We start from the raw sequence: 57,671 nt of genomic DNA, 5'->3' as shown, positions 1-57,671 counted from the left end.
AAGGTCGAGATCGGCTCGATGAACGACACCACCAACTCCCTCACCGCCAACCGGGAGCTGGGCATCATCCTGACCGACACCAGCGTGGCCGGCGTCGTGGAGACCGCGTTCAGCAGCGACTACTCCGGCGGCACCGCCGCCTGAGCCACCCGGTGACGGCGGGCTTTCCAGGGACCCGCCGTCCCCACCGCTCCCGAGGGCCGGCGCGCGGGGCGCCGGCCCTCGGGCTTTCACGGTTGCGATGCGTCGGGCCTCCCGGGTCCGCCGGTCCGCCGCGCCGGCGCGGTCGGTGGCACGGGCGGCGCCGGGGCGGGTGGTGCGGCGGCCTCGGCGCGGGTCCCGCCGGGTCCCCTCAGCCGTACGCCGCCTTCAGCCGGACGCCCGCATCAGCCGAACGCTTCCCTCAGCCGAACGCCCGCATCGCGTCGTCGACGATCGCGGTGAGGCGGGCGTGGTGGGCGCCGCGCCAGTAGACCTGGTCGCAGGCGGTGCAGCGGGCGTAGACGTCGTAGGTGCGCTCGGTGCCGTCGCGGAGTGCGGTGTGCACGGACTCCTTGGTGGCGGCGCGCAGTTCGCCGTTGCACGCGGTGCAGCGGGTCCAGGGAGCCAGCGGCGGGGTGAACCGGGACAGGACGTCGGTGAGCTGCTCCTCGGGGCGGTGGCTGTAGACGTAGGCGCCGGCCCACAGTTCGCGCCGGTGCAGCAGGCCGCGGTCGCGGGAGAGCATGACGCGTTCCTCGGCGGCGGAACGGGCGGCCAGCGCGGCGTCGCCGATGTCCAGGTTCTCGTACGCCGCGTCGACGCCGAGCAGCCGCAACCGCCGGGCCAGCGTGCCCAGATGGACGTCGAGCAGGAAGCGCGCCGGCCCGGGCAGCCGCTGCGGCCGGGTCACCCCGCGCACCGCGATCCGCTCACCGGCCGCCGGCACGTGCGACGGCCGCGCCTCCACCGCGTCGACGGTCAGTTCGCCGACCTCCGTCAGCGGCACGCCCAGCGACTCCACCACATGCCCCAGTGACGACGCGCCGTCGGTGCGCACCGCCGACTCCCCGCCCCGGTGCGCCCGGCCCACGAACACGTGCAGGTCGGGGCTGAAGCTGATCACGATCTCCGGTCTGTCCACGGCGCCAGCATGCCCGGGTCCGCAGGCCGGCGGCCACCGCGTTTCCGCCGTTCCCCCGCGGTACCGCCGACACGCCGGACGCCCCGCGGGGGCCGGGCCCGTCGGCGGCAGCGGGGCCCGCGCTGCGCGTCGTAGCGGCGCCGGGCCGATCGCCGCGCTCACCGGTGCGGGCTGTCCACGTGAGCCCGGCACCGGACACAATGGCCCGGTCGCCGGCCGTCCCGGCGGCACCGAAGCAGCGCGATTCCTCAGCAGGCAGGGGCAGGGCATGGCGTACGTCGTCACCGCGAAGTGGACCGTGAAACCCGGCGAGCAGGAGGCGGTCGCCACCGCCCTGGAAGCCCTGACCACGGCGTCGCGCGCCGAACCGGGCAACCTGATGTACGTCGCCCACCGCGACCCGCAGGACCCCCAGGTCTTCTTCCTCTACGAGCAGTACACCGACGAGGCCGCCTTCCAGGCCCACACCGCCTCCGAACACTTCCAGCGCTACGTGGCCGCCGACGCCCTGCCCCGACTGACGGACCGCGAACGGCACTTCTACACGACGTGGGAGTTCTGACCGGGCGTTGCGCGGGGGGCGTTGCCTGCGTGACGGCTTCCGAAGGCGGCGGGTCGTTCCGGTGCACCGGCCGGGGCGGGAGCGGGGTCGGCGGTCGGTCGGTGGCCGGCCGCGCGGCCGGGCCGAGGCGCGTGCCCGGCCCGCCTCGCAACGGGTTCCGTTGAACGAACTACGGGCCGTGGGCTTGCCGGACATGGTCGACTGTTTCCCTGCCCGGACCTCAGCGTGAGGGGTACATCGGGCTCTCCCCTGACGTCATCCGCCCCGTACCCCCGCTCGACGCCGTCCTGCCGGGACGGGGACTCCGTGGCCTCGGCCAGGACTTCGACAACTACCGCAGTCTGCTCCGAAGCACGGCAACAAGCCCTTCGGCGCCGCACGCGGACTGGCCTACGGCTCTCGCTCGGGCAGGAACCGATGTGTGGCCGAGCTGACTTCTGCCTGCTTCCGCCTGTTCAAACGCCGACCAACCCGCTACGAGGGCTGACCCGACTTCTTCAGGACCGGTTCGAACTGGCCCGTACCCCTATAGCGGTGCGGACCGAGATCCAGTCAGCACCGCGGATGATCCTGCGTGTCCGACGAGGAATGGCGGGAGCTCCTCAAGCATTATCCAGAGATTTCCGACCCGACCAGAGGTGACGACCTCTATGGAATTCCAGCAAATCTTCTGGACTCTTTGAGGGGTGCCATAATCCCTGGGTCCGGTCGGATCGTTGAAGAAAGGTGAATCCCACGTGGACCACAGCAAAGAGAGTCTTTTGGTCGAATGCGGACGCATTCTTCGACGCCCTGAGGTCGAGGAGGTTCCGCCCTACCTTGGTGAGTTCACGGTTGAGGTGACGGGGGAGGTCGAGGAGTACGTCGCGCGGCTCCGGTCGCTGCTTTCCTCCGCTGTCGAACTGGGTGCCACGAATGATTTCGAGGACGATGAGGTCCCCGTCGATGATGTGCCCGGGTGGTTTCTCTCTGTCTCGAAGGGGGGCAGCGGTGATATTCCTGAGTTCGCCCGCCTTGGCAGCGATGAATTCCAGCGTCTCCCCGGGTCCGGCGTATGGTCGGCGCAGAACTGGCTGTTCCGATTCGATCCCGAGGATGATTCCAGGGGCTGGGAGTGGTGGGACCTGACGCGGTCGGGACCGTCCCGGGTGGCAGTGTGGGTGGACTGTCAGGCCGAAGACTTCTTCGGCTGCCAGGAGTTGAGGTGGGCCCTTTATGTGGCTGGCGGATCCAAGGTCGACGGCCCCAACCTCCGCCGCTCCGATGCGTGGCGAACATCCGTGAGTCATGATTCAGGGCAGGCATGAGCCGGCGGCGACTTCATGCACCAGGGCCCCATGTCACCGGTTCCTTGAGTACGGCATCGGCCGACGCGATGTGCGCTGCGGACCGTTGTCGCCCGGCGTGATACCTCCGGAGACCGTGGACTGATCCGAGGTGACGGCTTGGCGCCGGCTGCGGGATCCGACCGAGGCCGGCGTCCGGTCACGCCATTACGCGGCACGTACCCCGACCTACTCCACCCCCGCCGCCCTGCGCACCGGTGCCGTGCGGGGCTCGTGGTGGCCGGGGGGCGCGGGCGGTGCGGTGTTCATCCGGATCGCGGTGAGCGCCCCGAGCAGTGCCAGGCCCGCCACCAGCCAGCGGGCCTCGGTGAACGCGGTGTGCAGCGCCGGGTAGCCGTGGGCCGGGCCGACCAGCGCGATCAGCGTGCTGACGCCGAGCACCGTGCCGATCTGCCGGGCCATGTTGACCACCGCGCTGCCGGTCGCACTGCGGGCCGCCGGCAGGTCGACCGTGGCCGACGACAGGATGGTCGGCAGCGCCAGGCCCACCGCGACACCGGTGACCAGCCAGCCGGGCAACGCCTCGGCAACGTAGTGCGAACGTTCCCCCAGGCTGAGGATCAGCAGCACCGTGCCGGCCGCGAACAGCGTCGAGCCCAGCGCGGTCGTCCACCCCGCACCGATCCGCCGGGCCAGCCGCTGCCCGACGGCGGCGAACAGCGGCACCATCAACGGGCCCGGCGCGACGGCCAGCCCGGTGCGCAGCGCGGAGTAGTGCCAGACGTCCTGGAGCCACAGGATGTTCGCCAGCAGCCCGGCCGCGAACGCGGAGTTGAACGCCAGGGCGGTCAGGTTCGACCACCGGAAGGTCCGCACCCGCAGCAGCGCGGGCTCCACCACCGGCGCCGGATGCCGCAGCGAGCGGTACCGGAAGAGGGCCGTGCCGGCGACGGCCACCGCCAGCGCCGCGATCACCTTGCCGCTCGACCAGCCCCACGAGGAGCCCTGCACCAGGGCCAGCGCCAGCGAGCCGATCGCGATCACGGCGATCACACCGCCCAGCAGGTCCGGCCACGTCGCCGCCCGATCGTGCCGGGTGTCGGGCAGGCAGCGCACCGCCAGCAGCAGGGGGGCGACGCCGATCGGCACGTTGACCAGAAACACCCAGCGCCAGGACGCCTCCACCAGCAGCCCGCCGGCCACCGGACCGGCCGCCGCCGCGAGCCCGCCGGTGGCCGCCCAGATCCGCACCGCCCGCACCCGGCGCGGTGCCGGCGTGGCGGTCAGCAGCAGGCCCAGGCTGGTCGGCGTCATCGCCGCCGCGCCCACCGCCTGCACCCCGCGGAACGCCACCAGCGCCCACAGCCCGGGGGCCACCGCGCACGCCGCGCTGCCCACGGTGAACAGCGCCAGCCCCGCCAGGAAGCCGGCCTTCTGTCCGAACCGGTCCGACAGCCGCCCCAGCGGGACCAGCAGCGCCGCGTACAAGATCGCGTAGACGTTCAGCACCCAGCTCAGGTGCGCCAGCGAACTCCCGCTGAACGTACGGCCGATGGCGCCGAAGGCCACGTTGACGATGAACAGGTCCAGGTTCGCCATGAACGCCGAGACGCACAGCACCGGCAGGAGCCAGGAGGCCCGGTCCCGCTGACTTGATATTTCCATAGTCAGAACGGTAGCCAGCTGACTTCGGTTTCGGCAAGCCAGAGTAGGATGGGGTCATGTCCACCGAGAACGCGCCCAGCGCCCGCCTGGAGGGTCCGCTCGCCGCCCGGGACAGCTGGACGCTGAACCGCTGTTCCATCGACCGCGCCCTGCGGGCCGTCGGCAACCGTCCCGCCCAGCTCCTGCTGCGCGAGGCGTTCTACGGCACCCGCCGCTTCGACGACTTCGCCCGCCGGGTCGGCGTCACCGAGTCCGTCGCCGCCGCCCGGCTGCGCGAGCTGGTCGCGGTCGGCGCGCTGGAACGCCGCCCCTACCGCGAGCCCGGCCACCGCACCCGCCACGAATACGTGCTCACCGAACGCGGCCGCGACCTGCTGCCGGTCTCGCTGGCCCTCATGCAGTTCGGCGACCGCCACCTGGCCGGTCCCGCCGGCCCGCCCATGGACCTGACGCACCACGACTGCGGCGCCCCGGTCCACGTCGAGGTCCGCTGCGAGGCCGGCCACGACGTCCCGCTCGACGAGCTGACGGTCGCGTTCAGCGAGAACCGCCTCGCGACGGGCGGGGAGGTTGGGGTCGGCGAGACCGGGGGCGGGGAGGCCGGCGCCCGCGAGACCGGGGGCGGCGTGGGTGAGGTGGCGGACGGTGTGCCGGGCGGCGCGACGGGCGGCGGTGAGGCTGCGGTGGCGGGTGGAGCGGCGGCGGGCGGTGGCGAGGCCGCTGCGGCGGGCGGCGCGGCGGCGGGCGGCGCGGTGGCGGACGACGCGGTGGCGGGCGGCGCGGCGCGCGCCGGTGGCGGGGCGGGCCGGGCTTGAGGCAGTCCCTGAAGTCTCCTACACTGATCAGCCTTACCGGAGAGTTCTCCGGTGCCGGGGGCCGTTGAGGAACGCCGGGTACCGCTGAGGGCGTGGCCGGAGCGCGCCGCCGGCCGTCGTGACATGCGAGGAGGACCGTGACCGGGCACCGGACCCCCGCCACCCGCGCCGACGCGGTGCTCAACCGCGAGCGCATCCTGGGCGTCGCCTACGCGGCGTTCGCCGAGGACCCCCGGGTCTCGCTCAACGCGGTCGCCCGCCTCGCCGGCGTCGGCGCGGGCACGCTGTACCGCCACTTCCCGACCCGGGAGGACCTCATCCTGGCCGTGTACCGGCAGGAGGTGCAGTCGCTGGTGGCGGCGGTCCCCGGCATGCTGGACGAGCACCCGCCGCTGGAGGCGCTGCGCGGGTGGTTCCTGCGCCTCGCCGACTTCGTGCGGGTCAAGCACGGTCTGGGCGACGCGCTCCGGACGGCCGCGGCGCAGCAGGCGGTCGGCGAGACGTACGAGCCGGTCACCGGGGCCGTCGGCGTCCTGCTGCGGGCCTGCCAGGACGCCGGCGACGTACGCCCGGGACTCGAACCCGCCGACGTGCTGCTGCTGATGGGCTTCCTGTGGAGCACCGCACCGGGAGACACCGGCGACCGCCAGGCCCGCCGGGTACTCGACCTGGCGGTCCGCGGCCTGCGGTAGGCCTTTAGCGGCGTCACGGCGTCACGGCGTCACGGCGTCACGGCGTCACGGCGTCACGGCGTCACGGCGTCACGGCGTCACGGCGTCACGGCGTCACGGCGTCACGGCGTCACGGCGTCACGGCGTCACGGCGTCACGGCTCCGGGGTGCTGGCGGTGCCGCCCCGGCTCCCGCGAGGACCTGCTCAACAGGCCACTCGGACAGGCCACTCGGGCTGGGAAAACGCAACTTCGACAGGGCCCGCGGCGGCGGCTACCTTCACCTGGTCCCCGGCGGTCGACCGCGGTCGCGCCGGGGTTCCGTCGGGCCGGGCCGGCCGTGAAGGGGCGAGTCGGCCACGCCCCACGCATCCTCGCCCCCACGCGAAGCCACCGCACCGGATCCGCACCAGGCGCCCCCGACCAGGGAGAGACGCGCATGCCTCATCTTGCTCTGTACACATTCGGCGTCCTGAAGTCACCTCTCGCCGATCCCGCACCCCTCACGCGCGCATTCCACGACAGCGGCGAGGCCGTCTACCGGCAGATCGGCCGGCATCCCGGATTCCTCGCCCGCGCCGAAGCGGCGGACGGCGGCCGGGGCACACTGTTCGACCTGGACTGGGGTGCGTGGGGGGCGTTCGCCGTACCGGCCTGGTACGGCAAGGGCCGGACGGTGGAGACCATCGCCCTGGCCGCGACCCTCTCACTCTGGACCGACCCGCACTCCGCCTTCGACGCCGTCCACACCGGTCCGCACCGTGCGGCGCTGAACAGGCGTTACGACTGGTTCGACCGGACGGGACGCCCGGGGTACGTGTTCTGGTGGGTCTCCGACGGCGTGGTGCCCACCTGGCAGGACGGGGTTTTCCGGCTGGAGCACCTCCACGACCACGGCTCCGCGCCGCACGCCTTCACCTTCCACCACTCGTTCGCCCCGGACGGCACCGCGACCAGGACCGAAGGCATCGGGCCGAAGAGCGACCAGGTTCGCTGACCAGGAGCCGGCGTCCCGGGGCCGGTTCGCGTCGTGGCTCGGAACGGGACCGGGCCGTGCTCCTTGACCATGACCGCAGGGTGGCCGGGGCCGGCTTCGCGGCCGTTCCGGGTGACGTGGCGGGGGGAGGAGCGCCGGATCTCGCCCACGCCGGACCGCCGCGCACGCCCCGACGGCGGCTCGGGCCCGGCCGTCGCTCTCCGGCCGCCGATCCGGCTCCCGGCGAAGGCCGTTGGGGCCCGGTGCCGTGGCCTCAACGGGGTCGGGGGGAACGCGCCCGGGGCCGTCCGGTGCCGGTCCGTCCGCCGTCCCGCACCGGCATCTCCTCCGTTGGTGCGGGGCCGGGCGGCGGGCTCGGCTAGCCTGGCCGGACGATGAATCGTTTGACGACGCCGTGGCGTGAGCTGGATCTGGCCCGTTTCCCGTACGACCCGCGTGACCAGTTGCGGGCGTGGGACGCGGCGGACGAGTACCTGTTGCGCCGGCTGGCCGGAACGGACGGCGAGGCGGCGGTCGAGCTCGGCGGCCGGATCGTCGTCCTCGGGGACCGCTGGGGCGCGCTGTCCACGGCGCTCGCCGAGCACCGGCCGACGCTGGTCACCGACTCCTGGCTGGCCCGGCGCGCGACCGGGGACAACCTGGAACGCAACGCGCTCGACGCCGGCGCGGTCCGGGTGCTCACCACGCAGGACCCGCCGCCGGAGCGGATCGACGCGCTGCTGGTGCGGGTGCCCAAGAGCCTGGCGCTGCTGGAGGACCAGCTGCACCGGCTGGCGCCCGCGCTGCGTCCCGGCACCGTCGTACTGGGCACCGGCATGGCCAAGGAGATCCACACCTCCACCCTCAAGCTCTTCGAACGCCTCGTCGGGCCCACCCGCACCAGCCTCGCCTGGCGCAAGGCCCGCCTCATCAGCGCCACCCCGGCCCCGGCCGCCACCTGGACCGGCGCCAACCCGTGGCCGTTGCGCTGGACGCTGCCCGCCGACACCGGCGGGCCGGCCGGGGCCACCGTCGTCAACCACGCCGGCGTCTTCTGCGCCGAACGCCTCGACATCGGCACCCGGTTCTTCCTGCGCCACCTGCCGCGCCGCGACGGCCCGGAACACGTCGTCGACCTCGGCTGCGGCAACGGGGTCGTCGGCCTGGCCGCCGCCCTCGGCAACCCGCAGGCCCGGCTGACGTTCACCGACGAGTCGTTCCAGGCGCTGGCCTCGGCCGAGGCGACGTTCCGCGCGAACGCGCCGGCCGGCGCCCGCGCCGACTTCCTGGCCGGCGACGGACCGGCGGGGCTGGCACCCGGCAGCGCCGACCTGGTCCTCAACAACCCGCCGTTCCACAGCCATCAGGCGACCACCGACGCCACCGCCCGCCGGATGTTCACCGGTGCCCGCGAAGTATTGCGTCCCGGCGGTGAGTTGTGGGTCGTCGGCAACCGCCACCTGGGCTACCACACGTTGCTGCGCCGCGTCTTCGGCAACTGCGACCTGATCGCCGGCGACCCGAAGTTCGTCGTCCTGCGCTGCGTCCGCCGCTGAAGTCACCCGCCGCGAACGGGCGTTGAGCGCCCCCGCCGAACTCCGCCGCCGCCGGCAGGAGTTGGCGGGCGCCGCCGAACTGCCGTGCCGCAGGCGGGCGTCGGGCGGGCGTCACGTCGGTCGGCAGCCGTGCGCTACGTCGAGGGAACCGCGGCGGAGCGTGCCGCCCGGCGTTCGCGGCGCAGTTGCCGGTAGCGGCGGATGCGGGAGACCAGGAAGACCACGGTGAGCACCCCGACCGCCAGCAGGACCGCGGCGATCAGTGCGGCGGGCAGCGGATGGACCATCGCCAGGCTCACCACGCCGGCCACCACCAGGTCCTCGCCCATGCTCAGCACGATGTTGCTGAACGGTTCCGGACTGGTGTTGGCGCCCATCCGTATCCCGGCCTTGATCAGGTGCGACGCCAACGCGGTCCCGCCGCCCCCGGCCGCCGCGGTGACCGCCTCGGTCAGCGAGCCGTGCGCGTGGTGCGCCATCAGGGTGCCGATCGCGCCGCCGACCACCGGCCGGACGAAGGTGTGCACCGCGTCCCAGAAGGAGTCGACGTACGGGATCTTGTCCGCGACGAACTCGCACAGGAACAGCGCGCCGGCCACCAGCAGCACGTCCCACCGCTCCAGCGTCGGCGGCACCGCCGCCTCGTGGCCGAACCGGCCGAACAGCCCGAGTACCAGCACCACCGCGTAGGCGTTGATGCCGCTCGCCCAGCCGCTGGTGAAGATCAACGGTATGACGGACACCCGTCCGGCCCCCCAAGTCGTCCGCACGCGTCCCCCGTACCGGTGGGGAGACCCTGTGGGCTGCGCACTCTACCCAACCCGGTTCCGGCCGCCGGTCCGCTCCCGCGTCCCCCGGGCGGCTCCGGGCCGGTGGTCGCGACCCGCCCGGGGGACGCGGACGGCTTCCGCATCAGCGGCCAAGTCGGCCGATGTGATCCTGATCCGCGTCCTGAATCGCCTGTCTTTTCCGCTGATGCGGCCGGTAGCATGGTCGTTCGTGCCCCAATTCAGACTGGCCGAGGCGGCTCAGCTGCTCGGCGTGAGTGATGACACGGTCCGCCGCTGGATCGACAGCGGCCGGTTGCGCGCGGACGTCGACGCGCAGAGCCGCAAGGTGGTCGACGGCGCCGAGCTGGCGGCGTTCGCCAAGGCCCAGGCCCGGACGGTCCCGGACCCCACGGGGACCGGGAGCTCGGCCCGCAACCGGTTCGTCGGGCTGGTCACCGCCGTCGAGGCGGACAAGGTCATGGCACAGGTGGAAATACAGTGCGGTCCACACCGCGTGGTGTCGCTGATGAGTTCGGAGGCGGTCCGCACCCTCGGCCTGGAGCCGGGCGTGCTGGCGGTCGCGAGCGTCAAGGCGACCACCGTGGTCGTCGAGGTCCCAGGAGGATCATCGTGAGGAAGTCCCTGCCCGTCGTCGCCGCGGCCGCCGCCGCTCTGCTGCTGGCCGGCTGCTCCGGCTCCGGCTCGTCGTCGGCGTCGTCACCGACCCCGACAGGCGGCGCGTCCTCCCCGGCCGCGGCCAGGGCCGGCACCGTCAAGGTGCTGTACGCCGGTTCGCTGGTCAACTTCATGAAGGACCTCCAGCCCGGCTTCGACAAGGCCGACAGCGGCAGCGTCCAGGGCGAGTCCGGCGGCTCCGACGCGCTGGTCAACGAGATCAAGGGCAAGGTCAAGCAGGCCGACGTCTTCGTCAGCGCCTCCACCGACGCCAACAGCGGCCTGGTCGGCAAGGCCAACGGCGACTGGGAGTCGTGGTACGCCAGCTTCGCCACCGCGCCGCTGGTCATCGGCTACAACCCGAAGAGCAGGTTCGCCGCCGACCTGAAGTCCAAGCCGTGGACCGAGGTCGTCAAGGAGCCCGGATTCCGGATGGGGTCCACCGACCCCAAGCTCGACCCCAAGGGCAAGCTGGCCGCCAAGGCGCTCAAGCAGGTCGGCATCCCGCAGAGCAAGGTCCAGGTCTTCCCCGAGGAGCAGCTGCTCGCCCGGCTGGCCAGCGGCAACCTCGACGCCGCCTTCTTCTACTCCAGCGAGGCCACCGAGCAGAAGCTGCCCACCGTCAGCCTCGGCAGCATCCACCTGGCCGCCCAGTACACCGTCACCGTGCTGAACAAGGCGCCCAACGCGAACGGCGGGCAGGACTTCGTCAACTACCTGCTCGGCCCGGCCGGCCAGGCCGTCATGCGCGCCCACAAGCTGACCCTGACCAAGGTCACCGTGGCCGGCGACTCCGCGGCGGTGCCGGCCGGCCTGAAGTCCGTGGTCGGCCTCAGCTGACCCCGGTGCTGCGACGGGCGGCCCGGGACGGGGCGGCGGCGTGAGACGTACGCCGCTGCCCTGGCTCGGCATGCTGCTGCTGGCCTACCTGCTGGTGCCGGTCGCCGCGTTCTTCGTCCGGCTGCCCGGCACCGACTGGAAGCAGGCCGCCGCGCCGGGAGTCGGCGCGGCGCTGTGGCTGTCGGTGTACACCGCGAGCATCGCCACCCTGGTGATCGTGGTGCTGGGCATCCCGCTCGGCTACCTGCTGGCCCGCTCCCGCGGCCGGTTCGCCCACCTGATCGGCGTCGCGGTCCAACTCCCGCTCGCCCTGCCCCCGTTGATCAGCGGCATCCTGCTGATCTTCGTCGTCGGGCCCTACACCCGGCTCGGCCGGCTGTTCGGCGGCGGGCTGACCGACAGCGTCACCGGCATCGTGCTGGCCCAGGTCTTCGTGGCCGCGCCCTTCCTGGTGATAGCGGCCCGGTCGGCGTTCGCCGAGGTCGATCCGGCCGCCGAGGAGGTCGCGGCCACCCTCGGCCACGGGCGGCTGGCGCGGTTCGCCAGGGTCGCGCTGCCCGGCGCGGCCGGCGGCATCCGCTCCGGGGTCCTGCTGTCGTGGCTGCGGGCGTTCGGCGAGTTCGGCGCCACGGTGGTGCTGGCGTACAACCCGAACGCGCTGCCGGTCTTCGTCTACGTGCAGTTCTCCGGCTCCGGCCTGCCCGGCACCACGATCCCGGTGCTGCTGACCCTGGGCGCGGCGCTGGTCGTACTGCTGCTGGCCGACCGGCGGCCGGGCGGGCGCGGCCTGCTGCGGCGGCGGCCGTCGGTCCTGCCGGAGCCGGTGGCGCCCACCGCGGTGGCCGGACCGCTGCTGGAGCTGTCGGTACGCGCCCACGTCGGCGGATTCCGGCTCGACGTCGACCACCGGGCCGGCGCCCGGCGGCTGGCGATCCTCGGGCCGTCCGGCGCCGGCAAGTCCTGCACCCTGCGGGTGATCGCCGGACTGCTCACCCCCGACGCCGGTCACCTGCGGGCCGGCGGCGCCGACCTGCTCGGGGTGCCGGCCGAACGGCGCGGCATCGGCTACCTGCCGCAGGACTCCTCGCTGCTGCCCCGGATGCGGCTGGCCGACCAGATCACCTTCGGCGTCGGCAGCGACCCGGCGGTGGCCGCGTTCTGGGCCCGGCGCCTGGGCATCGACGGCCTGCTGGACCGCTACCCCGACCAGCTGTCCGGCGGGCAGCGGCGGCGGGCGGCGATGGCACGGGCGCTGGCCCGCCAGCCGCGCATCCTGCTGTTCGACGAACCGTTCACCGGCCTGGACACCCCGGTGCGCGAGGAGTTGCGGCTGCTGCTGCGCACGGTCACCCGCGAGACCGGGCTGACCACCGTCCTGGTCACGCACGACCCGGTCGACGCGGCCATGCTCGCCGACGAGGTCGTGGTCATGGACGGCGGCCGGGTCCTGCAGGCCGGACCGCAGCGCGAGGTCTTCGCCCGGCCGGCCTCCCCGGCGGTGGCCCGGCTGCTGGGCGTGCGCAACCTGCGCCCCGGCCACGTGCGCGACGGCCGGCTGGTCGACGGCGACCTCACCGTCACGCTCGCCGCCCCGGTGCCCGACGGGCCGGCCACCTGGTGCGTGCGGCCGGAAGACGTGCGGATCGGCGTTTCCCCCGCCCCCGGCCGGGCACCCGCAACCGGGGACGCCGGGTACGCCGGCGGTGCGGACGCGCCGGCCGTCGGGGCCGTCGTGCGGGACGTCATCCACCTGGGCGCGATCGCCGAGGTGGTGGCCGCCACGCCCGCCGGCACCGAGTTGACGGCCCACGTCCCCGCCCTCGGCGCCCCCGCTCCGGGCACCGCGGTCCGCCTGACGGTCCCGCCCGGCGCGGTCACCACCTGGCCGCGCGGCACCTGACGGACCGGGCGTACCGGATGTACGGGGCGTACCGGGCGGCCGGGAATCGCCGCCGGGCCGCTGGCGCTGTACCAGGAGCACCACGGCGGATCGCCGCGGTGGAGTGCTGGTCGCGGCGGGGCGGCCCGGGAGTGCGCGGCACCGCGGGGCCGGCGTCGTCCGGAGCCGCCTGGAGCCGTCCGGACCCGCCCCACCCGTCCGACCTGTCCGTACTCGTCAGAAGCCGTCAGTAGTCATCAGAAGTCGTCAGAGATCGCTGAAGTCGTCCGAAGGAGACAGACCATGAGCGCCACGCAGCAGCCGGCCAAGGGATCGGGACAGTTCCGGATCGGCGGGACCCTGCCGGTCACCCGGCTCGGCTTCGGCTCGATGCAGCTGACCGGCCCCGGCGTGTGGGGCGACCCGGCCGACCCCGACGAGGCGGTCCGGGTGCTGCGCCGCGCGGTCGAGCTGGGGGTCGACTTCATCGACACCGCCGACTCCTACGGACCGGTGGTCGCCGAGACGCTCATCGCCAAGGCCCTGCACCCGTACCCGGACGGCCTGGTCGTCGCCACCAAGGCCGGCCTGACCCGCTCGGGACCCGGCGACTGGCGCCCGGTCGGCCGGCCCGAATACCTGCGCCAGCAGGCCGAGATGAGCCTGCGGCACCTGAGGCTGGAGCGCATCGGCCTGTTCCAGCTGCACCGGATCGACCCCAAGGTGCCGCTGGCCGACCAGGTCGGCGAGCTGAAGCTGCTCCAGGACGAGGGCAAGATCGAGCACATCGGCCTGTCCGAGGTCGACGTCGACCAGCTCGAAGCGGCCCGGGCCATCACGCCGATCGCCTCGGTGCAGAACCTGTACAACCTCGCCAACCGCTCCGCCGAGAAACTGCTGGAGCACGCCGAGGCCAACGGCATCGCCTTCATCCCGTGGTTCCCCCTCGCCACCGGTGAACTCGCCGCCCCCGGCGGCCCGTTGGACTCGCTGGCCGCCGAACACGACGCCTCGCCGTCGCAGTTGGCGCTGGCGTGGTTGCTGCGCCGCTCCCCGGTGATGCTCCCCATCCCCGGCACCTCCTCCGTCGCGCACCTGGAGGACAACGTCGCCGCGGCCGGACTCCAGCTGACCGACAAGGAGTTCACCGCCCTCACCGAAGCCGTCGGCTGACACCGGCCGGCGACGGGACGGCACCCACCGCCGAACCGGCCGGCGCCCGGACATACGTGACTCGGCGTCAGATACGTTCCGGGCGCCGGCCGTCGCGGGTGCGCAGCGCCCAGCGGCGTTCCGCGTAGGCGAGGTCGTCGCGCCACAGGCGGGCGGAGGCCGCCCGGATCAGCGGGCGCAACAGCGGCGCGGCGGACCGGGCGAGCGCGAAGCCGGGCCGGTGCGAGGTGGCGACCACCGCCTCCACGACGGCGGTGCGCGGCCGTCCGTCGCGGCCGGCGCCCAGCGGCGTGGCGTGCGTCTCCACCACCGACCCGGTGCCCTCGCCCCGGGTGATCCGCATGACGACCGTACGCGGCCCCGGCGCGGTGAAGACCGCCTCGACCGGTACGACCAGCCGCCCGGCGACCCGGTAGGCCACCCGCACGGTGAACCCCTCGTCGCCGTCGTCCGGGGTCCGCAGCACCGTCAGGTCGCTGAAGGCGTACGGGTGCAGCCAGGCGCCGTGCCAGGGGTCGAGCCGGTTGGCGACCACGTCGGACGGCTCGCACACCCCGCTCACGCTGTACACCGCGGTCAGCGCCCCCGGCGGCGCGGGCCGCCGCGGCACCGCGGGCTCCGGCGCCGGCCGCTCCCCGCCGGCCGCGTCCAGCCGCACCCAGGCCAGCAGCCCGTCGTCGTACGCCGGGAAGGGCCGCCAGCCGGCCGTACCCGTGCCGCCCAGCCGCAGACCGTGCCACGGGCACACCAGCGCGCCCCCGCACACCGCCGCGCCGGCCAGCGGCGCGCCCAGGTGCGGGCAGGCGCCCGGCCCGGCCAGCAGCCGTCCGGCCGAGTCCCGCCACGCCACCACCTCGGCGCCGGCCACCGTCGTGCCGAACGGCCGCCCCGGCCGCACGTCCCGCGCCGCGCCGATCACGAACCAGTTCCCGGTGGCCCGCGCCGCCGCCCGCGCCGCCGCCGCGTTGATCAGCGCCGGCCGCGCCTGCGGCCAGGTCGGCTGCTGCCGGTCCCAGCGCACCTCCTCCCACCGCACCCGCAACGGCACCCGCCGGCCGGCGCCGGACCCGACGGCCCTGCACAGGCGTGCCGTCGCCCGGCCGACGGCCCGCGGCGCCGATCCGCCCGCGCCATCCGGGCCGCCCGCACGTCCGCCGTCCGCCGGGCCGTTGCGGCCGGCACCGTCGCGCCACCGGTTCGCCGGCTCGCCCGCGTCCCGGCCGGCGCTCCTGCCGGGCCCGCCCGCCGCCCCGCTCACGTCGCCGCCGGGGTGCGCCGGCCGGTGCGCCGGGCGGTCAGCCGGGCCGCGGCGACCCGGGCCAGCCCGTCGGTCGCCAGGACCGCGCGGCGCCGGCGGGAGACCCGCGCGCGGCGGTGCAGCACGCGGTAGCCGTCGTCGGCGACCGCGTCCAGGATGCCGCCGTAGAGCACGCAGGCGGTGCGGACGCACGGGCGGGAGACCGGGTCGAGCATCGCCAGGCCGGGCAGCGCCTCGCGGTACACCCCGCGGGTCAGCGCGGCGGCCGCCGCCAGCGCGGTGCCGACCCGCCGGTCGCGGCGGCCCGACTCCCGGCTCCAGCACAGCAGTTCGCGGTCCACCCCGTGCGCGGCCAGCAGGTCGGCGGGCAGGTAGACCCGGCCGCGGTCCAGGTCCTCGCCGACGTCGCGCAGGAAGTTGGTCAGCTGGAAGGCGACGCCGAGCGCGGCGGCGCGCGGGGCGGCCTCGGCGCGCGGGACGACCGTGCCGAGCACCGGCAGCATCTGCAGCCCGATGACCGCCGCCGACCCGTGCATGTACCGCGCCAGGTCCGCGTAGGTCGGATAGTCGGTCACCTCCAGGTCGGCGTACATCGAGGCGAGGAAGTCGGTGAAGTGCCGGTGGTCGATGCGGTGTTCGGCCGCGGTGTGCGCCAGCGCCCGCACCACCGGCTCGCCGCTCACCCCGGTCGCCAGCCCCGATTCCAGCTCGCGCCGCAGCCCGTCCAGCGCCCGCCGCCGCGCCGCGGGGTCCGCCGGACCGCCGAGGTCGTCCACGATGTCGTCCGCCCAGCGCGCGAAGCCGTACAGCGCGTGCACCGCCGGGCGCCGCCGGGCCGGCAGCAGCCGCGTCGCCAGGAAGTAGGTGCGCCCGTGCCGGGCGTTGAGCCGCCGGCAGTGGCGGTAGGCGTCGCGCAGCGCGGGGTCGAGGACGCCGGCGGCGTCCAGTTCACGATCGGTCACGTCGGCCTGCCTTCCGGGACGGGACGTCGGCGGCCGGCCCGGGCACCGGGGGAGTGCCCGGCAAGCGGCCCGGTGATCCGGGCCGCCGCGAGCCGGCCGGACAGCAGCACGGTCGGGATGCCGACGCCCGGCGTGGTGCCCGCGCCGGCCAGCACCGCGTTGTCCGTGCCGTGCACCAGGTTCCGCGGCCGGAACGGGCCGGTCTGCGCGGCGGTGTGCGCGAACGACAACGGCGTGCCGCCCGGGTGGCCGCGCGCCGTCCAGTCGGCCGGCGTCACCAGGCACTCGCGCTCCACCGAACCGGCGATCCCGGCCAGCCCGCGCCGCTCCAGCTCCGCCAGCAGCCGGTCCCGGTACGGCCCGGCCAGCTCCCGCCACTCGCGCGGGCCCGGCCCGATCACCGTGTTGGGGCACGGCGCCAGCACGTAGTGCAGATGTCGGCCGGGCGGCGCCAGCGACGGGTCGGTGGCGGTCGGCCGGGTGATCAGCAGCGACGGATCGCTCATCAGCCGCCCCTGGACGGTCAGTTCGTCGAACGTCGCGTGCCAGGCGGCGCCGAACGACAGGGTGTGGTGGGCCAGTTGCGGCCAGGTCCGGTCGGTGCCGACGTGCAGTACCACCGCCGACGGCGCGGCCCGCAACGGCACCGCCCGCCGCGGCCGCCGGCCCAGCAGCCGGTAGGCGGTCATCAGGTCGCAGGCCAGCACCACCGCGTCGCACCGCAGCGTGCCGTCCTCGGTGCGCACGCCGGTGATCCGCGAACCGGAGCGTTCCAGCGCCGTCACCGGCCGCCCGTAGCGCAGGTCGGCGCCCGCGTCGGCGGCCGCACCGGCCATCGCCCGCGGCACCGCGTGCATGCCGCCGCGCGGGAACCACACCCCCGCGACGGTGTCCATGTAGGCGATCACCGCGTACGCCGCCAGCGCCCGGGCCGGCGGCACCCCCGCGTACAGCGCCTGGAAGGTGAAGATCCGCCGCAGCCGCTCGTCGGCGATGTACCGCCCGACCCGCGCGTCCAGCCGCCCGAAGCCGCCCAGCGCCGCCAGCCGGGCCAGGTCGGTGCCCAGCAGTCCCACCGGCGAGTCGAAGTTGACGTCGATGAACCGGCGCATCTGCACCGCGTACAGCTCCGTCAGCCAGCCGCGCAGCCGCCGGTAGCCCAGCGCGGCGTCCGGCCCGGCGAACCGTTCGACCTCGGCCTCCATCGCGGCGGCGCCGGTGTGCACCGCCAGCGACGAGCCGTCGGCGAACAGCGCCCGGTAGGCGGGCACCAGCGGCACCAGGTCGAGGCGTTCGGCCACCGAGGAGCCGGCCGCGCACAGCGCCTCGTCCAGCAGGTGCGGCATCGTCAGCACGGTCGGCCCGGTGTCGAGGTGGAAGCCGCCGGTCACCTCCCGGCCGGCCACCCCGCCCGGCCCCGCAGCGCCGTCCAGCACGGTGACCCGGCGCCCGGCACCCAGCAGGTGCAGCGCCGCCGACAGCCCGGCCAGCCCCGCGCCCACCACCACGACGTGATCGGTACGCCCGCCCACCGTCCTCATCCGGCACCGCCGTCCGTTGTCGCCGCGTCGCGCTCCGGGCCCGGCAGGACGGGTACCGGGCCGGCCAACTGCCGCATGAGGGCGCGCAGTCGGTGCTCCGCGAACGGTTCAAGGCCGGCGCCGGCCAGCCGTGCCGTGCCGTGGCCGATCAGCCGTTCGACGGTCGCGGCCACCGCGCCGGCGGCCCCGACCGCCTCGACCGCCGCCAGCACCCGCGCGACCTGCGCCGCGCCGCGCACCGGCCGGCCCACCGCCGACTCCAGCAGCCGGGCCGCCCGCGGATCGCCACCGGCGGCGGCCCGCGCCCTGGCCACGGTCAGCAGGTACGTCGGCCGCCCGTCGCGGACGTCCTCGCCGGCCGGCTTGCCGGTCACCCGCGGATCGCCGAACGCGCCCAGCAGGTCGTCGTGGAACTGGAACGCCAGCCCCGCGCACCGGCCGGCCAGCCGCAGCTCCCGCATCCGCCGCGGACCGGCGCCGGCCAGCACCGCGCCCAGCAGCAGCGGCCGTTCCACGCTGTACAGCGCGCTCTTGAGGAACGCGGTGCGCGCCGCGCGGCCCACCGACCTGGCGCCGGTGACCTGGGCGTGCAGGTCCAGGTACTGCCCGGCCGCCATCTCGTCGCGCAGCGCCCGCCAGATCCCGGTCACCGCCCGCCGGCTCCCGGCCGGCGCGGCCGCCGCCGCCAGCGTGTCGTCGGCCCAGCTCAGCGCCAGGTCCCCGGCCAGCACGGCGGCCGCCGCGCCGAAGGACAGCGCGCGCCCGGTGCCGTGGCGCGCGGCGAGGTCGGCGTGCACCGCCGGGCGGCCGCGGCGCAGCGCGGAGTCGTCCATCACGTCGTCCTGCACCAACGCGCAGGTCTGGAGCAGTTCCAGCGCGGCCGCCACCCGCAGCGCCGGCCCCGCCCCGCCCCCGTCGCGCCCGCCGCCGCAGGCCCGGAACCCCCACCACAGGAACCGCGACCGCAGCCGCTTGCCGCCGCCGAGGGTGAAGGCGGCGACCCGCTCGGCCAGATCGTCGGCGAACAGCCGGTCCACCGCCCGCGCCCCGCGCACCCGGTCCGCCAGCACGCCCTCCAGCACCCGCCCCACCGCCCCGGCCACGTCCGCGTCCACGACGTCGGGATCGAGCGCGTCCACGGCGCCCGGGCCGAGCGCGTCCGGGCCGAACACGCCCGCCCCGGTGCCGTCCGCGCCCGCACCGCGCCCCGCCCTCGTACACGCCGCGCCGCCCGCGCCGCCCGCAGCGCCCGCGCCGCGCGCAGCCCCCGCACCGCTCACGCCCGCACCTTTCGCACCGCGGTCGTCCAGCCCCGCACCGGCGCTGTCCAGCCCCGCACCGGCCACGTCCGGGCCCGCGCCCGAGCCCGCCACGGCTGTGGCCTCCTCGCCGGAGTCCTGGGTCCCCGCCCGCATCGCGTTCCTCATTCCGTTCCGGCGCGGTTCCTGACGTGGTGCCATGCGCTTCCGCCCTGCGGCGCCTTCGTCCCATGACACCTTTTACAACAGAACATGACTGATCATCCGATCTGTTACGTTGTGTCGCGCCCGGAGTCGGCCGGCCGACTCCGGGTGGGGTTGCGAGCCGTCACGCGGCGGCAGCGAGGCGGGAAGGGAGGCGGGGTGCGGGACGCGGACGTCGTGGTCGTGGGAATGGGCGCCGCGGGACTGTCCCTCGCCCACCGGATGGCGGCACGCCACCCGCGTGAGGCGGCGCGCGTTCTGCTGCTCGACGCCCCCGCCGGACGGCTGCGGCCACCGGAGCGCACGTGGTGCTACTGGGAGGCGCCCGGCGGCGAGTACGACGCCGTGCTCACCGCGTCCTGGGACCGGCTGCGCGTCCACGGCCCCGACGGCCGCCCCGTCGAGGTGGCCACCGCCCCCTACCGCTACAAGATGCTGCGCTCCGTCGACCTCGAACGCCTCGTCGCCCACCGCACCGAGGGCCTGCCCGGCTGGACCCGGGCCGAGGCGACCGTCCGTACGGTACGGGACGTGCCCGGCGGCGCCGAGGCGCGCGGCACCGGCGCCGACGGCCGGGAGCGCGCGTGGACCGGCCGCTGGGTCTTCGACTCCCGCCCGCCGCACCCGCTGCCGCCGGCCCGCACCACGTGGTGGCAGGTCTTCAGCGGCTGGTACCTGCGCACCGGACACGCCGCCTTCGACCCCGCCGTCGCCGACCTGATGGACTTCCGCACCCCGCAGCCCGCGCAGGGCCTGTCCTTCGGCTACGTCCTGCCGATCGGTCCGCGCGACGCGCTCGTGGAGTACACCGAGTTCCGCCGCACCCCGCCCGCCGCGGCCGCCTACGACGCGATGCTGCGCCAGTACGCCACCGGGGTGCTCGGCCTGACGGACTGGCAGGTCACCGCCGCGGAACACGGCGCGATCCCGATGACCGACGCCCGTTTCCCGCGCCGCGCCGGCCGGTCCGTCTTCCGGGTCGGCACGGCCGGCGGCGCCACCCGCCCCGCCACCGGCTACACCTTCGCCGGCACCCGCCGCCAGACCGCTGCGGTGGCCGACGCGCTGGAACGCGGCCGGGTCCCGGTGCCGCCCGCCGCGCACCGGCCGCGCGCCCGGGCCATGGACGCCGTGCTGCTGCGCGCGCTGGACACCGGCCGCGTCGACGGCCCGCAGCTGCTGACCCGGCTGTGGCGCTCGGTGCCCGCCGCCCGGCTGCTCGGCTTCCTCGACGGCACCGCCTCCCCGGCCGCCGATCTGATGGTCGGACTGCGCACCCCCGTCCTGCCCATGCTGCGTACCGCCGCCGAACTCCCCTTCGTCCGCCGCCGCAGCCCGCCCCCCGCCGCCTGGCCGCCCGTTGCCCGAGGAGCCCCGTGACCACCCTGCGCGACGCCGAGCTGACCGCCGCGTTCGACCGCGCCTCGCGCGCCTACGACCTGCTGACCGCCGCCCACCCCGGCTACCACTCCGCCCTGCGCCGCTCGGCCCGCCGCCTCGGACTGCCGGCCGCCGGCGCCGGCAGCCGGGTGCTGGACCTGGGATGCGGCACCGGATCGTCCACCGCCGCCCTGCTGGCCGCCGCGCCGCTCGCCCGGATCACCGCGGTCGACGCCTCGCCCGGCATGCTGGAACGGGCGGCCGCCAAGTCCTGGCCCGACCATGTCACCTTCGTCCGCGCCGCCGCCGGCGAGCTGCCCGCCGCCGGCGTCACCGGCCCGTACGACGCGGTCCTGGCCGCCTACCTGCTGCGCAACGCCGGCGACCCGGACCGCGTGCTGGCCGCCGTCCGCCGCCTGCTGGTCCCCGGCGGCCGGCTCGCGGTGCACGAGTACACGCTGGCCGACGGCGCCGCCGCCCGCGCGCTGTGGACGGCGGTGTGCCGCGGGATCGTGCTGCCCGCCGGCCGCCTGACCGGCGACGGCGCCCTCTACCGGCACCTGTACACCGGCGTCCTGCGCTTCGACCGTGCCCCCGCCCTGGCTGCCCGGCTGCGCCGCGCCGGGTTCACCGGCGTCCGCGTGCTGCCGATGCCCGGCTGGCAGACCGGCATCGTCCACACGGTGGTGGGCGTGGCACCGGGGGGTGCGCCGACTGCGCCGGGGGCGTCGGGCGTGGCGCCGGGGCGGGCGTCCGGCACTGCGGGCGTGGCGCCGGGGCGGGCGTTGCGTACGCCGGACGCCGCACCGGGACGCCGGCCCGCCCCGGCCCCCGCAGCCCCTTCCCGCGATACGCCGCCGCCCCCGCGGTCCGTCCCGCCCGAGCGGTCCGGCCTCCCCCCGCGTTCCGGCGACCCCTCGCAGCCCGGCCCCGCGCCGCAGCCCGCTCCCCGCTCCCGCTCCGGTGAGCAGCTGTGAGCCGGTCGGCCGTTCCGCGGCGGGGGCGGGACCGGCGGGCGCGGATGCTGCCCGCGCCGGCCGGCCGGGACCGCGCGCACGGGACGCCGCCGCGGGTCGCGGTGATCGGCGGCGGTATCGCGGGGCTGGCCGCGGCGACCGGCCTGGCCGAACGCGGCGTGCGTGTCACGCTCTACGAACGCGAGGAACAGCTCGGCGGACGGCTGCGCGGGGAGGCGGTCCGGCTCTCCGACGGGACCGGGGCCACGATGACCCGCGGCTTCCACGCGTTCTTCCGTCAGTACTACAACCTGCGCGGGCTGTTGCGCCGGGCCGATCCCGGCCTGGGCATGCTCACCGGCCTGCCCGACTACCCGCTGTGGCACCGCGACGGCCACCGCGACAGCTTCGCCCGGGTGCCGCGCACGCCGCCGTGGAGCGCGCTGGGGTTCGCCGCCCTGAGCCCGACGTTCACCTGGCGGGACCTCGCGCGGATCGACGTCGCCGCCGCCCTGCCGCTGCTCGACGTGGCGGTGCCCGGCGTCTACGAGCGGCTCGACGCGGTCAGCGCCCGCGATCTGCTGGCCCGCATCCGCTTCCCGCCGGCGGCGCACCACCTGGCGTTCGAGGTGTTCTCCCGCAGCTTCTTCGCCGACCCGGCCCGGCTGTCGGCCGCCGAGATGGCGCTGATGTTCCACGTCTACTTCCTCGGCTCGTCCGAGGGCCTGCTCTTCGACGTGCCCGACGAGCCGTTCCCCCAGGCGCTGTGGGAGCCGCTGGCCGGCTACCTGCGGGGACACGGCGTCGAACTGCGCACCGGCACGCCGGTCGCCCGGGTGGTGTCCGTCGGCCGGCCCGGCGTCGCGGTGGTCGCGGACGGGCGCGAGCGCGACTACGAGGCGGTGGTGCTGGCCCTGGACACCGCCGGGCTGCGGCGGCTGGCCGGCGACTCGCCGGCGCTGTGCGACGCCGGCTGGCGCTCCCGGGTGGCGCGGCTGCGGACCGCCCCGCCGTTCCTGGTCTCCCGGCTGTGGCTGGACCGCCCGGTCGCGCCGCACCGCCCGGCGTTCCTCGGCACCAGCGGCTACGGCCCGCTGGACAACGTCAGCGTGCCGGAACGGTACGAGGGCGAGGCCGCCCGCCGCCGCGCCGCCACCGGGGGCTCCGTCGTCGAGCTGCACGCGTACGCCGTGCCGTCCGGCGCCGACCGGGCCGCCTGGCAGCGGAAGCTGACCGAGGCGCTGCACGACGTCTACCCCGAGACCCGCACCGCCCGGGTGCTCGACGCGCGGCACGCCTGGCACGACGACTGCCCGCTGTTCGCCCCCGGCACCCACGCCGACCGCCCCACCGTGCGCACCGGCGACCCGTCGGTGGTGGTCGCCGGCGACCTGGTCCGCGTCGACCTGCCCGTCGCCCTGATGGAACGCGCCGCCACCACCGGCTTCCTGGCCGCCAACGCGCTGCTCACCGGCTGGGGCCTGCGCGGCCAGGCCCTGTGGACGGTCCCGGACGGCGGCCGCACCCGCCCGCTGCGCGCCGCCGCGGCCCGCTGGGGCCGGGTGGGCTGATCCGGCGGCGGTCGGGTGCGGGACGCCAACTCGCCGTGGCGGGAGGGTTGTTGGCGTGCGCCGGTGTCGTACCGGCGGACCGCCGTGGAGCCCACCGGGTGCGGGACGCCAACTCGCCGTGTCGGGACGGTTGTTGGCGCGGACCGGTGCCGTGCCGGCGGACCGGCCGCCGCGGAGCCCGCCGGGTGCGGGACGCCAACCCGCCCTGCCGGGTCGGCGGTTGGCGTGCACCGGTGTCGTATCCGGTGCCGTGCCGGCGGACCGGCCGCCGTGGAGCCCGCTGGGTGTGGGACGCCAACTCGCCGTGTCGGAACGGCTGTTGGCGCGCACCGGTGCCGTATCCGGCTCCGTACCGGCGGACCGCCCGCCGTGCAGCCCGCCGGGTGCGGGACGCCAACCCGCCCTGCCGGGGGTCGGCGGTTGGCGGGCACCGGTGCCGTATCCGGTGCCGTGCCGGCGGACTGCCCGCCGCGGAGCCCGCCGGGTGCGGGACGCCAACTCGCCGTGGCGAAACGACCGTTGGCGCGCACCGGTGCCGTACCCGTATCCGGCTCCGTACCGGCGGCCCGCCCGCCGCGGAGCCCACCGGGTGCGGGACGCCAACCTGCCCTGTCGGGAAGGTTGTTGGCGCGCACCGGTGCCGTATCCGGTGCCGTACCGGCTGCCGTGGAGTCCGCCGGGTGCGGGACGCCAACTCGCCGTGGCGAAACGACCGTTGGCGGGAACCCGCTCCGTGCCGGCGGACCGCCCGCCGCGGAGCCCACCGGGTGCGGGACGCCAACCCGCCCTGCCGGCGCGGCGATCGGCGCGCACCGGCGCCGCATCCGTATCCGCACCGGCGCACCGGCCGCCTGCCCGCCGCAGAAGCCCACCCGTCCGGAGCGACCCCCGACCCACCTGCCACCGCCGCGGTCGGCGCACCGGTGCCACACATCGGCCTCCCTCACCCGCCGACCGTCCCGTGCGATGTTAGGCTTGTCATTGGAAAGCCAGCCCCTGTCGTCTCCCTGCCCCGCGGAGGAAACCGTGAGCGGTCGTGCCGCGGAACGTGCCGCCGTGCCGTGCCCCATCGGGCGGGCCGCCGAGGTGGTCGGCGACCGGTGGACGTTGCTGATCCTGCGCGACGCCATGGTGGGCGTGACCCGTTTCGACGCCTTCCGCGCCGGGCTCGGCATCGCCGACAACATCCTGTCGAACCGGCTCGGGCGCCTGGTCGACGGCGGGCTGCTGACCAAGGTCCCGTACCGCGAGGGCGGCCGAACCCGGCACGAGTACCGGCTCACCCCGGCCGGCGCCGACCTGCTGCCGGTGCTCGACGCGCTCGCGGTCTGGGGCGGCCGGCACACCGCGCCCGGCCGGCCCGCCGAAGCCATGCGGGTGCTGCACGCGGTCTGCGGGCGCGAACTGACCGCCGGCGAGTACTGCGGGCACTGCGCGCGACCGGTTCCGCGTGAGGAGATCCACTGGCTGCGCCCCTGGCGTTCGGCCGAGCCCCGCGCCATCGCCGCGCCGGTCAACGGCGGTTGACCACAGGACCCATCCGCCCCCATCGCGTTCCGGAAGGACGGCCCGCCATGCCCCCACTCGTCACGACAGCGACGGCTCCCCGGCCGGGGCGGCCCGCCCGTCCCGGCGCGGGGCCGCTCACCGAGGCGCGCGGGCAGGTCCGGCGGTGACGCGGGTCCTGGTGGTCGGCGCCGGCGCGACCGGCGGCTACTTCGGCGCCCGGCTGCACGCGGCCGGCCGCGACGTCACCTTCCTGCTGCGCCCGCGCCGGGCCGCCCAGGTGCGCGAGAACGGCCTGCGGCTCACCGGCGCCGGCGAGCCGGAGACCGTGACCCCGCGCGTCGTCACCGCCGACGCGCTGTCCGGTCCGTACGGCATCGTGCTGCTGTCGGTGAAGGCCGCCGGTCTGCGTCCCGCGCTGGAGGACCTGGCGCCGGCCGTCGGCCCGGACACCGTGATCGTGCCGTTCCTCAACGGGATGGCCCATCTCGACGTCCTCAACGGGCGGTTCGGGGCGGCGGCGGTGCTGGGCGGCGTGGTCAAGGTGGTCGCCAAGCTCGGCCCGGACGGTGAGATCGTCCGGCTGGCCCGGTCGGCGGGGATGGCCGTCGGCGAGCAGGACGGCCGCGACACCCCGCGCCTGCGCGCGGTCGCCGCGGTGCTGGGCGGGGCCGGCTACGACTTCGCCACCCCGCCGGACATCCTCGCGGCGATGTGGCACAAGTGGGTCTTCATCGCGACGTTGACCGCCGTCACCTGCCTGCTGTCCGGCACGGTCGGCGAGGTGGCCGCGGTCCCGGGCGGACCGGCGTTCGCCACTGCCGTCCTCGGCGAGGCCGCCGCGGTGTCCGCCGCCGCGGGCTTCCCGCTCCCGGCCGCCGAGCGCGACGGCGTCCTCGCCACGGCCACCACCGAGGGCTCGCCCTTCGCACCGTCCATGTACCGCGACCTCGTCCAGGGCCTGCCCACCGAGGTCGAGCACGTGCTGGCCGATCTCACCGCCCGCGCCCGGCACTTCGGCGTCGGCACGCCGCTGCTGGACCTGGCGACGGCCCGGCTGCGCGTCCACCAGAACCGGGTCGCCGGCTGACGCCGCCCGGCCGCCCGCCCCCGGCTGCCCGAAGGCGGCCGACCGCCTCCGATCGACCGCGCCCGGCCGCCCGCCCCCGCTGCCCGAAGGCGGCCGCCCTCACCGCGTACCCGCCTCCTGCCCCCGCCGCCCCCACCGCGTACCCGCCTCCGTAACGGCGTCCGCGCTGACGCATTCTTGACGCGTACATGGTGATAGCGAGAAGCTCGCCGCGGTGGGTCGTGCACGCGGTCCGCCGTCCCCCCACGGCGGCCGCCCCGCGGTCGCCCCCGACAGCGGACCCGGGCGACACGGCCCGTGGGCCGAAGGAGCCGCAGGATGCGAACGGCAGCAATCCGGATCGCCGGCGGGGTGCTCGCCACCGCGCTGGCCGCGTTCGGCCTCACCGCCGCGGCGCCGCAGACCGCGCAGGCCGCCCCGCCCGGCACGAAGGACGTGACCGCGACGCTCTTCCAGTGGAGCTACGCCTCGGTCGCCAAGGAGTGCGCCAGCACGCTCGGCCCGGGCGGCTACGGCTACGTCGAGGTCTCCCCGGCCGCCGAGCAGATCCAGGGCTCGCAGTGGTGGACCTCGTACCAGCCGGTCAGCTACAAGATCGCCGGCCGGCTCGGCGACGAGGCGGCGTACCAGAACATGGTCAACGCCTGCCACAGCGCCGGCGTCAAGGTCATCGCCGACGCCGTCATCAACCACATGACGGACGGCTCCGGCACCGGGACCGGCGGCACGGTCTACACCAAGTACAACTACCCCGGCACGTACCAGGACCAGGACTTCCACACCTGCCGCCAGCCGATCACCGACTACACCAACCGCGACAACGTCCAGACCTGCGAGCTCAACAGCCTCGCGGACCTCGACACCGGCAGCGACTACGTGCGCTCCACCATCGCCGGCTACCTCAACCACCTGATCGCGCTCGGCACCGACGGCTTCCGCATCGACGCCGCCAAGCACATCGCCGACACCGACCTGGCCGCCATCAAGGCCAAGCTGACCAACCCGAACATCTTCTGGGCGCAGGAGGTCATCTACGGCGCCGGCGAGGCGGTCCAGCCCACCGAGTACGAAGGCACCGGCGACGTCGACGAGTTCCGCTACGGCCGCGACCTGAAGCGGATGTTCGAAGGCGGCGGGCAGCTGTCGTCGCTGAGCAACTTCGGCGAGGCGTGGGGCTACCTGCCCAGCTCCGACGCGGTGGCCTTCGTCGACGACTGGGACACCGAGCGCGACGGCTCCACGCTCAGCTACAAGTCCGGCGCCGACTACACCCTCGCCAACGTCTTCATGCTGGCCTGGCCCTACGGCTCGCCCAACGTCTACTCCGGCTACGAGTTCACCGACAACGACGCCGGCCCGCCGAACAACGGCACCGTCAACGCCTGCTACGCCGACGGCTGGAAGTGCCAGCACGCCTGGCCGCAGATCATCGACATGGTCGCCTTCCACAACGCGGTGGCCGGCACCGCGGTGACCAACTGGTGGACCGACGGCAGCAACGCCATCGCCTTCGGCCGCGGCAGCAAGGGCTACGTGGCCATCAACCACGAGTCCGGCGCGATCACCGAGACCTTCCAGACCTCGCTGCCGGCCGGCACCTACTGCGACGTCCAGCACGGCGCCCCCAAGGCGGGCGGCGGCTGCACCGGCACCACCTACACCGTCGGCTCCGACGGCACCTTCAGCGCCACCGTCGGCTCCGGCGACGCGGTCGCGCTCTACGTGGGCGCGACCGCGTAGGGCGGCTCCGGTCCGGGGCGCGGCCCGTCCGCCGCGCCCCGGGCCGGGTCAGGCCGGCTCCGTCGCCGCCCCGATCCGCCCGTCCAGCGCGCGGCGCAGCAGGGTGCTGGAGGTGTGCACGGTGTACGGGAAGTAGACGACGCCGACGCCGACCGTGGCGAAGTCCCGCTCCAGCCGGGCACCCTTGTCGGTGCCACGCCAGTCGTCGCCCTTGAAGATGACGTCGAACGGGTGCCGCCGCCACATCTCCAGCTTGCTCGGCACCGTCTCGGGCACCGCCTCGTCCACCCAGCGGATCGAGCGGACGATCTCCAGCCGTTCGGTCAGCGGCACCACCGGCCGCCGTCCCTTGGCCAGCGCGGACATCTCGTCGGAGACCACCCCGGCGATCAGGTAGTCGCACCGGCTGCGGGCGTGCCGCAGTATGTTGAGATGACCGACGTGGAACAGGTCGTACACCCCGGGCGCGTAGCCCACGAGGAACTCGTTCTTCTGCTCTGACATGATCCCCCCAAGGTCCTTGTCAGACCTGACGTCGTGGACATCTAGGACAGCGCGGCCGGCGACGCTGCCGGCCCCGCCGGATCACCGGGCGCCGCGGCGGTGGCCGGCCGCGCCGCCGGAGCGGACAGTTCGCGGAACCACTTCACCAGCAGCGCCGCCATCAGCAGCACGTTCGCCGCCAGCAGCACGCCGTACACCGGCAGGAAGACCGCGCGCCCGGCGCCGTAGCTCAGGAAGAGCAGGCAGAAGACGCCGTAGTCGGCCGGCAGCAGCAGCAGCGACCGCAGGGCCGAGGCGGCCGGCGCCGGGGCGCCGCGGCCGGCCGCGGACCGCTTGAGCTGCTCGGTGAGGATGCCGCCGAAGAACGTGGTCACCGCCGTCACCTGGAACAGCAGCGGCAGCGCCAGCCAGCCGGTGGCCAGCGGGCGCAGGAAGCGGTACATCGCGATCAGCACCGCCAGATGCAGGGTCAGCAGCTTGACGCAGTCGACCACGTGGTCCAGCCACTCCCCGGCCCGGCTCCCCCCGCCGCGCAGCCGGGCCAGCTGGCCGTCCGCCGAGTCCAGCGCGAACCCGGTCACCAGCAGCGCCACCACGCCGACCGCCAGCGGCCACGACGGCCGCACCAGCGCGATCAGCGCGATGCCGCAGCCGGTCACCAGCGCGCTGACCGCCGTCACCGCGTTCGGCGTCATGCCCAGGACGTGGCCGGCCGCCGCGAAGACCCGGCCGGCCGGCCGGTTGACCCATCGTGAGTAGTACGACACACCTTTGGCGCTCTTCTGCGCCGTACGCAGGCTCCGCAACGCGGTGCCGAATCCGCCACTCATATGAACCCCCTCAGGCTCCCCAAGGTGATCCTCGCTCATCCGCGCACACTTTCGCCACAACTCCGCCTACGATGCGACAGGCAACAGTGGTTGACAACGTGACGGGGACAGGTGTGCTGGACATGAACGACGGCGCGGACCAGGCGACTTCGGGCCGGGAGCGGCGATCGACCCGGCGGGCCGTGGTGTTCGGCAGCGTCGCCGCGGCCGGCGCCGCCTCGCTCGCCGCCTGCACCTCTTCCGCACATGACACCGCACGTGATACCGCCGCCGGGCGCCCGGGCACCTCCGACGCGAAGGAACCCGGCACCGCCGGCGGGGTGGTCAGCGTGGTCGCCGACTTCGGCGCCAAGGGCGACGGCCGCACCGACGACAGCGCCGCCTTCGCCCGCGCCTACGCCCACGCCCGCGCCCGGGTCGCCGACCACACCGGCCGCACCGTCATCGACGTGCCGCCCGGCCGGTACCTCGTCACCGGGCCCGGCGCGCTGCTCAACGGCGACACCCCCGGCGACCCGGCCAACGGCCTGCGGCTGCGCGGCGCCGGAAAGCGCATCACCGAGATCGTCTTCCGCCCCTCCGGCGCGGACGCCTACCTGTGCTCCAACAACGACACCTGGGCCAACCTGAGCTTCGAGGGGATGACGTTCACCAGCGCCACCCCCGGCGCGTCGTTCTTCTACTCCTACTCCACCGGCAACGCGCAGGACTACCGCTTCAGCGACTGCGAGTGGCTGGGGGAGTGGACCTACGGCCTCGCCCTGGACGGCAGCGACACCAACTCCGAGATGCGCTGGGAGGCCTGCCGGGTCGGCGGCTCCTACCGCAAGGCGTTCTTGTACTGCGGCCTGTCGCAGCGGTCGAAGGACCCGGCCGCGCAGGACCAGTTCCTCAACTACTGGTTCACCGACATGAAGGTCGAGTACGCGTGGGGCAACTTCCTGGAGTTCCCCTACGGCGGGTCCGTCACCTGCCGCGGCGGGTCCTACATCGTCACCGGCACCCGCCCGCACTCCGACCCCGAGTACGGCACCACCAGCACGTTCTTCCGCTTCCCGCGGGCCACCCACGCCGCGTCCGTGCAGCGCTTCCACGCCGAGGACATCCGCTTCGAACTGCGCAACCCCGACGTCCTGGTCATCGACAGCCACTGGTCCGGCGGCACGATCCGGTTCAACGACTGCGACGACACCGCCCTCGCCTTCAAGCCGTTCTCCACCGCGCTGACCGCCCACCGCTACGACGTCGGACCGCGCGGGCCGCTGGTGCGCTACGACTCCTGCCAGCTCACCGGCACCCACACCTACCGCACCCCGCAGTCCGCGCCCGGCCGCACCGTGGCCCGCTACGACATGTGCCACTTCGCCACCGCCTCCCAGTCCGCCATGGCCGGCCCCGGCACGGCCTTCACCGACTGCCTCGACCACGCCTGAACGCCGCCGCCCGAACGTCACCGGTGGAACCCCGCCGGCCCCGACACCGCCCGGCCGCCCGCCCGTCGACCGGCGGACCGGCGCCGGGTCCGGCCGCCGCGGACGTCAGCCGCGCCGACCCACCGTACCCACGAAATCGTTCACCCCCAGCGCGGCGCGGAACCGCCACAGCACCGCCGCGTAGACCACCGCGGCCGCCACGCAGCCCAGCGCCACCCCGGGGACGCTGTCGCCCAGCCAGCCGCGCGCCGCCAGCCCCAGCACCGCCGCGGGCAGCACACCGGCCGCCACCGCGCCGGCGTAGCCGCGGTCCACGGTGCGAAAGCCCAGCCGGTAGCGGACCAGCAGCGCCGACGCCAGGTTGTCCACCACGATCGCCAGCCCCCACGAGACGGCCGCGCCCAGCACCCCCGCCGACGGGATCAGCACCAGCCCGCACCCGACCTGGACCGCGAACGCCAGCCCCGCCACCGCCAGGTTCCACGAACTGCGCCCGGCCATCAGGATCACCGTCTGGGCGTTGCCCACCATGACGTTGACCGCGTTGGCACCGCACAGCACCACCAGCGCCGCCGCCCCCGCCGGGAAACCACCGCCGAACAGCGACATCACCGTGCGCGGGAAGACCGCCATCAGCACGAACAACGGCAGCGAGAACAACGTGATCCACCGCGTCGACAACCGGTGCAGCCCCCGCGCCTCACCGGTGCGCCCACTGCCCAGCAGCCCGCTGATCTGCGGCGCCACCGCCAGCCGCACCGCCAGCTGCAACAGCGTGCCCGCGGTGATCAGCCGGGAGACGGCCGTGTAGACACCGGCGTCGCGGCTGCCGGCCAGCAGCGACAGCAGCACCACCCCGATCCACACCGCCGTGATGTCGAACACCGACGAGATCGCCCGCGGCCCGGAGAACGACCAGAACTCGCGCACCAGGGCCCGCTCACCGGCCCGGTCCGCCACCCGCGGCGCGTCACCGCGCCGCAGCCGCCGCAGCGACACCCACGCGATCACCGCCCCCGCCAGCGACGGCAGCAGCCACGCCGCCGACAGGCTCAGCACCGACGGCGCCCACACCACCAGCGGCACCGCCAGCACCACCCGCAGCAGCGGCTTGCCGATCTGCTCGGTGCCGACGAACGGCAGCACCGTGCCGTAGCCGCGCGCCGCGCCCAGCGCCACCAGCGTCACCGTGGTCAGCGGCAGGAACACCGCGAACATCCGCAGCACCAGCACCGCCTCGTGGCCCGGCAGCCCCGGCAGCAGGGCCCGCGCCGCCGACGGCAGCACCAGCAGCGCCACCATCGCCGCCGAAGCGGCCACCAGCGCCGGCCAGGCCGCCGCCCGCAGCAGCACCCCGGTGCGCCGCCCGCCGGTAGCCGTGCGGTCCATCGCCACGAACCGCACCAGACCGGTGTCGGCGCCCAGCTTCAGGGCGTTGCTGGCGATGGTGAAGACCGCGACCCCGGTGAAGACCGAACCGGCCGCCGCGGCACCGAGCCCGTGCGTGACCACGGTGACCAGCGCGAAGCCGGCCACCGCGTTCACCGCCGAGCCCAGCAGGCCGATCCAGCTGCCGCGTGCCGTCCGCGCGGTCGAGCCGTCCGGCACGGTCCGCCGACCGGTGGCCGCGGTACCCGGCGCCGTCATTCCCCGGTCCGCTCCAGCGGGAGCCGCTGCGGCGTCAGCGTCCGCGACGCCGACCACTCGCCGCTCGCCCCGGCGGATCCGCCCGACCAGCCCCCCGCCGCCGTCCCGGCCGCCCGGCCGCCGGCCGGCGGATCCGTCCGCGGCCCGCCGCCCGGCTCCCGCCCGCCCGGCAGCGCCCGGCGCAGCAGCTGGGCCGCCTGGCCGCCGGTGCGCCGCAGCACCGCGCCGACCACCGGCGTGCCGGTCGGCTCGAAGAAGTCCGCCACCCGGCCGAGTTCACCGCGCGGCAGCCCGCCGTCCGGGCACACCACGATGATCCCGTCCGCCCAGCGGGCCACCGCCAGCGCGTCCGGGTACTCCAGCACGGCCGGCGCGTACACCACGATGGTGCGGCCCGCCCGGTGCGCCATCGCGTTCGCCTCGATCTCCGCCAGCGCCGGGCCGATCGCCCGGGTCGGACGCCCCGGCACCAGGAAGAACGCGCCCGGCTGGCCGGCGTTGACCCGCAGCGGCGGCCGCGGCCGGCCCTGCGCGTCCACCCCGTCGCCGCTCAACTGCCGCGCCAGCCGCACCGACAGCTGCGGCTCGCGCAGGTCCGCCTCGATCAGCAGCACGTCCTCGCCGCTCTCGGCGAACGCCGACGCCAGGTTGGCGGCGACCTCCGCCGCGTGGCCCGCCGACTGCGGCTCGACGACCAGCAGCACCCGCCGCCCGCCGTCCCCTGCGTCCGGATCCACCGTCAGCGCCACCCGCAGCGCCAGCGCCCGGTACACCTCGCCGGTGCGTGACGACCGCGACCCGACCGCCAGCACCGGACCCTGCCCGCGCCGCGCCCCGCGCCGCCGCGGCAGCGTCGCCAGCACCGGTGCGTCCAGGTGCCGCCGTACGTCCGCCTCGTCGCGCACGCCGGACTCCAGCACCGACGTCAGCCAGGCCAGCAGCAGGCCCAGGGCCAGGCCCACCACGCCGCCCACCGCCAGCGTCAGCCCGGCGCCCGCCCCGGCCGGCGACGCCGGCGTCACCGCCTTCGACAGCACCGTGCCGGGGGTGGTGTCCACCGTCTCGTAGTCGGTCAGCTTGCTCTGCACCGCGCTGATCTGCCCGGCGATCGCCTCGCGCACCGTGGGACCGGCCGAGTCGTAGCGGGAGTTGAGCGACTTCAGCTGCGCCTGCAACGTGCCGGTGGTCCGCGCCAGCGACGTCGTCGCGGTCGCGTGCCGCTGCGCGAGGTAGGCGGTCATCAGCGCGTTGGTCCGCCGGGCCGTCTCCGCCGCGCCGGCGCCGGTGTAGGCGAAGTCCAGCACCTGCGAGTCCGGCGAGACGCTGACCAGCAGACCGTGCTTGAGGTCCGCGCCGGTCAGCCCCGCCTCGCCCAGCGCGGTGGCGGCCCGGTCGGTCACCAGCGGGCTGGAGGCGACCTGGATCTCGGTCTGCATGTTGATCTGGTTGTCGACGCCCACCTGCGAGTCGAAGGCCGAGGAGGTGACGTCGCGCACCAGTACGGAGCCGTCCGCCTCGTAGGTCCCGCTGCCGGTGGCGGCCAGCAGCGCGCCGCCGCACAGCCCCAGCACCACGGCGGTAGCGATCACCAGCCGGTGCCGGAACAACTGCCGCAGCTGGTCGCGCACCTGGTCGGGTTCGTCTCGCGGGAGCTCGTCGGATATGGAGGAGACGGTCACACGAGAGCCCTTCTCGGAGCGGAAGACGCGGGGACGGACGGATCGTCGGCGGGCGGCGGCGGGGCGGCCGGGGCGGCCCGCCGGGAGATCAGCAGCGGGACGACCACCAGCAGCGCCAGCGGCGCGGTCGCCGCCAGCAGGCTGCCGCGCAGCAGGATCAACTGGTAGAAGCCGAAGGCCGGCACCAGCAGGGCGGCCAGGGTGCCGGAGCGGCCGCGCAGCCGGTGCCGGGCCGCGTCGATCCGGCGGCCCACCGCGCCCAGCGCCAGGAACACCAGCGCCACCGCGGGCAGGCCGGCCCACAGGTAACTCTCGATCCACAACGGGGAGGAGAGGTTGGTGAAGTTGTAACCGGCGAACTTGGCGATGTCGATCCCGGTGTCCTGCGGCTTGCCCGGCCACACCGCCCGCGGCAGCCAGAACAGCGGCGGCCCCAGCAGCCGCTGCGGCTGGAACCCCACCTTCTGCTGGAACGCCAGCCCGGTCTCGATCTGCTGGTACGCGTCGTAGTCGCCGTTGGTGGTGAACTGCTGCGACAGCGACACCACATGGATCTGCTCGCGGTGGGTGTACCGGAAGTAGTCGCTGTAGGGGAAGACCACCAGGACCACCGCCAGGATGGCCGCCGCCGCGATCCGGAACCCCTTCGGCCGGCGCAGCGCCGGATGTGCGAAGGCCAGCGTCAGCAGCACGGTCCCGGCCCAGAACCGCGGGTTGCTGATGGGGTTGTTGACCACCACGTTCAACGTGGTCATCGCCGCGATCGCCATCCACCGCAGCCCCTTCAGCAGCCGGTCGCCGTGCCGCAGCCGGGGCAGCTGGACCAGGCCGAGCAGCGCCCAGAACGCGGGCACCGAAAGGCCCCAGGCCGCCAGTGCCGCGCCCGCCTTCGAACCGTCACCACCGCTGCCGTCCGCGGTGCTCAGCGCCTGGCGGCTGGTGAAGAACGCCCCGACGCCGCCCTGCTTGGGCACCAGGTAGGCCGCGATGGCCAGCGACGCCCCGCACAGCAGCAGCACCCGCACCGGTGCGACCCGCCGGCCCAGCAGCCGTTCCAGCGGCGGCGGACCCGGCCGGCCGGCCCGTACGAACCGGTGGCCCAGCGCGGAGCCGGCCGAGTAGGCCAGCAGCCCGGCCTCCATGATGACGCAGGAGACGAACGCCACGTGCCCGGTCGTGCGGTACTCCCACGGGTAGGAGCCGCTGACCAGCATCGCCAGCGGGGCCAGGCCCAGCCAGATGTAGCTGAACAGCCAGAACCCCAGCGCCACCACCCGCACCGTGCGGTCCGTCAGCACCCGCGCCAGACCGATCGCGGTGTGGGCTATCACCACCGCCTGCACCGCCAGCGCGGGCTGGAAACGCGGCGTCAGCGACGAGAGCACCAGCGCCGGACCCACGAGTCCGAGCAGGAGAACCCAGATCACCAGCGCCGCGACACCGCGCGGCTTCTCCCCGCCCCCGGCCGGCCCCCCGCCCAATTGCCGCCTCCCACCTGTGCCAAACATCCCGATGAGGAAAAGTAGCCTCAGTATGCCCCGTTACCTGGAAACATGTGATCGAACCGAGAACATTTCGAGGGGGGACCTTCACGTGTCACGTCAGCTGCTCGTGGTGTCGACCAACTACGCACCGGAGCACTCGGGGATCGGCCCCTACTCCACCGGCATCGCCGAGCACCGGGCGGCGGCCGGCGACCGTGTCGAGGTGCTGGCCGGCATGCCGCACTACCCGGCCTGGCGCACCGACCCCGGCTACCGGGGCGCCTGGCGGCGCACCGAGCAGCGCGGCGGCGTCACCGTGCACCGCCGCCGTCACACGGTACCCGCCCGGCAGACGGCGGTACGCCGGGCCCTGTACGAGGCCAGCTTCCTCGCCCACGGGCAACTGACCGCCCCCCGCGGCCCGTTCGACCTGGTGCTCAGCCAGATGCCGGGGCTGGCCGGCGGCCTCATCGGCGCCCGGCTGGCCCGCCGCGCCGGGATACCGCACGTGGTCGTCGTCCAGGACCTGATGGGCGCCGCCGCCGCGCAGAGCGGCATCGCCGGCGGCGGCCGGGTCGCCGGACTGGCCGGCGGGGTCGAGGGCCGGGTGCTGCGCGGCGCGACCCTGGTCGGCGTGGTCCACGAGACCTTCCGCGACCGGGTCGCCGCCACCGGCGTGGCGCCGGACCGCATCCGGGTGGTGCCCAACTGGAGCCACATCGCCCGGCCTTCGGGCGACCGGGCGCGCACCCGGGCCGCCATGGGCTGGCGCGACGACGAGATCATCCTGCTGCACTCCGGCAACATGGGCCTCAAGCAGGGCCTGGAGGTGATGGTGGAGACCGCCCGGCTGGCGGCCGGCGCCGGCGACCGGCTGCGCGTGGTGCTGCTCGGCGACGGCAACCAGCGCGCCGCCCTGGAACGGGCGGGCGCCGGCGTGCGGCAGCTGGACTTCGTGGACCCGGTCGACGACGCCGCCTTCCCCGACGTGCTGGCCGCCGCCGACATGCTGGCGGTCACCCAGCGCGCCTCGGTGCTGGACATGAGCATCCCCTCCAAGCTCACCTCGTACTTCGCCGCCGGCCGGCCCGTCATCGGCTCGGTCGCCTCCCGGGGCGGCACCGCCGAGGAGGTGCTGCGCTCCGGCGCGGGTGTGCTGGTGCCGCCGGAGGACCCGGCCGCCCTGCTGGCCGCCGCGCGCGGCCTGGCCGACGACCCGGCCGCCGCCGCCCGGCTCGGCGCGCACGGCCCCGCCTACGTCGACGCCCACCTCAGCCAGGAGGCCGGCCTGGCCCGTATCGACGCCCTCATCGACGAAGCGCTCGCCCGCTCGGCGACGGCGGGGGAGAGGGCAGGGCGGTAACCCGCCTTCTGCGGGGGGCGGTTGGCGTCGGGCCGGCGCCCGATGCGGTCGGCGGGCCGGTTCGTGCGTCCGGCCGGCCTGGCGGCGCGGCGGGGTCACGTTCCGCCCCCGGTGCGGCGGTTGGCGTCTCGCCGCCTCCCCGGCCGACGTGCCGTCCCGTACGCCAGCCGGCGGTCCGTAGCGGCAACTGCCGCCCCCGGTTAGGTGGTTGGCGGCCACTCCCGGTCCCCGCCCCCGGCTTCCCTCCCCGGCCGACGTGCCGTCCCGTCCCGTGCGCCGGCCGGCGGTCCGCAGCGGCAACTCCCGGCCCCGGTAGGGCGGTTGGCGGCACTCCCGGCTCCCGCCCCCGGCTTCCCTTCCCCGGCCGACGTGCCGTCCCGTACGCCGACCGGCCCGCCGGGCAGGCACGCCCCGTCAACGACGCGCCCACCGTCAACGACCAGCCCCGTAACGCGGTCGGCGCCTCCACCCGCCCCCTCACCCCCCGCACGCCGCCTCGTACTCCTGCGTCAGCCGGTCGGCGACCGCGGTGAGGGAGAAGACGGTCTCGACCGCCCGGTGCCCGGCGGCGACGGTGCGGGCGCGCAGGTCCGGGTCGCCCAGTAGCCGGTCCACCGCGTCGGCCAGTGCCTGCGGACTGCCGTCGGTGACGAGCGCGGCGCCGGAGTCGGCCAGGGTGCCGGCGATGCCGCAGCTGTCGGTGAGTACCACGGGCGTGCCCGCGGCCAGCGCCTCCAGCACGCTCATCGGGAACGGCTCCCGCACGCTCGGCAGGACGTAGACCGCGGCCCGGGCCAGCCGGTCCAGCGCCGCGTCGTGGGCCACCGGTCCGCCGTAGCGCACCCGGTCCGCCAGACCGCCGCGCGCGATCCGGTCGCGCACCGCCGGCAGTGAGCCCTCGTCGGCGCCGTGCAGCACGAACCGCGTCGCGGGCCGGCGGGCGGTCAGCAGGGCGGCGGCGTCCACGAAGGCCTCCGGGCGCTTGCGCGGGTGCAGCCGGGCCAGGTACAGCACCAGGTCCGGATCGCGTTCCCCGGCCGGGGGGACCGCCCGCCGCACCCCGTTGGGCAGCCGCAGCAACGGCGGCCGGCCGGCGCCCAGTACGGCGGCCAGCCCCTGCTCCTCCTCCGCCGTCAGCACCAGGCAGGCCCTCGCCCGGCGCAGCAGCGGCACCAGCGCGGCGTCGAACGCCCGGGCCACCGCGCCGCCGCGCGGCTGGACCATGCCGTGCGTCTGCACCAGGTACGGGGTGCCGCGCAGCCGGGCCGCCAGCAGCGCCGCCAGCGACACCAGGTCCCGGCCGGCGTGCACCTGGAGCACGTCCGCCCGGCCGGCCTCCCGCCACAGCGCCACCGCCAGCCGGGCGCTGAACAGCCCGAGGAAGCCGCGCCCGGGGATCAGGGTGCGCGCCGCGAACGCCCGCAGCGGCACGCCGTCCGCGGTGGCCGGCGGCGGCCCCTGGCCGCGCCACAGCGACAGCAGCGCGGTGTCGTGGCCGCGGGCGGTGAGCTCCGCCAGCTGTCCGGTGGCGACGCTGACCGGGCCGCCGTAGGCGCCGTCGTCGCTGACCAGGGTCACCACGTGCCGCACCACCCGGCCGGCCGGGGACGGCGTCACCGGGTGCTCCCGCCGGCCAGCAGGGTCGCGCCGGGCGCCAGGTCGCGGTGCGCCACCGCGCCGGCGCCGACCACCGCGCCCTCCCCGACGGTGACCCCGCGCAGCACCGTCGCGCGCGCCGCCACCCAGCTGCCCGGCCGCAGCACGATGGGCGCGTTGTCGAACTCGAAGGTGGGGCTGCGCCGCTGGTGGCTGCCGGTGCACAGCAGCGCGCCCTGCGAGACGCACACGTCGGAGCCGATGGTGATGGGCTCCAGGTTGACCAGCCAGGCGTCCTCGCCGATCCACACGTCGTCGCCGACCGTCAGCTTCCACGGCCACTGCACCCGCACCCGGTGCCGGATCAGCACCCGCCGGCCGACCGTGGCGCCGAACGCCCGCAGCAGCGGCGGGCGCAGCCGGGGCGGGAACCACCATTTCGTGAACACCAGGTTGAGTACCGCGAACCACAGCGCCTGGCCGGCGACACCGCGCCCCTTGGCGTACCCGGTGCCGGTGAAGCCGCGCAGCGACCGCCGCGGTTCCCCGGCCCGGCGCTGTCGCGGCACCGGGGCGGCCGCGGCCCGCGGCACGCCGCCGGCCGGCCCGGCGGCGCCGCCGGTGCCGCCGGCCGCCCGCGCGGCCTCCTCGCGCGGGCCGCTCACCGGTCCACCCGGACCGCGGAGCCGGCCAGTTGGGCGGTCAGCGCGCCGACGTCGGCGCGGACCATGATCGCGGTCAGCTCCCGGAAGGTCACCGCCGGCTTCCAGCCCAGCTTCCGCTCCGCCTTCGACGCGTCCCCGATCAGCGCGTCCACCTCCGAGGGCCGGTCGTACTTGGGGTCGTAGCGAACGTGGTCGGTCCAGTCCATGCCGACCGCCGCGAACGCCTCCTGGCAGAACTCCCGCACCGAGTGCGCCTGTCCGGTGGCCACCACGTAGTCGTCCGGCTCGTCCTGCTGGAGCATCCGCCACATCGCCTCGACGTACTCCGGCGCGTAGCCCCAGTCGCGGACCGCGTCGAGGTTGCCCAGGTAGAGGTGCTGCTGGAGGCCGGCCTGGATGCGGGCCACCGCGCGGGTGATCTTGCGGGTGACGAAGGTCTCGCCGCGGCGCGGGGACTCGTGGTTGAACAAGATGCCGTTGGTGGCGTGCATGCCGTACGCCTCGCGGTAGTTGACGGTGGTCCAGTACGCGAAGACCTTGGCACACCCGTAGGGGCTGCGCGGGTGGAAGGGGGTGCGTTCGTTCTGCGGCGGCGGGGTGGCGCCGAACATCTCGGAGGAGGACGCCTGGTAGATCCGGGTCTCGATGCCGCTGGCCCGGACGGCCTCCAGCAGCCGCAGGGCGCCCATGCCGGTGACGTCGCCGGTGTAGAGCGGCGCGTCGAAGGAGACGCGGACGTGGGACTGCGCGCCGAGGTTGTAGACCTCGTCGGGCGCGATCCGGTGCAGCAGGCTGGTCAGCGCCACCCCGTCGGACAGGTCGGCGTGGTGCAGCACCAGGTCGCGTTCCGGGGTCTGCGGGTCCTGGTAGATGTGGTCGATCCGCTCGGTGTTGAAGCTGGAGGACCGGCGTATCAGGCCGTGCACCTGGTAGCCCTTGGCGAGCAGCAGTTCCGCCAGGTACGAACCGTCCTGGCCGGTGACCCCGGTGATGAGTGCGGTCTTGCGCAAGGCGACTTCCCCCTTCTGCCCGGACGGTTCCGGGCGGTGGTGAACGGTGGGTGGGACGACGGGTGGTGGGGCGACGGGTGCGTGGGACGACAGGTGGACGGGGCGACGGACGGGTGGGGCGACGGGTGGTGCCCGGTGCGGGCATGGCCGGGGCCGCTCGGGTGGCGCGGGCTGCTTTCGGGCCGCCCGCGACCCGGGATACCTACGACATGATGAAGAACATGTGATCAGATTGCGGGAGTTCTGTCGCCATCGGGTCCGGAACTGCGAAAATCCGCACCATGGACGATCTCCTCCCTCCCCCCGCCCGGGTCTTCGTCGCCGGCCACCGCGGTCTGGTCGGCTCCGCGGTCCGGCGCCGGCTGGAGGCCCGCGGCTACCAGGTGCTGACCCGCACCCGTGACCAGCTCGACCTGCGCGACGAGGCGGCCACCGCGGCCTTCCTCGCCGACCGGCGCCCGGACGCGGTGGTGCTGGCCGCCGCCAAGGTCGGCGGCATCATGGCCAACTCCACCTACCCGGTGCAGTTCATCGAGGAGAACCTGCGCATCCAGCTCAGCGTCATCTCCGGCGCCCACCGGGCCGGCGTGCGGCGGCTGCTGATGCTCGGCTCCAGCTGCATCTACCCCCGGCTCGCCGACCAGCCCATCACCGAGGACGCCCTGCTCACCGGCCCGCTGGAACCCACCAACGAGGCCTACGCCATCGCCAAGATCGCCGGCATCGTCCAGATCCAGTCCTACCGGCGGCAGTACGGCGCCTCCTACGTCTCCGCGATGCCGACCAACCTCTACGGCCCCGGCGACAACTTCGACCCGGTCGGCTCCCACGTGCTGCCCGCGCTGATCCGCCGTTTCCACGAGGCGGTCCGCGACGGCGCGCCGCAGGTCGTGCTGTGGGGCAGCGGCACCCCGCGCCGCGAGTTCCTGCATGTCGACGACCTGGCCTCCGCCTGTGAGGTGCTGCTGCGCCGCTACGACGGCGACGAACCGGTGAACGTGGGATGCGGCGCCGACCTGACGATCCGCGAACTGGCCGAGACCGTCGCCCGGGTGACCGGCTTCACCGGCACCCTGGCCTGGGACACCGGCAAACCGGACGGCACGCCGCGCAAGCTGCTGGACGTCTCGCGGCTGACCGCCCTGGGCTGGCGGCCGAGCGTCCCGCTGGAGGACGGCATCGCCGCCACCTACGCCTGGTGGCGCGAGCGGTCGGCCTGACCGGCGGCCCGTGACGGCGCGGGCGGTGGCCGGTCAGTAGGCCCCGCGCCCCTCGGCCACCGCCCGTACCGTGCGGGTCAGCACGTGCAGGTCCACCGCCAGCGACCAGTTGTCGACGTAGCCGAGGTCGATGGCGACCGTCTCGTCCCACGTCAGGTCGGAGCGGCCGCCGACCTGCCACGGCCCGGTCAGCCCCGGCCGCACCAGCAGCCGCCGCAGTTCCACCTCGTCGTAGCCGGCCACCTCCTCCGGCACCGGCGGGCGCGGGCCCACCAGCGACATCCGGCCGGTCAGCACGTGCAGCAGCTGCGGCAGTTCGTCGAGCGAGAAGCGGCGCAGCACCGCGCCGACCCGGGTCACCCGCGGGTCGGTGCGGATCTTGAACATCCGGCCGTCCTGCTCGTTGAGGTGGCCCAGCCCCGGCCGCCGTTCGTCCGCGTCGGCCACCATGGAGCGGAACTTGACCATGGTGAACGTCTCGCCGCCGCGCCCCACCCGGGTCTGCCGGTGGAACGCCGGGCCGCGCGAGGTCGACCGCACCAGCAGCGCCAGCGCCAGCAGCAGCGGCGACAGCAGCACCAGCAGCACCAGCGCCCCCAGCCGGTCGGTCACCGCCTTCACCAGCCGCGCGAAGCCGGCCTGCGCCGGGGCGGCCACCGTCAGCAGCGGCAGCCCGCCGGCCGAGTCCAAAGCGATGCGGTGGACGGCGACCTCGGTGATGCCGGGCAGCAGCGTCAGCCGGCGCCCCGACTCGTGCACCGCCCACACCAGCCGGCGCAGCCGTTCGCCGGACAGTGCCGCCCCGGGCGCCGCCAGCACGGTGTCCGCCCGCAGTTCGCCGGCGGCCCGCAGCAGTTCGCCCCCGTCGGCGCCGTCCGGCTCGCCGTCCGCGCGCCGGGTCAGCCGGCCGGCGACCACCGTGCCGCCGGCCGGCTCGCCGGGACCGATCAGGCAGGCGCCGACCACCACGTACTCGTGGTGGGTGTGCCGGGCCAGCTGGCCGACGGCGGCGTCCACCGCGGCGGCATCGCCCACCACCAGGGTGCGGCGCACCGCCAGCCCCCGCCGGTGCAGCCCGAACAGCCGGCGCTGCGTCAGTTTGCGCCGCAGGCAGGTCACCAGCAACGGCGCGACCAGCGCGAGCAGCACCGGCAGGGCGGCCACCGGCAGCGAGGAGAACGCCCGCAGCACCGCCAGCAGACCGACCAGCACCGCCCATTCGTGCAGTACCGGCCGCAGCGCGCCGGACTCGCCGATGCTCACCCGGGAGTAGCGGCCGCGGGCCGTGCCGATGGCCAGCCAGCAGGCCGCCGTCAGCGCCGCCACCGGCCAGGCGTCGACCGTGCCGTGTTCCGCGGCCAGCAGCAGGCCGGTGGGTATGAGCGCGCCGAGGGCGTCGACGGCCACCGCGGTGGCCGGCCGGTCCGGCCGCGCCGCCCGGTGCAGGTGCCCGGCGGACCGGCCGGGCTCGAAGTCCGCCCATTCCTGCGAGGTACGGACATCGGTCGATCGCATGAATTTCCCCCCCGGGAACGAAGACGCGACACCGTTTCTCACCGCGGCGCCCCGCAGCGCCCGGTATGACGATAGGTGAACACGGTGGTTTCCGTTCGTTTTCCGTGCGGTTCGGTTCAGAAGTGGCCGAAGTGTGACGCCGGCCGGCGGGCCGGGTCACCCCGGCCCGCCGGACCCGCGCTACCGCGCTCCGGCCGCGTAGTGCGCCGCCACCTGGGCGGCCGTCAGCTCGGTGGAGTAGACGGCCGCCTCGTCCACGCCGCCGCGGAAGAAGTCGCCGGTCGGTGCCTGCGGCCAGCCGCTGAGGTTGTCGCCGCCGACGCGCCAGTAGCCGGTGTAGGACCGGTTGGCGCTGACGCCGTTGCTCGCGACGGCGGCGCCGTCGACGTAGAGCTTCATGCCGTCGGCGCCCTGGGTGGCCACCAGGTAGTGCCAGGCGCCGTCGTTGTACGCGGCCGGCGAGGTGACGGTGTCGGCCTCGGCGTTGCGCACGCCGAAGACCAGGTGGCCGTCGTTCGTCATGTACACGTGCCGGTCGAAGGTGCCCGACATCCCGTTCTGCGAGTCGCCGAAGCCGATGAGCTTGCCGCCCTGCGTGCCGGTGGTGCGGAACCACAGCTCGGTGGAGTACACCGCCGGCGCCGCGGTGGCCGTGGCGGAGGAGACGATGCTGAAGAAGTTGCCGTCCAAGGTGGCCGCGGTGTCGGTGGTGCCGGCCACCGCGCTCGCCGTGCCGCGGGCGACGTCCAGGCCGTAGACCCCGGTGTTGTCGTTGCCGGAGGCGTCCGCCGCGGTGTAGCCCGACGACTCGTCGAGGCGCCAGTAGCTGTCGGGGGCGTCGCCGTAGACCGCCTTGCCGTAGGGGTCGGACGGGCCGGGCGCCACGGAGGCGCCGCTGCCCAGGTCGTAGTGCGCGGCGACCTGCGCGGCCGACAGCACCGACGGGTAGACGGCCGTCTCGTCGACGTCGCCCTGGAAGAAGGCGCTGGACGGCTGGTTGGGCCAGCTGCCCAGGGAGTCGCCGCCGACGTGCCAGTAACCGGTGTACTGCTGGCTGGTGGTGACCGCCGCGTTCCGGCCGACCCGCAGCCCGTCGACGTACAGCGCCATCCCGTCGGCGCCCTGGGTGGCCACCACGTGGTGCCAGGCGCCGTCGTTGTACGCGGCCGGCGAGGTGACCGTCTGCGTGCCGCCGGAGTAGACCCCGAAGACCAGCTGGCCGGAATTGGTCATGTAGACGTGCTTGTCGTACGAAGACGAGGCGGCGGTCGGCGAGTTGCCGAAGCCGACCAGCAGCCCGCCGCTCCTCGTGGTGGTCTTGAACCACGTCTCCACGCTGTACTGCGACGGTGTCGGCTGCGCGGCCGCGGTGGCCACGAAGCCGGTGGAGCCGTTGAGGCCCAGCGGGTAGCTCGGGTCGCCGGTCAGCGCGCCGGTGCCGTCGCGGTAGGTGCCGCCGCCGTTGAACGTGCCGTTGTGCTCGCCGGCCGAGTCGCCGATGAAGCCGCCCGACGGCTCGTCGTAGCGCCAGTACAGGTTCGCGCCGTCGCTGACCACCCGCGCGGCGTAACCGGACGTCGCGGTGCCCGACTTGACGGTGTACACCGGTGAACTGGCCACGTTCGTGCCGTCGCTCGCGGTGATCCGGTACGTGTGGTAGCTGCCCGGGGCCAGCCCGCTGTCGGTGAAGGACACCTGCGGTCGCGACCACCAGTAGCTGGCGGCGGTGCCGGTCCACACCGGGGTGGTGGAGCCGTCGCGGTAGACGCTGTAGCTGAGCGTGCCGTCGTCGGTGTCGGTGGAGGCGAGCCAGCGCAACTGGACGGTGCCGGCGCCGACGGAGGAGGTGCTGCCCATCGCGGGTGCGGTGGGCGGAGCCTTGTCCGGTCCGGTGCCGAAGCGGGTCAGGCCCTGCTGGGCGGTGCCGTTGACGGTGGTGAACTCGCCGCTGACCCACAGGTAGGGCTGGTCGTCCTCGGTGGCGATGGTCAGCGCGCGCGGACCGATCTGCTCGCCGATGCCGTCGTTGGTGTCGGGGGCCCAGGGCAGTTCCATGCCGGTGGTGGTGGGTTCGGCGATGAGGTGCTGGCGGCGTCCGTCGGGTTGTTCGCCCATGCTGGAGCAGTCGTGGGTGTGCGAACCGGCGTACAGGACGCCTTGGTAGCTGATGACGGCCTGGGTGGCGCCGAGGCAGGTGTCGCGCCAGCGTTGGCCGAGGGTTGACCAGTCGATGGCGATGCGGCCGTCGAAGACCCCGCCGCCGGTGCCCTCGTTGCCGGTGTAGAAGCCGGTCGCGTCGGAGGTGAGCGCCTTCACCACGGAGTTCTGCTCGATGAAGCCCAGCGGGTACGTCTTGGCGGTGGCGCCGGTGGCGGCGTCCACGATGCCCAGGGCGTGCGAGTCGGCGCCGTCGAGGCGGTCGAAGTCGCCGCCGACGACCAGCATCGAGCCGTCCGGCGACAGCACCGAGGCGCGCACCGGCTTGTCGGCGGTCGGCGCCCACCCGGTGAGCGTGCCGTCGGTGGTCACCTGGGCCAGCCGGGTACGGGTCTGCCCGTCGACCGAGGTGAAGTCGCCGCCGAAGTACACCCCGGTGGCGGTCGGGGTGATGGTGCGCACCGTCGCGTTGACCTGCGGTGCGAAGCCCGGCTTGAGCGCGCAGGTGGCGATGTCGATGGCCACCAGGCTGTTGACGTAGGCGCCGTTGACGTGGTCGAAGTAGCCGCCGGCGTACAGGGTCCTGCCGTCCGGCGAGACCGCCAGCGCCCGCACGGTGGCGGTGCCGCTGCTGACGGTGAACGACAGGCCGCAGCCGGTCGGGTCGCCGGTCGCGGCGTCGAACTCCGCGAAGTTGACGGCCGGTTGCTCCCCGGCGCCGCCGGCCGCGGTGCCCGGCGGACGGATCGCGGTGAAGCTGCCCCCGGCGAAGACCTTCCCCCCGGCCTGGGCCATCGCCCACACGATGCCGTCGGTCTGCCAGGTCGCCAGGCTGTTGGACGTGAACGCCACCGGTGCCACCGGAGCCGCGACCACGGTGGGCGCCGTCACCGCCAGCACCACCGACGCGGCCAGCGCCGTGGCCACCACACCGGCGAGCATTCTGGGTCTGCGCATCGAACCCCCCCTTTTCCCTTGTGGACATCGGCGGCCCCCGAACGCGGGCCGCCGGTCGTACCGCGGGCGGACGGCCGGAGCCGTCCGCCCGCGCCCCCGGACACCGGGTGAGCGCACCGCGCCGGGGCGCGGTGCGCTCAGGACGTGCGTGCCGCGTAGTGCGCCGCTACCTGATCGGGCGTCAGAACGGCCCAGTAGACCGCCGATTCGTCCAGGTCACCGGCGAAGTCGTCGCTGGTGCCGTGGCCGGGCCACGGGGTGAGCGACACCCCGCCGCCCGCGTGCCAGTACCCGCTGGGCATCCGGGTCGGCGAGACGGTGGTCTTGTTGCTGCCGACGAGCTTGCCGTCGACGTACAGGCTCATCCCCGACGGCCCCTGGGTGGCGACGACCTGGTGCCACTTGCCGTCGTTGTAGGCCGCCGGGGAGGTGAGCGCGTAGTGGTAGACGTTGTACGCGCCGAAGACCACCTGGCCGGTGCCGCTGAGGTAGACGTCCTTGTCGCTCAGGTCGGAACTGAGGACCTGCTTGTCGCCGAACCCCATCAGCAGACCGCCCGCGGTGCTGGTGGACTTGAACCAGGTCTCCACCGAGTAGCTGAGCGCGCCGGGCTGCGCCACCTCGTCGTAGACGTAGCCGGTGCTGCCGTTGAGCCCCAGCGGCGTGCCCGGGTCGTCCTTGACCGGCCCGGTGCCGTCGTCCCAGGTGCCGCCGCCGTCGAAGTACCCGGTCTGGTCGCCCGCCGAGCTGTCGGCCAGGTACGTGGCGGCCGACGGGCTGTCGTAGCGCCAGTACAGCTTCGCGCCGTCCGCGGTGACCTTCGCGTCGTAGGCACCGGTCGCGCCGGGCACGGTGGCGCTGACCGAGGCCGAGGTGACGGTGCTGGTGCCGTCGCTGACCGTCACCTTGTACGTGTGCTTGGCACCCGGCGTCAGACCGCTGTCGGTGAACGTCAGCTGCGGCCGCGACCACCACCACGACGCCGACGTGGTGGTCCAGATCGGCGTGGTGGAGCTGTCGCGGTACAGCTTGTACGTCAGCGTGCCGTCGTCGGTGTCGGTCGCGGTGCGGACCCGGACGGCCAGCTTGCCCGACGCCAGCCCGGCCACGTTGACCTGCGGTGCGGTGGGGGCGGCCTTGTCCGGTCCGGTGCCGAAGCGGGTCAGGCCCTGCTGGGCGGTGCCGTTGACGCTGGTGAACTCGCCGCTGACCCACAGGTACGGGTGACTCGCCTCGGTGGCCACCGTGATGGCCCGCGGGCCGACCTCTTCGCCGATGCCGTCGTTGGTGTCCGGTGCCCAGGGCAGTTCCGCGCCGGTGGTGGTGGGTTCGGCGATGAGGTGCTGGCGGCGTCCGTCGGGTTGTTCGCCCATGCTGGAGCAGTCGTGGGTGTGGGAGCCGGCGTACAGGACGCCTTGGTAGCTGATGACGGCCTGGGTGGCGCCGAGGCAGGTGTCGCGCCAGCGTTGGTCGAGGGTGGACCAGTCGATGGCGATGCGGCCGTCGAAGACCCCGCCGCCGGTGCCCTCGTTGCCGGTGTAGAAGCCGGTCGCGTCGGAGGTGAGGGCCTTCACGACGCTGTCCTGCTCGATGAACCCCAGCGGATACGTCCGCGTGTTGGCGCCGGTCGCGGCGTCGACCACCCCGAGGGCGTGCGAGTCCGCGCCGTTGAGGGTGTCGAAGTCACCGCCCACCACCAGTTGCGTGCCGTCCGGGGACAGCACCGAGGCGCGCACCGTCTGGTCCGTCGCGGGCGCCCAGGCGGTGAGCGCGCCGGCGGTGGACACGTGCGCCAGGTGCTCGCGGGTCTGCCCGTCGACCGAGGTGAAGTCGCCGCCGAAGTACACCCCGGTGCTGGTCGGGGTGATGGTGCGCACCGTCGCGTTGACCTGCGGCGCGAAGCCCGACGTGAGCTTGCAGGTGGCGATGTCGATGGCGACCAGGCTGTTGACGTGCGTACCGTTGACCTGGTCGAAGTAGCCACCGGCGTACAGCGTCTTGCCGTCCGGTGAGACCGCCAGCGCCCGCACGGTGGCGGTGCCGCTGCTGATGGTGAACGACAGCTTGCAGCCGGTCGGGTCGCCGGTCGCGGCGTCGAACTCCGCGAAGTTGACCGCCGGTTGCTCCTTGCTGTTGCCGGCCGCGGTGCCCGGCGGGCGGATCGCGGTGAAGTTGCCGCCGGCGAAGACCTTGCCGCCCGCCTGGGCCAGTGCCCAGACGATGCCGTTGGTCTGCCAGGTCGCCAGGTTGTTGGACGTGAACGCCACCGGTGCCACCGGTGCGGCCAGAGCGCCGTGCGGCGACGTCACGCCGAGGATGACCATGGAGCACGCCGCGACCGCGGCGAGGTGTCGGCTTCTTGCCTTCACTTTTCCCCCTCCTTGTGATGCTGCCGTCGGCGAGGCTTGGGCGAACTGTACGTGTCACGTGAAGAGGGCGGTAGCGCTTTCCACCGGATTGATACGTTGACCCTAGCGACGATTCGCTGAATCGCCCCTTCCGCATGTGAAGGGCGCTCGGGCGTGATAGTGGGGTCACACCGTCCCAGGCGCCCGCTCGACGGCTCGCGGGAACAACCGACACCGTTTCACACGGCGGCTGCCGAACCGCCGTCGTTGGCAGGGTGTTTACGGTCACCCGGGCATGCGGGGGCGCGAGCACGCGGGGAGGCGGATGCGCGGGCGGCCGGGACGCGGATGTGCGGGCCCGCGGCCGGGACGCGGATGTCGGATGCGGCGGTGGGCGTTGGAGCGGCGGTCCTTGGAGCAGCGGACGTTGGAGCGATGGACGTCGCACCGGCGGCCACCGTCCATGGGTGCGCGACGCCGGCGGAGTTGGGCCCGGCGCGGTCCGTTACGGCGTCATCCCGGCGCGGCGCCGCCGGTGTTCGCCGCGCAGCACCCGGGCGGGCGCGTCGTCGTCGACGGCGCCGCAGCAGGTCGCCGACCACAGCGACGACGCCTGCGGGACGGCGTAGTACGGCACGAAGACCTTCGCGGTGTGGTGCCGGGAGACCCGCACCGTCGACAGCGCCGGCAGGACGTCGGGCGTCTGGCCGGCCAGGATCGCCAGCCGGCAGGGGCCGCAGGCGGGACGGCGCCGGGCGGCTGCCTCGCGGGCCGACTGGGTGCGTTGCCCGCGCCGCTTGCCGTGCGGCCCGGCGGCGTTCGGCCGGTCGCGTTCCGCCTCGCCGTGCAGGGGGTTGTAGAAGCACCGCACCACCGGGGCCGGCGGGCGCCGGCCGGCGTGCCGCAGGTGCGCGGCGGCGAACCGCTCCACCGCCCGGTCCGCCAGCACCACCGACGCCGCCAGGTCCGGCAGGTCCGCCGCCTCGTCCAGGATCTTCCCCGCCGCCTGGAACGCCTCCATCGCCCACACGTAGTCGCGCCGCACCGCCGTCTCCGCGGTGTCCGGGGTGAACTCCAGCCGCGCGTCGCTCAGCAGGTCGCCGACGTCCGCCAGCCGCTCCCGTGCGAGCGAGGCCAACCGCTCGCGCAGCACCTCCCATTCGCGCGTCACCCGCTGCTCGTGCTCGCGCAGCGCGGCCCGGCCCGGCCTCCCGCGCGTCCCGGCCGGTCCGGCGCCGTCCGGGTCCGCCTCCACCAGCGGACGCAGCCGGCCCAGGCCGGGCAGCACCCGCGACACCGCGGCCCGCACCACCCCGGCCGACCGGTGCGCGAACATCCCCGGTTCCAGTCCGGTCATCGATTCCTCCCCCGCTTCGCCCCGCCCCGACCGGCCCCGCGCGCTCCCGCGCCGTTGCCACCCGTCGATCTTCCCGTGCGCGTCCGACGGCACGCCACCGGGTGGGCGCGGTAAGGGAGTTGGCGGGGACCGCCGGGCGGGACGGCGGGGGAGAGGTGGCCGGGGTGGCCGGGCGGGCGGACGGCGGGGGAGGACCGCCGGGCGGGCGGCGGGAGAGAGGGCAGGGCGGCCGGGCGGGCGGTGGCGGCCGACCGGCCGCGGCTCACCCCAGCGGGTCCGCCAGCCCCCAGCCGCGGGCCAGCAGCGCGTCGACCTCGGCGAGCGCCCGCCGTAGCCGCTCGTGGCGGTCGCCGCGCATCTCGCGCCACGGCACCCCGGCCTCGGCCAGCACCTCGCGCAGCCGCCCGGTCATCCAGGGCCGCAGGTGCTCGCCGTCGCGCAGTCCGTCGTCGGCGAACGGCACACCGCCGTCGTCGGTCAGCAGGTACAGCGCCCGCGGTGCGATCGCCCGCGCCGCGTCCCGGACCGCCGCGGTGGTACGGCCCCGGTAGCGCTCCTGCCAGACGGTGGTGGCCAGCGCGTCGGTGTCGCAGACCAGCACCGGGCCGCCGTGCCGCGCCGCACGGTCCTCCGCCTCGGTCTGGCGGCGCACGACGCGCTCGAAGTCGGCGTCGGTCCACTCCAGGTCGAACACGGTCGGCACCGGATCGCCGGGCGCCGCGCGGCCGCGGGCCACCGCCAGCTTGGCGACGGTCAGTTCGCGGCCGTACTCCGGCACCCAGCCGGTCGACGCGTGCGGTCCGCCGCGGGCCCGCAGGGCGGCGGCCAGGTCCCGCGACAACGTGGTGGTCCCGGTCGACTCGGCACCCAGCACGACGACCCGGCGGGCCAGCGCGGCGCGCACCGGCGGCTCGATCTCGTCCCAGTACGCGGCGGGGTCGGCCCGTACCTTCGTTCCGGAGACCGCGAAGGTGTCGCGGCCCACGTCGAGCAGGACCGGCGCCGCCCCGAAGCGCCGGGCCAGTTCGGTGCCGTAGGGCTCGGAGGAGAAGACCGCGTCGACCGGCGCAGCGGGCTCGGCGGACTCCACCGCCCGCCGCATCAGGGCGACATGGCCGGCCCACGCCGTCTCGCTGGCGTAGTCCATCTCCAGGTCGTCGGCGATCCCGGCGACCACCACGTGCGGATCGCCCGACCACCGTTCCGCGATCCACGCCACCCGGTCCGCCAGCGGCAGCGACTCCTGGCGCGAGGCCATCACCACCACGGTGACCCGCTGGCAGGCGTCGGCCGCCGCCCGGATCAGGAAGTGGTGGCCGGAGTGCGGCGGATAGAACTTGCCGATCACCATCCCGTGCGCGAACCGCCCGCCGGCCCCAACCGCTCGCGCGTCCGCGTCCGCCTGCGCGTCGGCGCCGGGTGCCGGCCGTCCGCCGGCCGCGGCCCGGGTCCCCGTGGCCCGCGCGCTCACGCCGCCGCCTCCAACCGCGCGGCCGGCGCGGCCAGTTCACGGTGCCAGGACCGCAGGCCGACCAGGCACATGGCGAGCATCATCACGTAGACGATCGCGGTGAGGTCCAGCGCCTTGACCGTGTAGAGCGGCACGTAGACCACGTCGGCGACGATCCACAGGTACCAGTTCTCGATCCGCTTGCCGTTCAGCAGCCACTGCGCCGCCAGCGACAGGGCGGTGGTCAGCGCGTCCCAGAACGGCGCGATGTCGGACGCGCGGGTCAGGACCGCGGTCAGCCCCCAGGTCGCCGGCACCAGCAGCACCGCCAGCACCAGCAGGACCCGCGGCCGGGCCCGGCCCATCGGCTGCCCGGTCCCGGCCCGGCCGCCGCGCAGCCACTGCCACCAGCCGATCACCGCCAGCACCAGGTAGACCACTTGGAGCGCGGCGTCCGCGTACAGCCGCGCGCTCCAGAACAGCACCAGGAAGAACAGGTTGTTGGCTATTCCGACCGGGAAGTTCCACACGTTGGCGCGCACGCACAGCCACACGCAGGCCGCGCCGGTGGCGAAGCCCAGCAGTTCGGCCCAGCTGACCGCGTCCTGCCCGAAGTGGAACAGGACGTGGTTCAGCGGCGCCACGACGACACTGAGCGCGTCGGGTACGGACACGGCGACCCCCTTGATTACGTCGAAGTGACGATAACCGGCGCGGGTGACCGGTGCAATGCCCGCCGACGTGACACGCCCCACCCGGCGCCGCGCGTCCACCCGGCCGGTCGACCCCACCGTTCTGCCGAAGCCGCCGAAGCCGCCGAAGCCGCCGCCCCCGCCGCGCGCGTCCGCCGCACCTGCCCGCCGCGGTCGCCGGCTCTACGCTGGACGCGTGCATATCTGCTTCGTCTGCACCGGCAACATCTGCCGGTCGCCCAGCGCCGCCGCCGTCTTCGCCCACCAGGTGCAACGGGCCGGCCTGGCCGACCGGGTCCGGGTCACCAGCGCCGGCACCGGCCCGTGGCACGTCGGCGAACCGATGGACACCCGCTCCGGCCGGGCGCTCGCCGCCCGCGGCTACCCCACCGCGCACACCGCCGCCCAGGTCGGCGGCCCGCACCTCGGCGCCGACCTGCTGGTGGCCCTGGACGACTGGCACCGCGCCGAGCTGCTCGACCTGGTCGACGATCCGCAACGGGTCGTGCTGCTGCGGTCGTTCGACCCGGCGGCCGGTGACGACCTCGACGTGCCCGACCCGTACTACGGCGGCGCCGACGGGTTCGACGACGTCCTGACGATGATCGAGGCGGCCACCCCCGGCCTGCTCGCCCACGTCCGCGAACGGCTGGAGCGGTGACCGGGCCGGCCGCCGGGCCGGGCGAGGCCGCGGCGGCCACCGCCCGGCTGACCGGGCGCCGGGTGCGCGCGGTGCGGCCGTGGGGCGCCGGGCTGGCGCTGGTCGAACTCGCCGGCGGGGCGCAGCTGGTGGCCAAACGCGGCACCGGCCCCGGCGCCACCGCCGCGGAGGCGGCCGGCCTGCGCTGGCTGGCGGACACCGCGGCGGTCCGCGTTCCCGCGATCCACGGCTCCGACGAGCAGTGGCTGGTCCTCGAGCGGATCACCGAGGGCGGACCGACGGTGCGCGGCGCCGAACGCCTCGGTCGCGAACTCGCCGCCCTGCACGCGGCCGGCGCGCCGCACTTCGGCTCGCCCCCGCCCGGCGGCCCGTCCGACGCGTGGATCGGCCGGGCGCCGATGCGCGACGAACCGGGGCGGGAGTGGCCGGCCTGGTACGCCGAGCACCGCGTACTGCCGTACCTGCGCGGCGCGGTGGACGCCGGGGCCGTCGGACCGGGGGAGGGCGGGGTCGTCGAGGAGGTGTGCCGCCGCCTGCCGGAACTCGCCGGCCCGCCGCTCCCGCCCGCCCGGCTGCACGGCGACCTGTGGAACGGCAACGTGCTGTGGGGCGAGGACGGCGGCCCCTGGCTGATCGACCCGGCCGCGCACGGCGGCCACCGCGAGACCGACCTGGCCATGCTGGAACTGTTCGGCTGCCCGCACCTGGACCGCGTCCTGGCCGCCTACGACGAGGCCGCACCGCTGCCTCCCGGCCGCCCCCAACGGGTCGCGCTGCACCAGCTGTTCCCCCTGCTGGTCCACGCCACGCTGTTCGGCGCCCCCTACGGCCGCCGCGCCCTGACGGCCGCCCGAACGGCGCTGCGCGGCTGAGGGGACGGGGGCACGGGTCCGGGGCGCGGGGGAGGACGTCGCGGGCCGGACACCGCACCGCAAGCCGGACGTGCCGCACCGCGCGGCAGGCAGCCGCACCGCCAGCCCCGACGCCGCGCCGCAGGCTGGCCCCCGCCGCACCGCGCCCCAGGCAGTCGCACCGCCAGCCCCGACACCGCACCGCCAGCCCCGACACCGCGCCGCGAGCCAGACGCCCTGCGGACTCGCTGCACGGCGCCGCAGGCAGCTGCACCGTAAGTCCGACGCCGCGCCGCAAGCCGGCCCCCGCACCGCCCCCCAAGCAGCCGCACCGCAAGCCCCGACGCCGCGCCGCAGGCCGGACGCCGCGCGGACCCGCCGCACCGCGCCCCAGGCAGCCCCACCGCCAGCCCCAACACCGCACCGCAAGCCGGACGCTCCGCAGACCGCCCCCCGCGCCTCAAGCAACCGCACCGCGAGCCGGCCCCCACCGCAGCCCCCCGCACCGCCCCCCAAGCAGCCGCACCGCAAGCCCCGACGCCGCACCGCAAGCCCCGACACCGCGCCGCAGGCAACCGCGCCGCAAGCAGCCGCACCGCAAGCCGGCCCCCACCGCAGACCCCGCACCGCCCCCCAAGCAGCCGCACCGCTAGCCCCGACGCCGCGCCGCAGGCAACCGCACCGCGGGCCCGACGCCCCCCGGGGGGCGTCGGGCCCGCGGCCCGCCGTTCGGCTCCGGGCCGGTCAGGCCTCGGTCAGCAGCCGGCGGCGCAGCCGGTTCAACGTGGTGGAGAGCAGCCGCGAGATGTGCATCTGGGACAGGCCGAGTTCGGCGCCGATGGCGGCCTGGGTCATGTCGGCGCCGAAGCGCATCGACAGGATGGCCCGCTCGCGCTCGGGGAGTTCGGCGATCAGCGGCTTGAGGGCGTTGAGGTTCTCGATGCCCTCGAGCGCCGGGTCCTCGAAGCCGATCCGGGTGGCCCACGCGGTGCCCTCGTCCTCCTCGTCACCGATCTGGGCGTCGATGGAGCTGGCGGTGTGGGCGTTGGCGGCGACCTGGGCCTCGATCACCTCCTCCTCCGAGACCTCCAGGCGCGCGGCGAGTTCGGCGACGGTGGGGGCGCGGTCGAGTTCGGCGGCCAGGAGGTCGTTGGTCTTGGCCAGGTCGATGCGCAGCTCCTGAAGGCGGCGCGGCACGTGGACCGCCCAGGAGGTGTCGCGGAAGAACCGCTTCATCTCCCCGACGATGGTCGGCATGGCGAAGGTGACGAACTCGGTGCCGTAGTCCGGGTCGTAGCGGTCGACCGCCTTGATCAGGCCGATCGTGCCGACCTGGATGATGTCCTCCATCTGGTCGGCGTGGTTGCTGAACCGCTTGGCGGCGAACCGGACCAGGGTCATGTTGAGTTCGATCAGGGTGCCGCGCACGTACTGGTACTCGCCGGTGCCCTCCTCCAGCGCGGCCAGCCGCCGGAACAGCGTCCGGGAGACCTCCTTGATCTCGGAGACCGGGGTCTCCCGGCCGCCCGCCGCGGTGCCGTAGCGCGCCGACGGGATGGCGGCCGATCCGCTCAACAGGGGTGCGACGGCACCCGTGGTGACCTGCTCCTGGAACCCAACCGTCATGGCCTCTCCCAAGGACTCTTGCCGAACGACAACAGTCAGCGGTTACCCCGGTCCCGGAGTCCAAACATATTTCCTCCCACCGGATGTCGGCGGCTTCCGGGCCGCGACGCGCCGGGCACTTCGACTTGCCAGCGTCCCGGTCACGCTGCATTGTTGTCGACCAGCAATAAATTTACGGTTCGGTCACGTACCGCACACCGACCTCGCCGTCATCCCCCCGCCCGGCCGCCCGGCGCCCCCGCGCCCCGGCCGGCGTCACGGAACGGCGGTGCCCCCTGCCGTGACGTCGAAGACGAGGTGACAACGGATGGCCTCCGAGCTCGGGCCCCTGCGCCCGGCGCCAGAACCGCCTTCCACCACCGCCCCGCCGCCCCGGCAGGGCACGCTGCCCGAACCGCGTTCCGGGACCGGCACCGCGCCGCTGTCGGTCCTGCTGGTCGAGGACGACCCGGCCGACGCCCTGCTGATCGAGACGCTGCTCGCCGACAGCGGACTCGGCGCCCGGCCGCGCTGGGCCAGCACGCTGGCTGACGCCCTGCTGGCCCTGCGCACCCGGCCCCCGCAGTGCGTGCTGCTCGACCTCCACCTGCCCGACGCGCGCGGCCGGCGCGTGCTGGCCGAGGTGCTGGCCCACGCGGCGGGCGCCGCCGTCGTCGTCATGACCGGCCTGGCCGGGGAACGCGACGGCCTGGCCGCCGTCGCCGCCGGCGCGCAGGACTACCTCATCAAGGACCGCGTCGACCCCGACCTGCTGCGCCGTACCGTCAGCTACGCCGTCCAGCGCAAGCAGACCGAGGCCGCCGCGGCCGCCCTCCAGGCCGAACGGCTGCGCGCCGAGGAGAACGCCCGCCTCGCCCGCGGCCTGCTGCCGGTCCCGCTGCTCGGCGACGTGCCCCGGGTGCGGGTCACCGCCCGTTACCGGCCCGGCCGCAGCACCGCGCTGCTCGGCGGCGACTTCTACGACGTCGTGGAGGACGACCACGGTGTGGTGCACGCCGTGATCGGCGACGTCTCCGGGCACGGCCCCGACGCCGCCGCGCTCGGCGTCTGCCTGCGCATCGCCTGGCGCACCCTGGTCCTCAGCGGGGTACGCGGCCCGGCGCTGATCCGCTACCTGGAACGCATCACGCTCGCCGAGCGGGCCGGCCCCGAGATGTACGCCACCGTCTGCGTGCTCGCCCTGCACCCCGGCGACCCGGTGCTGCGGGTGCTGCGGGCCGGCCACCCCGGGCTGCTGATCCGCTCGCCCACCGGGGTACGGCTGGCCGACCCCGCGCGCGGACCGGCCCTGGGCCTGCTGGCCGGGGCCGACTGGACCCAGGACGAGGTCGAGCTGCCGCCGGGCGGCAGCGCGGTGCTGTTCACCGACGGGCTGTGCGAGGGGCGGCTCGGCGGCGCCGGTGCGGCCCGGCTCGGCGAGGACGGCCTGGTGGCGCTGGCCAACCGCCTCACCGGCCTGCCGGGACCGGCCTTCACCGACGGCCTGATGGCGGACGCCGAAGCGGTCACCACCGCCGGGGACGGCTTCGCCGACGACGTCGCCGTCGTACTGCTCGAACCGGTTCCGCATGATCCGGGCGCCAGCGGGTAAGCAGCGACCTCAGGCAGGGCTCGGAGCCCGGCCGGAAAGAGGCCTGACGTGCGTCATCCGTACCGCGCCCGTACCCGGCCCGCGGTGGGCCGGGTACCCGCCCCGCGCCGTCGTCCGGCCCGCTAGGCCGTCATGGCGGACGAGGGCGGACGAAACCGTGATCCGGCGGCGGTCGAGGAGATCGCCGCGCCGGTGGCCGCGCTGACCGAACTGTGGGCGCGCGGCGGGGCCGCCGCCTCACCCCGGCTGTCCGCGCACCAGCTGCGGGCGCTGGGCATCGTGGCCCAGGAGGAGGGCACCAACATCACCGGCCTCGCCGAGGCGGCCGGCATGGCACTGTCCTCGGCCAGCCGGCTGTGCGACCGGCTGGAGGCCGCCGGCCTGCTGGAACGCACCGCCTCACCGGGCAACCGCCGCGAGACCGCGCTGCGCGTCACCCACCAGGGCCGGACACTGCTCGCCGCCGTCGACGACCGGCGCCGCCGCGACCTCAACGACGTGCTGCGCCGCATGCCGCCCGACCGGGTCCGCGACCTGACCAGCGGCCTCACCGCCTTCCAGGACGCCGCCGACCCCGGCCGCGACGCCGAGCAGGACAACGCGTCCTGACGACCGCCTCCGCCGGCCCCGGGCGCTCCTGACGGCAGCCGTCCGCCCGGCGGCTTCCCGTCCAGCGCTCCTGACCGCAGCCGCCCCCGACCGCCTCCGACCGCTGCGGACGGTCCGTTCAGGGTGTCGGGCGGCCCCGCCAGTCCACGCACACCACCGAGGCGTCGGCGGCCAGCTCGGACGAGCCGGAGTACTCGATCAGCCCGTTGACCACCGCGTGCGCCGTCTCGGTCGGCGACCCCAGCCGGGTCGCCCGCACCCGCCGGCACAGCTCCCGCTCCCCGTACGCCACACCCGTCGCCGACGCCGTGGTGTGCACCCCGGTGCTGACGATCACCAGCCGGTCGCCGGCCTCCATCTGGAACGTCTGCGACGTGTACGGCGTGTCCTCGAACATCCCCAGCGGCAGCTGCGGCTCCAGCGGAACGAGGTTCACCTCGCCGGCCCGCATCCGGTACACCCGCGGCGAGCCGGCGTCGACCGCCTCCACGGCGCCGGTGGCCAGGTCGAACGACAGCAGCAGGCTCGCGGCGTAGGAGGCGCCCTGGTACTGCGCGAAGACCGCCTGGTCGGCCAGCGCCGCCTGGTCCACCACCCCCAGCCCGGCCCGGCGGGCGTTGCGCAGCGCGGAGACCGCCAGCCCGGTCAGCAGCGCCGCGTCCATGCCGTGGCCCATGCCGTCGGTCACGCTCAGCGTCAGCAGCCCGTCGCCGCTGCTCCAGTCGAAGTTGTCCCCGCCGATCGAGTACGCGGGCTCCAGGTGGGCGCCGATCGTGTACTCGTCCCGTACGCAGCCGCGCCCCGGCAGCATCGCCCACTGCATCTCGGCGGCCAGCGTCAGCCGCTTGCGGCGCCGGCTGCGCACGTACAGGTCGGTGTCCCGGTCGGCCGCCATCAGTTCGTGGGCCAGCGCGTCGGCCATCGCCGCCAGCTCGTCGGCCGCCTTCTCGGCCGCCGCCGCGGACGGCA

46 protein-coding genes and 1 pseudogene (2 of these 47 only partly in view) are annotated in these 57,671 nt (G+C 75.1%); 24 read left to right on the top strand and 23 right to left on the bottom strand.

The genetic code is table 11. From position 1 onward, the window contains the following. Window positions 1-144, top strand: the end of a protein-coding gene (locus POF43_RS17235) for a phospholipase D-like domain-containing protein (RefSeq protein ID WP_271313386.1). 840 nt of this gene lie to the left of the window's left edge; the window shows 144 of its 984 coding nt (coding positions 841-984); its start codon lies beyond the left edge, outside the window; it ends in the stop codon at window positions 142-144. Window positions 145-403: 259 nt separating this feature from the next. On the opposite strand, the gene POF43_RS17230 is transcribed toward POF43_RS17235, so the two are convergent. Continuing rightward, entirely contained in the window at window positions 404-1,123 is a 720-nt protein-coding gene (locus POF43_RS17230) for a Mut7-C RNAse domain-containing protein (protein WP_271324504.1), read from the bottom strand. Between the two features lie 268 nt (window positions 1,124-1,391). On the opposite strand from POF43_RS17230, the gene POF43_RS17225 reads away from it, so the two are divergent. Together POF43_RS17225 and POF43_RS17220 are read left to right on the top strand one after the other, a co-directional pair. Then, window positions 1,392-1,685: a putative quinol monooxygenase gene (locus POF43_RS17225; protein ID WP_271313384.1), complete on the top strand. Its 294-nt coding sequence runs from the start codon at window positions 1,392-1,394 to the stop codon at window positions 1,683-1,685. Window positions 1,686-2,422: 737 nt separating this feature from the next. Then, on the top strand, window positions 2,423-2,992 hold the full coding sequence (locus tag POF43_RS17220) for a hypothetical protein (protein ID WP_271324503.1): 570 nt from the start codon (window positions 2,423-2,425) through the stop codon (window positions 2,990-2,992). A 207-nt stretch (window positions 2,993-3,199) separates the two neighbouring features. Here the strand turns inward: POF43_RS17220 and POF43_RS17215 are convergent, their stop codons facing one another. Further along, complete coding sequence (locus tag POF43_RS17215) at window positions 3,200-4,636, bottom strand: MFS transporter (RefSeq protein ID WP_271324502.1); 1,437 nt, start codon at window positions 4,634-4,636, stop codon at window positions 3,200-3,202. A gap of 56 nt (window positions 4,637-4,692) precedes the next feature. Between POF43_RS17215 and POF43_RS17210 the strand changes: the two genes are divergently transcribed. From POF43_RS17210 to POF43_RS17195, 4 genes are all read left to right on the top strand, one after another. Continuing rightward, entirely contained in the window at window positions 4,693-5,451 is a 759-nt protein-coding gene (locus tag POF43_RS17210; protein ID WP_282704629.1) for a winged helix-turn-helix transcriptional regulator, read from the top strand. 137 nt (window positions 5,452-5,588) lie between these two features. Further along, window positions 5,589-6,143: a TetR/AcrR family transcriptional regulator gene (locus POF43_RS17205; RefSeq protein WP_271313380.1), complete on the top strand. Its 555-nt coding sequence runs from the start codon at window positions 5,589-5,591 to the stop codon at window positions 6,141-6,143. Between the two features lie 417 nt (window positions 6,144-6,560). Beyond that, window positions 6,561-7,118, top strand: coding sequence for a DUF3291 domain-containing protein (locus tag POF43_RS17200; RefSeq protein ID WP_271323453.1), 558 nt, complete (start codon window positions 6,561-6,563; stop codon window positions 7,116-7,118). A 374-nt stretch (window positions 7,119-7,492) separates the two neighbouring features. Next, window positions 7,493-8,653, top strand: a complete 1,161-nt coding sequence (locus tag POF43_RS17195; protein ID WP_271323452.1) for a methyltransferase — start codon at window positions 7,493-7,495, stop codon at window positions 8,651-8,653. Window positions 8,654-8,787: 134 nt separating this feature from the next. On the opposite strand, the gene POF43_RS17190 is transcribed toward POF43_RS17195, so the two are convergent. Next, complete coding sequence (locus POF43_RS17190) at window positions 8,788-9,396, bottom strand: DUF4126 domain-containing protein (RefSeq protein WP_271313377.1); 609 nt, start codon at window positions 9,394-9,396, stop codon at window positions 8,788-8,790. Window positions 9,397-9,652: 256 nt separating this feature from the next. Here POF43_RS17190 and POF43_RS17185 point away from each other — a divergent pair, with 256 nt between their 5' ends. The 4 genes from POF43_RS17185 (at window position 9,653) to POF43_RS17170 (ending at window position 13,990) form a co-directional block, all read left to right on the top strand. Continuing rightward, window positions 9,653-10,057 carry a TOBE domain-containing protein gene (locus POF43_RS17185; protein ID WP_271313376.1) on the top strand — a complete coding sequence of 135 codons (405 nt, stop codon included), beginning with the start codon at window positions 9,653-9,655 and terminating at the stop codon, window positions 10,055-10,057. Continuing rightward, window positions 10,054-10,938 carry an extracellular solute-binding protein gene (locus tag POF43_RS17180; RefSeq protein ID WP_271323451.1) on the top strand — a complete coding sequence of 295 codons (885 nt, stop codon included), beginning with the start codon at window positions 10,054-10,056 and terminating at the stop codon, window positions 10,936-10,938. Before POF43_RS17185 ends, POF43_RS17180 begins: the two co-directional genes overlap by 4 nt. A 40-nt stretch (window positions 10,939-10,978) precedes the next feature. Continuing rightward, complete coding sequence (locus POF43_RS17175) at window positions 10,979-12,838, top strand: ATP-binding cassette domain-containing protein (protein WP_271323450.1); 1,860 nt, start codon at window positions 10,979-10,981, stop codon at window positions 12,836-12,838. Window positions 12,839-13,120: 282 nt separating this feature from the next. After that, window positions 13,121-13,990, top strand: a complete 870-nt coding sequence (locus tag POF43_RS17170) for an aldo/keto reductase (RefSeq protein WP_271313373.1) — start codon at window positions 13,121-13,123, stop codon at window positions 13,988-13,990. Between the two features lie 67 nt (window positions 13,991-14,057). Here POF43_RS17170 and POF43_RS17165 read toward each other — a convergent pair whose 3' ends face one another. The 4 genes from POF43_RS17165 to POF43_RS17150 form a co-directional block, all read right to left on the bottom strand. Further along, entirely contained in the window at window positions 14,058-15,032 is a 975-nt protein-coding gene (locus POF43_RS17165; protein ID WP_303657875.1) for a Rieske (2Fe-2S) protein, read from the bottom strand. Window positions 15,033-15,244: 212 nt separating this feature from the next. After that, window positions 15,245-16,210, bottom strand: a complete 966-nt coding sequence (locus POF43_RS17160; RefSeq protein WP_271323449.1) for a phytoene/squalene synthase family protein — start codon at window positions 16,208-16,210, stop codon at window positions 15,245-15,247. Next, complete coding sequence (gene crtI, locus POF43_RS17155) at window positions 16,207-17,751, bottom strand: phytoene desaturase family protein (RefSeq protein WP_271323448.1); 1,545 nt, start codon at window positions 17,749-17,751, stop codon at window positions 16,207-16,209. Before crtI ends, POF43_RS17160 begins: the two co-directional genes overlap by 4 nt. Next, on the bottom strand, window positions 17,748-19,166 hold the full coding sequence (locus tag POF43_RS17150) for a polyprenyl synthetase family protein (RefSeq protein ID WP_282704628.1): 1,419 nt from the start codon (window positions 19,164-19,166) through the stop codon (window positions 17,748-17,750). The genes crtI and POF43_RS17150 overlap by 4 nt, the downstream gene beginning before the upstream one ends. Before the next feature lie 207 nt (window positions 19,167-19,373). On the opposite strand from POF43_RS17150, the gene POF43_RS17145 reads away from it, so the two are divergent. From POF43_RS17145 to POF43_RS17120, 6 genes and pseudogenes are all read left to right on the top strand, one after another. After that, window positions 19,374-20,594 carry a lycopene cyclase family protein gene (locus tag POF43_RS17145; protein ID WP_282704627.1) on the top strand — a complete coding sequence of 407 codons (1,221 nt, stop codon included), beginning with the start codon at window positions 19,374-19,376 and terminating at the stop codon, window positions 20,592-20,594. Beyond that, window positions 20,591-21,304 (top strand): annotated as a pseudogene (locus POF43_RS17140) (class I SAM-dependent methyltransferase); the annotation flags it as partial. The gene POF43_RS17145 and the pseudogene POF43_RS17140, both read left to right, overlap by 4 nt. 311 nt (window positions 21,305-21,615) lie before the next feature. Continuing rightward, window positions 21,616-23,121 carry an FAD-dependent oxidoreductase gene (locus POF43_RS17135; protein WP_271325261.1) on the top strand — a complete coding sequence of 502 codons (1,506 nt, stop codon included), beginning with the start codon at window positions 21,616-21,618 and terminating at the stop codon, window positions 23,119-23,121. Between the two features lie 1,056 nt (window positions 23,122-24,177). Continuing rightward, window positions 24,178-24,648 carry a winged helix-turn-helix transcriptional regulator gene (locus POF43_RS17130; RefSeq protein WP_282704626.1) on the top strand — a complete coding sequence of 157 codons (471 nt, stop codon included), beginning with the start codon at window positions 24,178-24,180 and terminating at the stop codon, window positions 24,646-24,648. Window positions 24,649-24,793: 145 nt separating this feature from the next. Then, window positions 24,794-25,717: a ketopantoate reductase family protein gene (locus POF43_RS17125; RefSeq protein ID WP_271325259.1), complete on the top strand. Its 924-nt coding sequence runs from the start codon at window positions 24,794-24,796 to the stop codon at window positions 25,715-25,717. A 318-nt stretch (window positions 25,718-26,035) separates the two neighbouring features. Next, window positions 26,036-27,457: an alpha-amylase gene (locus POF43_RS17120; protein WP_271314627.1), complete on the top strand. Its 1,422-nt coding sequence runs from the start codon at window positions 26,036-26,038 to the stop codon at window positions 27,455-27,457. A 48-nt stretch (window positions 27,458-27,505) separates the two neighbouring features. Here the strand turns inward: POF43_RS17120 and POF43_RS17115 are convergent, their stop codons facing one another. Further along, the gene (locus tag POF43_RS17115; protein ID WP_271314626.1) at window positions 27,506-27,961 is read right to left on the bottom strand and encodes an FAD synthase family protein; all 456 of its coding nucleotides are present in this window, start codon (window positions 27,959-27,961) and stop codon (window positions 27,506-27,508) included. A 41-nt stretch (window positions 27,962-28,002) separates the two neighbouring features. Then, window positions 28,003-28,791, bottom strand: coding sequence for a CDP-alcohol phosphatidyltransferase family protein (locus POF43_RS17110; RefSeq protein ID WP_271314625.1), 789 nt, complete (start codon window positions 28,789-28,791; stop codon window positions 28,003-28,005). Between the two features lie 122 nt (window positions 28,792-28,913). Between POF43_RS17110 and POF43_RS17105 the strand changes: the two genes are divergently transcribed. Next, window positions 28,914-30,224 (top strand): glycosyl hydrolase family 28-related protein, encoded by a 1,311-nt coding sequence (locus POF43_RS17105; RefSeq protein WP_271324856.1) that lies wholly within the window; start codon window positions 28,914-28,916, stop codon window positions 30,222-30,224. Window positions 30,225-30,329: 105 nt separating this feature from the next. Here the strand turns inward: POF43_RS17105 and POF43_RS17100 are convergent, their stop codons facing one another. Genes POF43_RS17100 through POF43_RS17090 form a run of 3 tightly spaced genes read right to left on the bottom strand, consistent with a single transcriptional unit; the run spans window position 30,330 to window position 34,977 of the window. Beyond that, entirely contained in the window at window positions 30,330-31,871 is a 1,542-nt protein-coding gene (locus POF43_RS17100; protein WP_271314623.1) for an oligosaccharide flippase family protein, read from the bottom strand. Beyond that, on the bottom strand, window positions 31,868-33,550 hold the full coding sequence (locus tag POF43_RS17095) for a hypothetical protein (RefSeq protein ID WP_282704625.1): 1,683 nt from the start codon (window positions 33,548-33,550) through the stop codon (window positions 31,868-31,870). Before POF43_RS17095 ends, POF43_RS17100 begins: the two co-directional genes overlap by 4 nt. Then, window positions 33,547-34,977 carry a hypothetical protein gene (locus tag POF43_RS17090; RefSeq protein ID WP_282704624.1) on the bottom strand — a complete coding sequence of 477 codons (1,431 nt, stop codon included), beginning with the start codon at window positions 34,975-34,977 and terminating at the stop codon, window positions 33,547-33,549. The genes POF43_RS17095 and POF43_RS17090 overlap by 4 nt, the downstream gene beginning before the upstream one ends. Before the next feature lie 166 nt (window positions 34,978-35,143). Here POF43_RS17090 and POF43_RS17085 point away from each other — a divergent pair, with 166 nt between their 5' ends. Further along, window positions 35,144-36,397, top strand: a complete 1,254-nt coding sequence (locus POF43_RS17085; protein WP_271318687.1) for a glycosyltransferase — start codon at window positions 35,144-35,146, stop codon at window positions 36,395-36,397. Between the two features lie 477 nt (window positions 36,398-36,874). On the opposite strand, the gene POF43_RS17080 is transcribed toward POF43_RS17085, so the two are convergent. The 3 genes from POF43_RS17080 to gmd form a co-directional block, all read right to left on the bottom strand. After that, the gene (locus tag POF43_RS17080; RefSeq protein ID WP_282704623.1) at window positions 36,875-38,014 is read right to left on the bottom strand and encodes a glycosyltransferase; all 1,140 of its coding nucleotides are present in this window, start codon (window positions 38,012-38,014) and stop codon (window positions 36,875-36,877) included. Beyond that, entirely contained in the window at window positions 38,011-38,562 is a 552-nt protein-coding gene (locus tag POF43_RS17075) for an LbetaH domain-containing protein (RefSeq protein WP_271323575.1), read from the bottom strand. Before POF43_RS17075 ends, POF43_RS17080 begins: the two co-directional genes overlap by 4 nt. A gap of 92 nt (window positions 38,563-38,654) precedes the next feature. Further along, a complete protein-coding gene (gene gmd / locus POF43_RS17070; RefSeq protein ID WP_271315807.1) occupies window positions 38,655-39,668 on the bottom strand; it encodes a GDP-mannose 4,6-dehydratase in 1,014 nt (337 codons plus the stop codon). Window positions 39,669-39,949: 281 nt separating this feature from the next. Here gmd and POF43_RS17065 point away from each other — a divergent pair, with 281 nt between their 5' ends. Further along, complete coding sequence (locus tag POF43_RS17065) at window positions 39,950-40,888, top strand: GDP-L-fucose synthase family protein (RefSeq protein WP_271315806.1); 939 nt, start codon at window positions 39,950-39,952, stop codon at window positions 40,886-40,888. A gap of 33 nt (window positions 40,889-40,921) precedes the next feature. On the opposite strand, the gene POF43_RS17060 is transcribed toward POF43_RS17065, so the two are convergent. From POF43_RS17060 to pnuC, 6 genes are all read right to left on the bottom strand, one after another. Further along, a complete protein-coding gene (locus POF43_RS17060) occupies window positions 40,922-42,403 on the bottom strand; it encodes an exopolysaccharide biosynthesis polyprenyl glycosylphosphotransferase (protein ID WP_271315805.1) in 1,482 nt (493 codons plus the stop codon). 180 nt (window positions 42,404-42,583) lie between these two features. After that, window positions 42,584-45,517, bottom strand: a complete 2,934-nt coding sequence (locus tag POF43_RS17055; RefSeq protein ID WP_271323573.1) for a LamG-like jellyroll fold domain-containing protein — start codon at window positions 45,515-45,517, stop codon at window positions 42,584-42,586. Window positions 45,518-45,654: 137 nt separating this feature from the next. Continuing rightward, on the bottom strand, window positions 45,655-47,886 hold the full coding sequence (locus POF43_RS34890; protein ID WP_271323574.1) for a LamG-like jellyroll fold domain-containing protein: 2,232 nt from the start codon (window positions 47,884-47,886) through the stop codon (window positions 45,655-45,657). Window positions 47,887-48,370: 484 nt separating this feature from the next. Further along, window positions 48,371-49,222, bottom strand: a complete 852-nt coding sequence (locus POF43_RS17045) for a hypothetical protein (protein WP_282704622.1) — start codon at window positions 49,220-49,222, stop codon at window positions 48,371-48,373. Between the two features lie 262 nt (window positions 49,223-49,484). Next, on the bottom strand, window positions 49,485-50,573 hold the full coding sequence (locus tag POF43_RS17040) for an AAA family ATPase (RefSeq protein ID WP_271325516.1): 1,089 nt from the start codon (window positions 50,571-50,573) through the stop codon (window positions 49,485-49,487). Window positions 50,574-50,689: 116 nt separating this feature from the next. After that, complete coding sequence (gene pnuC, locus POF43_RS17035; RefSeq protein ID WP_271325513.1) at window positions 50,690-51,346, bottom strand: nicotinamide riboside transporter PnuC; 657 nt, start codon at window positions 51,344-51,346, stop codon at window positions 50,690-50,692. Between the two features lie 214 nt (window positions 51,347-51,560). Here pnuC and POF43_RS17030 point away from each other — a divergent pair, with 214 nt between their 5' ends. Both POF43_RS17030 and POF43_RS17025 read left to right on the top strand, forming a co-directional pair. Beyond that, window positions 51,561-52,025 carry a low molecular weight protein-tyrosine-phosphatase gene (locus POF43_RS17030; RefSeq protein WP_271325514.1) on the top strand — a complete coding sequence of 155 codons (465 nt, stop codon included), beginning with the start codon at window positions 51,561-51,563 and terminating at the stop codon, window positions 52,023-52,025. Beyond that, window positions 52,022-52,897 carry a fructosamine kinase family protein gene (locus POF43_RS17025; protein ID WP_282704621.1) on the top strand — a complete coding sequence of 292 codons (876 nt, stop codon included), beginning with the start codon at window positions 52,022-52,024 and terminating at the stop codon, window positions 52,895-52,897. The genes POF43_RS17030 and POF43_RS17025 overlap by 4 nt, the downstream gene beginning before the upstream one ends. 723 nt (window positions 52,898-53,620) lie before the next feature. Here POF43_RS17025 and POF43_RS17020 read toward each other — a convergent pair. Next, complete coding sequence (locus POF43_RS17020; RefSeq protein WP_271315223.1) at window positions 53,621-54,502, bottom strand: RNA polymerase sigma factor SigF; 882 nt, start codon at window positions 54,500-54,502, stop codon at window positions 53,621-53,623. Window positions 54,503-54,809: 307 nt separating this feature from the next. Here POF43_RS17020 and POF43_RS17015 point away from each other — a divergent pair, with 307 nt between their 5' ends. Next, complete coding sequence (locus POF43_RS17015) at window positions 54,810-56,093, top strand: PP2C family protein-serine/threonine phosphatase (RefSeq protein WP_271324040.1); 1,284 nt, start codon at window positions 54,810-54,812, stop codon at window positions 56,091-56,093. A 132-nt stretch (window positions 56,094-56,225) separates the two neighbouring features. Then, complete coding sequence (locus tag POF43_RS17010) at window positions 56,226-56,702, top strand: MarR family winged helix-turn-helix transcriptional regulator (RefSeq protein WP_271315225.1); 477 nt, start codon at window positions 56,226-56,228, stop codon at window positions 56,700-56,702. A 118-nt stretch (window positions 56,703-56,820) separates the two neighbouring features. Here POF43_RS17010 and POF43_RS17005 read toward each other — a convergent pair whose 3' ends face one another. Then, window positions 56,821-57,671 carry the 3' portion of a PP2C family protein-serine/threonine phosphatase gene (locus tag POF43_RS17005; protein WP_271315226.1) on the bottom strand. Its footprint extends 337 nt past the window's final position, so 851 of the gene's 1,188 nt are visible here — the last part of the coding sequence; the start codon falls outside the window, past its right edge; it ends in the stop codon at window positions 56,821-56,823.

This window comes from Streptantibioticus silvisoli (assembly GCF_027947535.2).
GTDB lineage: Bacteria > Actinomycetota > Actinomycetes > Streptomycetales > Streptomycetaceae > Streptantibioticus_C > Streptantibioticus_C silvisoli.
The sequence above is the reverse complement of the archived record's forward strand: the minus strand, read 5'-3'. Positions and strand labels throughout refer to the sequence as shown.

Coding starts and splice junctions, on each gene's coding strand:
- POF43_RS17115 (WP_271314626.1), bottom strand. CDS start 27,961: ATGTCAGAGCAGAAGAACGAGTTCCTCGTGGGCTACGCGCCCGGGGTG.
- crtI (WP_271323448.1), bottom strand. CDS start 17,751: ATGAGGACGGTGGGCGGGCGTACCGATCACGTCGTGGTGGTGGGCGCG.
- POF43_RS17060 (WP_271315805.1), bottom strand. CDS start 42,403: ATGCGATCGACCGATGTCCGTACCTCGCAGGAATGGGCGGACTTCGAG.
- POF43_RS17065 (WP_271315806.1), top strand. CDS start 39,950: ATGGACGATCTCCTCCCTCCCCCCGCCCGGGTCTTCGTCGCCGGCCAC.
- POF43_RS17045 (WP_282704622.1), bottom strand. CDS start 49,222: ATGACCGGACTGGAACCGGGGATGTTCGCGCACCGGTCGGCCGGGGTG.
- POF43_RS17110 (WP_271314625.1), bottom strand. CDS start 28,791: ATGAGTGGCGGATTCGGCACCGCGTTGCGGAGCCTGCGTACGGCGCAG.
- POF43_RS17120 (WP_271314627.1), top strand. CDS start 26,036: ATGCGAACGGCAGCAATCCGGATCGCCGGCGGGGTGCTCGCCACCGCG.
- POF43_RS17225 (WP_271313384.1), top strand. CDS start 1,392: ATGGCGTACGTCGTCACCGCGAAGTGGACCGTGAAACCCGGCGAGCAG.
- POF43_RS17170 (WP_271313373.1), top strand. CDS start 13,121: ATGAGCGCCACGCAGCAGCCGGCCAAGGGATCGGGACAGTTCCGGATC.
- POF43_RS17150 (WP_282704628.1), bottom strand. CDS start 19,166: ATGCGGGCGGGGACCCAGGACTCCGGCGAGGAGGCCACAGCCGTGGCG.
- POF43_RS17010 (WP_271315225.1), top strand. CDS start 56,226: ATGGCGGACGAGGGCGGACGAAACCGTGATCCGGCGGCGGTCGAGGAG.
- POF43_RS17105 (WP_271324856.1), top strand. CDS start 28,914: ATGAACGACGGCGCGGACCAGGCGACTTCGGGCCGGGAGCGGCGATCG.
- POF43_RS17015 (WP_271324040.1), top strand. CDS start 54,810: ATGGCCTCCGAGCTCGGGCCCCTGCGCCCGGCGCCAGAACCGCCTTCC.
- POF43_RS17210 (WP_282704629.1), top strand. CDS start 4,693: ATGTCCACCGAGAACGCGCCCAGCGCCCGCCTGGAGGGTCCGCTCGCC.
- POF43_RS17195 (WP_271323452.1), top strand. CDS start 7,493: ATGAATCGTTTGACGACGCCGTGGCGTGAGCTGGATCTGGCCCGTTTC.
- POF43_RS17040 (WP_271325516.1), bottom strand. CDS start 50,573: ATGGTGATCGGCAAGTTCTATCCGCCGCACTCCGGCCACCACTTCCTG.
- POF43_RS17100 (WP_271314623.1), bottom strand. CDS start 31,871: ATGACGGCGCCGGGTACCGCGGCCACCGGTCGGCGGACCGTGCCGGAC.
- POF43_RS17215 (WP_271324502.1), bottom strand. CDS start 4,636: ATGGAAATATCAAGTCAGCGGGACCGGGCCTCCTGGCTCCTGCCGGTG.
- POF43_RS17020 (WP_271315223.1), bottom strand. CDS start 54,502: ATGACGGTTGGGTTCCAGGAGCAGGTCACCACGGGTGCCGTCGCACCC.
- POF43_RS17135 (WP_271325261.1), top strand. CDS start 21,616: ATGCTGCCCGCGCCGGCCGGCCGGGACCGCGCGCACGGGACGCCGCCG.
- POF43_RS17055 (WP_271323573.1), bottom strand. CDS start 45,517: ATGCGCAGACCCAGAATGCTCGCCGGTGTGGTGGCCACGGCGCTGGCC.
- POF43_RS17200 (WP_271323453.1), top strand. CDS start 6,561: ATGCCTCATCTTGCTCTGTACACATTCGGCGTCCTGAAGTCACCTCTC.